The sequence below is a fragment of the Pseudomonas sp. KCJK9016 genome (genome assembly GCF_046231795.1).
Classification (GTDB): domain Bacteria; phylum Pseudomonadota; class Gammaproteobacteria; order Pseudomonadales; family Pseudomonadaceae; genus Aquipseudomonas; species Aquipseudomonas bananamidigenes.
Genome location: NZ_JBJJMM010000006.1, coordinates 1 through 56,954, shown reverse-complemented (window position 1 = coordinate 56,954; position 56,954 = coordinate 1). Strand labels below are relative to the sequence as shown.

53 protein-coding genes (1 of these 53 running past the window's edge) are annotated in these 56,954 nt (G+C 60.7%); 14 read left to right on the top strand and 39 right to left on the bottom strand.

Going from position 1 to position 56,954, the window contains the following annotated elements; all coding sequences use genetic code 11:
• The 3 genes from ACK6BI_RS07420 to ACK6BI_RS07410 form a co-directional block, all read right to left on the bottom strand.
• A protein-coding gene (locus ACK6BI_RS07420) for a rhodanese-related sulfurtransferase (RefSeq protein WP_409316541.1) crosses the window boundary here: on the bottom strand, positions 1–601 show its 5' portion. It extends 341 nt beyond the left edge of the window; 601 of the gene's 942 nt are visible here — the first part of the coding sequence; it begins with the start codon at positions 599–601; its stop codon lies beyond the left edge, outside the window.
• Between the two features lie 117 nt (positions 602–718).
• Positions 719–1,018: a BolA family transcriptional regulator gene (locus ACK6BI_RS07415; RefSeq protein WP_065257175.1), complete on the bottom strand. Its 300-nt coding sequence runs from the start codon at positions 1,016–1,018 to the stop codon at positions 719–721.
• A gap of 12 nt (positions 1,019–1,030) precedes the next feature.
• Positions 1,031–1,549 (bottom strand): DUF2059 domain-containing protein, encoded by a 519-nt coding sequence (locus tag ACK6BI_RS07410; RefSeq protein WP_085710833.1) that lies wholly within the window; start codon positions 1,547–1,549, stop codon positions 1,031–1,033.
• A gap of 194 nt (positions 1,550–1,743) precedes the next feature.
• Here ACK6BI_RS07410 and ACK6BI_RS07405 point away from each other — a divergent pair, with 194 nt between their 5' ends.
• The gene (locus ACK6BI_RS07405; protein WP_409316540.1) at positions 1,744–3,138 is read left to right on the top strand and encodes a class II fumarate hydratase; all 1,395 of its coding nucleotides are present in this window, start codon (positions 1,744–1,746) and stop codon (positions 3,136–3,138) included.
• A gap of 60 nt (positions 3,139–3,198) precedes the next feature.
• On the opposite strand, the gene ACK6BI_RS07400 is transcribed toward ACK6BI_RS07405, so the two are convergent.
• A complete protein-coding gene (locus tag ACK6BI_RS07400) occupies positions 3,199–4,158 on the bottom strand; it encodes a DMT family transporter (RefSeq protein ID WP_409316539.1) in 960 nt (319 codons plus the stop codon).
• A gap of 210 nt (positions 4,159–4,368) precedes the next feature.
• On the opposite strand from ACK6BI_RS07400, the gene ACK6BI_RS07395 reads away from it, so the two are divergent.
• The gene (locus ACK6BI_RS07395; RefSeq protein WP_409316538.1) at positions 4,369–4,563 is read left to right on the top strand and encodes a DUF6316 family protein; all 195 of its coding nucleotides are present in this window, start codon (positions 4,369–4,371) and stop codon (positions 4,561–4,563) included.
• Positions 4,564–4,673: 110 nt separating this feature from the next.
• On the opposite strand, the gene ACK6BI_RS07390 is transcribed toward ACK6BI_RS07395, so the two are convergent.
• Both ACK6BI_RS07390 and pap read right to left on the bottom strand, forming a co-directional pair.
• Complete coding sequence (locus ACK6BI_RS07390; RefSeq protein WP_409316537.1) at positions 4,674–5,858, bottom strand: thiolase family protein; 1,185 nt, start codon at positions 5,856–5,858, stop codon at positions 4,674–4,676.
• 101 nt (positions 5,859–5,959) lie between these two features.
• A complete protein-coding gene (gene pap / locus ACK6BI_RS07385) occupies positions 5,960–7,474 on the bottom strand; it encodes a polyphosphate:AMP phosphotransferase (RefSeq protein ID WP_409316536.1) in 1,515 nt (504 codons plus the stop codon).
• Positions 7,475–7,647: 173 nt separating this feature from the next.
• On the opposite strand from pap, the gene mnmC reads away from it, so the two are divergent.
• The gene (gene mnmC, locus ACK6BI_RS07380; protein ID WP_409316535.1) at positions 7,648–9,627 is read left to right on the top strand and encodes a bifunctional tRNA (5-methylaminomethyl-2-thiouridine)(34)-methyltransferase MnmD/FAD-dependent 5-carboxymethylaminomethyl-2-thiouridine(34) oxidoreductase MnmC; all 1,980 of its coding nucleotides are present in this window, start codon (positions 7,648–7,650) and stop codon (positions 9,625–9,627) included.
• A gap of 20 nt (positions 9,628–9,647) precedes the next feature.
• Here mnmC and ACK6BI_RS07375 read toward each other — a convergent pair whose 3' ends face one another.
• On the bottom strand, positions 9,648–14,420 hold the full coding sequence (locus tag ACK6BI_RS07375) for an NEL-type E3 ubiquitin ligase domain-containing protein (protein ID WP_409316534.1): 4,773 nt from the start codon (positions 14,418–14,420) through the stop codon (positions 9,648–9,650).
• A 360-nt stretch (positions 14,421–14,780) separates the two neighbouring features.
• Here ACK6BI_RS07375 and ACK6BI_RS07370 point away from each other — a divergent pair, with 360 nt between their 5' ends.
• From ACK6BI_RS07370 to ACK6BI_RS07355, 4 genes are read left to right on the top strand one after another with little or no spacing between them, the layout of a single operon-like run.
• Entirely contained in the window at positions 14,781–16,553 is a 1,773-nt protein-coding gene (locus tag ACK6BI_RS07370; RefSeq protein WP_409316533.1) for an N-acetylglutaminylglutamine amidotransferase, read from the top strand.
• Positions 16,554–16,556: 3 nt separating this feature from the next.
• Positions 16,557–18,302 (top strand): N-acetylglutaminylglutamine synthetase, encoded by a 1,746-nt coding sequence (gene ngg / locus ACK6BI_RS07365; protein ID WP_409316532.1) that lies wholly within the window; start codon positions 16,557–16,559, stop codon positions 18,300–18,302.
• Positions 18,303–18,362: 60 nt separating this feature from the next.
• The gene (locus ACK6BI_RS07360; RefSeq protein ID WP_409316531.1) at positions 18,363–19,547 is read left to right on the top strand and encodes an osmoprotectant NAGGN system M42 family peptidase; all 1,185 of its coding nucleotides are present in this window, start codon (positions 18,363–18,365) and stop codon (positions 19,545–19,547) included.
• Between the two features lie 59 nt (positions 19,548–19,606).
• The gene (locus ACK6BI_RS07355; RefSeq protein ID WP_409316530.1) at positions 19,607–19,834 is read left to right on the top strand and encodes a YheU family protein; all 228 of its coding nucleotides are present in this window, start codon (positions 19,607–19,609) and stop codon (positions 19,832–19,834) included.
• A gap of 3 nt (positions 19,835–19,837) precedes the next feature.
• On the opposite strand, the gene csrA is transcribed toward ACK6BI_RS07355, so the two are convergent.
• The 3 genes from csrA to ACK6BI_RS07340 form a co-directional block, all read right to left on the bottom strand.
• On the bottom strand, positions 19,838–20,023 hold the full coding sequence (csrA, locus tag ACK6BI_RS07350) for a carbon storage regulator CsrA (protein ID WP_409316529.1): 186 nt from the start codon (positions 20,021–20,023) through the stop codon (positions 19,838–19,840).
• A gap of 137 nt (positions 20,024–20,160) precedes the next feature.
• Positions 20,161–20,493 (bottom strand): YnfA family protein, encoded by a 333-nt coding sequence (locus ACK6BI_RS07345; protein WP_409316528.1) that lies wholly within the window; start codon positions 20,491–20,493, stop codon positions 20,161–20,163.
• Between the two features lie 64 nt (positions 20,494–20,557).
• Positions 20,558–21,373, bottom strand: a complete 816-nt coding sequence (locus ACK6BI_RS07340) for an SDR family oxidoreductase (RefSeq protein WP_409316527.1) — start codon at positions 21,371–21,373, stop codon at positions 20,558–20,560.
• A gap of 257 nt (positions 21,374–21,630) precedes the next feature.
• Here ACK6BI_RS07340 and ACK6BI_RS07335 point away from each other — a divergent pair, with 257 nt between their 5' ends.
• Positions 21,631–21,789, top strand: coding sequence for a DUF3309 family protein (locus ACK6BI_RS07335; RefSeq protein ID WP_169432680.1), 159 nt, complete (start codon positions 21,631–21,633; stop codon positions 21,787–21,789).
• A gap of 58 nt (positions 21,790–21,847) precedes the next feature.
• On the opposite strand, the gene ACK6BI_RS07330 is transcribed toward ACK6BI_RS07335, so the two are convergent.
• The 10 genes from ACK6BI_RS07330 to ACK6BI_RS07285 all read right to left on the bottom strand — a co-directional run bounded on the left by ACK6BI_RS07330 (position 21,848) and on the right by ACK6BI_RS07285 (position 31,295).
• Entirely contained in the window at positions 21,848–23,941 is a 2,094-nt protein-coding gene (locus ACK6BI_RS07330) for an LTA synthase family protein (protein WP_409316526.1), read from the bottom strand.
• A gap of 314 nt (positions 23,942–24,255) precedes the next feature.
• Positions 24,256–24,861, bottom strand: a complete 606-nt coding sequence (locus tag ACK6BI_RS07325) for an START domain-containing protein (protein ID WP_409316525.1) — start codon at positions 24,859–24,861, stop codon at positions 24,256–24,258.
• Between the two features lie 41 nt (positions 24,862–24,902).
• Positions 24,903–25,157 (bottom strand): YkgJ family cysteine cluster protein, encoded by a 255-nt coding sequence (locus ACK6BI_RS07320; RefSeq protein WP_409316524.1) that lies wholly within the window; start codon positions 25,155–25,157, stop codon positions 24,903–24,905.
• Positions 25,158–25,322: 165 nt separating this feature from the next.
• Positions 25,323–25,802: a translation initiation factor 2 gene (locus ACK6BI_RS07315; RefSeq protein WP_409316523.1), complete on the bottom strand. Its 480-nt coding sequence runs from the start codon at positions 25,800–25,802 to the stop codon at positions 25,323–25,325.
• Positions 25,803–25,880: 78 nt separating this feature from the next.
• Positions 25,881–27,320, bottom strand: coding sequence for a PLP-dependent aminotransferase family protein (locus ACK6BI_RS07310; protein WP_409316522.1), 1,440 nt, complete (start codon positions 27,318–27,320; stop codon positions 25,881–25,883).
• A gap of 201 nt (positions 27,321–27,521) precedes the next feature.
• Positions 27,522–28,334, bottom strand: a complete 813-nt coding sequence (locus ACK6BI_RS07305; protein ID WP_065257195.1) for an OmpA family protein — start codon at positions 28,332–28,334, stop codon at positions 27,522–27,524.
• Positions 28,331–28,660 (bottom strand): DUF4398 domain-containing protein, encoded by a 330-nt coding sequence (locus ACK6BI_RS07300; RefSeq protein WP_065257269.1) that lies wholly within the window; start codon positions 28,658–28,660, stop codon positions 28,331–28,333. The genes ACK6BI_RS07305 and ACK6BI_RS07300 overlap by 4 nt, the downstream gene beginning before the upstream one ends.
• Before the next feature lie 36 nt (positions 28,661–28,696).
• Positions 28,697–29,533, bottom strand: coding sequence for a substrate-binding periplasmic protein (locus ACK6BI_RS07295; protein WP_409316521.1), 837 nt, complete (start codon positions 29,531–29,533; stop codon positions 28,697–28,699).
• Between the two features lie 80 nt (positions 29,534–29,613).
• Positions 29,614–30,543: an electron transfer flavoprotein subunit alpha/FixB family protein gene (locus ACK6BI_RS07290; protein WP_065257197.1), complete on the bottom strand. Its 930-nt coding sequence runs from the start codon at positions 30,541–30,543 to the stop codon at positions 29,614–29,616.
• A gap of 2 nt (positions 30,544–30,545) precedes the next feature.
• Positions 30,546–31,295, bottom strand: coding sequence for an electron transfer flavoprotein subunit beta/FixA family protein (locus tag ACK6BI_RS07285; RefSeq protein WP_409316520.1), 750 nt, complete (start codon positions 31,293–31,295; stop codon positions 30,546–30,548).
• Between the two features lie 525 nt (positions 31,296–31,820).
• Here ACK6BI_RS07285 and ACK6BI_RS07280 point away from each other — a divergent pair.
• Entirely contained in the window at positions 31,821–33,485 is a 1,665-nt protein-coding gene (locus ACK6BI_RS07280; RefSeq protein ID WP_409316519.1) for an electron transfer flavoprotein-ubiquinone oxidoreductase, read from the top strand.
• 66 nt (positions 33,486–33,551) lie between these two features.
• Here ACK6BI_RS07280 and ACK6BI_RS07275 read toward each other — a convergent pair whose 3' ends face one another.
• On the bottom strand, positions 33,552–34,442 hold the full coding sequence (locus tag ACK6BI_RS07275; protein WP_409316518.1) for an AraC family transcriptional regulator N-terminal domain-containing protein: 891 nt from the start codon (positions 34,440–34,442) through the stop codon (positions 33,552–33,554).
• A gap of 189 nt (positions 34,443–34,631) precedes the next feature.
• Here ACK6BI_RS07275 and ACK6BI_RS07270 point away from each other — a divergent pair, with 189 nt between their 5' ends.
• A complete protein-coding gene (locus ACK6BI_RS07270) occupies positions 34,632–35,684 on the top strand; it encodes an NAD(P)-dependent alcohol dehydrogenase (protein WP_409316517.1) in 1,053 nt (350 codons plus the stop codon).
• On the opposite strand, the gene ACK6BI_RS07265 is transcribed toward ACK6BI_RS07270, so the two are convergent.
• The 6 genes from ACK6BI_RS07265 to ACK6BI_RS07240 form a co-directional block, all read right to left on the bottom strand.
• The gene (locus ACK6BI_RS07265; RefSeq protein ID WP_409316516.1) at positions 35,681–36,484 is read right to left on the bottom strand and encodes an IclR family transcriptional regulator; all 804 of its coding nucleotides are present in this window, start codon (positions 36,482–36,484) and stop codon (positions 35,681–35,683) included. The two genes, ACK6BI_RS07270 and ACK6BI_RS07265, sit on opposite strands and share 4 nt — an antisense overlap.
• Positions 36,485–36,544: 60 nt before the next feature.
• On the bottom strand, positions 36,545–37,855 hold the full coding sequence (locus ACK6BI_RS07260; protein ID WP_409316515.1) for an MFS transporter: 1,311 nt from the start codon (positions 37,853–37,855) through the stop codon (positions 36,545–36,547).
• 180 nt (positions 37,856–38,035) lie between these two features.
• Positions 38,036–39,184: a galactonate dehydratase gene (gene dgoD / locus ACK6BI_RS07255; protein WP_409316514.1), complete on the bottom strand. Its 1,149-nt coding sequence runs from the start codon at positions 39,182–39,184 to the stop codon at positions 38,036–38,038.
• A gap of 48 nt (positions 39,185–39,232) precedes the next feature.
• Entirely contained in the window at positions 39,233–39,853 is a 621-nt protein-coding gene (locus tag ACK6BI_RS07250; protein WP_409316513.1) for a 2-dehydro-3-deoxy-6-phosphogalactonate aldolase, read from the bottom strand.
• 19 nt (positions 39,854–39,872) lie between these two features.
• Positions 39,873–40,862, bottom strand: a complete 990-nt coding sequence (locus ACK6BI_RS07245; RefSeq protein ID WP_409316512.1) for a 2-dehydro-3-deoxygalactonokinase — start codon at positions 40,860–40,862, stop codon at positions 39,873–39,875.
• Between the two features lie 153 nt (positions 40,863–41,015).
• The gene (locus ACK6BI_RS07240; RefSeq protein ID WP_039770630.1) at positions 41,016–41,498 is read right to left on the bottom strand and encodes a GNAT family N-acetyltransferase; all 483 of its coding nucleotides are present in this window, start codon (positions 41,496–41,498) and stop codon (positions 41,016–41,018) included.
• 111 nt (positions 41,499–41,609) lie between these two features.
• Between ACK6BI_RS07240 and ACK6BI_RS07235 the strand changes: the two genes are divergently transcribed.
• The 4 genes from ACK6BI_RS07235 to ACK6BI_RS07220 all read left to right on the top strand — a co-directional run bounded on the left by ACK6BI_RS07235 (position 41,610) and on the right by ACK6BI_RS07220 (position 44,391).
• Positions 41,610–42,263 (top strand): HD domain-containing protein, encoded by a 654-nt coding sequence (locus ACK6BI_RS07235; protein WP_409316511.1) that lies wholly within the window; start codon positions 41,610–41,612, stop codon positions 42,261–42,263.
• Positions 42,264–42,374: 111 nt separating this feature from the next.
• Positions 42,375–43,571 (top strand): MFS transporter, encoded by a 1,197-nt coding sequence (locus ACK6BI_RS07230; protein ID WP_409316510.1) that lies wholly within the window; start codon positions 42,375–42,377, stop codon positions 43,569–43,571.
• 82 nt (positions 43,572–43,653) lie between these two features.
• Positions 43,654–43,992 (top strand): hypothetical protein, encoded by a 339-nt coding sequence (locus ACK6BI_RS07225; RefSeq protein WP_409316509.1) that lies wholly within the window; start codon positions 43,654–43,656, stop codon positions 43,990–43,992.
• A gap of 18 nt (positions 43,993–44,010) precedes the next feature.
• Entirely contained in the window at positions 44,011–44,391 is a 381-nt protein-coding gene (locus tag ACK6BI_RS07220; RefSeq protein WP_409316508.1) for a Rho termination factor N-terminal domain-containing protein, read from the top strand.
• Positions 44,392–44,479: 88 nt separating this feature from the next.
• Here ACK6BI_RS07220 and ACK6BI_RS07215 read toward each other — a convergent pair whose 3' ends face one another.
• From ACK6BI_RS07215 to ACK6BI_RS07160, 12 genes are all read right to left on the bottom strand, one after another.
• Complete coding sequence (locus ACK6BI_RS07215; RefSeq protein WP_409316507.1) at positions 44,480–45,409, bottom strand: PfkB family carbohydrate kinase; 930 nt, start codon at positions 45,407–45,409, stop codon at positions 44,480–44,482.
• Positions 45,402–46,868, bottom strand: a complete 1,467-nt coding sequence (locus tag ACK6BI_RS07210; protein ID WP_409316506.1) for a purine-cytosine permease family protein — start codon at positions 46,866–46,868, stop codon at positions 45,402–45,404. Before ACK6BI_RS07210 ends, ACK6BI_RS07215 begins: the two co-directional genes overlap by 8 nt.
• 70 nt (positions 46,869–46,938) lie before the next feature.
• The gene (locus ACK6BI_RS07205) at positions 46,939–47,937 is read right to left on the bottom strand and encodes an ADP-ribosylglycohydrolase family protein (protein WP_409316505.1); all 999 of its coding nucleotides are present in this window, start codon (positions 47,935–47,937) and stop codon (positions 46,939–46,941) included.
• Positions 47,934–48,647 (bottom strand): GntR family transcriptional regulator, encoded by a 714-nt coding sequence (locus tag ACK6BI_RS07200; protein WP_409316504.1) that lies wholly within the window; start codon positions 48,645–48,647, stop codon positions 47,934–47,936. The genes ACK6BI_RS07205 and ACK6BI_RS07200 overlap by 4 nt, the downstream gene beginning before the upstream one ends.
• 187 nt (positions 48,648–48,834) lie before the next feature.
• Positions 48,835–49,803: an L-arabinose ABC transporter permease AraH gene (gene araH / locus ACK6BI_RS07195; RefSeq protein WP_409316503.1), complete on the bottom strand. Its 969-nt coding sequence runs from the start codon at positions 49,801–49,803 to the stop codon at positions 48,835–48,837.
• A 12-nt stretch (positions 49,804–49,815) separates the two neighbouring features.
• Positions 49,816–51,357 (bottom strand): L-arabinose ABC transporter ATP-binding protein AraG, encoded by a 1,542-nt coding sequence (araG, locus tag ACK6BI_RS07190; RefSeq protein ID WP_409316502.1) that lies wholly within the window; start codon positions 51,355–51,357, stop codon positions 49,816–49,818.
• Between the two features lie 32 nt (positions 51,358–51,389).
• Positions 51,390–52,394: a substrate-binding domain-containing protein gene (locus ACK6BI_RS07185; RefSeq protein ID WP_409316501.1), complete on the bottom strand. Its 1,005-nt coding sequence runs from the start codon at positions 52,392–52,394 to the stop codon at positions 51,390–51,392.
• Positions 52,395–52,538: 144 nt separating this feature from the next.
• Positions 52,539–53,357, bottom strand: coding sequence for an SDR family oxidoreductase (locus ACK6BI_RS07180; protein WP_409316500.1), 819 nt, complete (start codon positions 53,355–53,357; stop codon positions 52,539–52,541).
• Positions 53,358–53,627: 270 nt separating this feature from the next.
• The gene (locus tag ACK6BI_RS07175; RefSeq protein ID WP_409316499.1) at positions 53,628–54,503 is read right to left on the bottom strand and encodes an SMP-30/gluconolactonase/LRE family protein; all 876 of its coding nucleotides are present in this window, start codon (positions 54,501–54,503) and stop codon (positions 53,628–53,630) included.
• 25 nt (positions 54,504–54,528) lie between these two features.
• Entirely contained in the window at positions 54,529–55,245 is a 717-nt protein-coding gene (locus ACK6BI_RS07170) for a FadR/GntR family transcriptional regulator (protein WP_409316498.1), read from the bottom strand.
• A 102-nt stretch (positions 55,246–55,347) separates the two neighbouring features.
• Positions 55,348–55,908 (bottom strand): DUF1285 domain-containing protein, encoded by a 561-nt coding sequence (locus ACK6BI_RS07165; RefSeq protein ID WP_409316497.1) that lies wholly within the window; start codon positions 55,906–55,908, stop codon positions 55,348–55,350.
• A 15-nt stretch (positions 55,909–55,923) separates the two neighbouring features.
• The gene (locus ACK6BI_RS07160; protein ID WP_007950810.1) at positions 55,924–56,529 is read right to left on the bottom strand and encodes a DUF4823 domain-containing protein; all 606 of its coding nucleotides are present in this window, start codon (positions 56,527–56,529) and stop codon (positions 55,924–55,926) included.
• Positions 56,530–56,954 lie beyond the last annotated feature (425 nt).

The window sequence follows — 56,954 nt, the reverse complement described above, 5'->3', positions numbered from 1 at the left end:
GGTAAACCTCTTCGAAGCCTTCGCCCAGCATGTAGCTCGACGCCTTCTCGCAACGAATGCCACCGGTGCAGAACATCGCGACCTTCTTGTGCACCGCCGGATCGAAGTTGGCTTTGATGTAGTTGGGGAATTCGCGAAAACTGGTGGTTTTCGGATCGATGGCGCCTTCGAAGGTCCCGATCGATACTTCGTAGTCGTTGCGGGTGTCGATCAGCAGCACTTCAGGGTCGCTGATCAGCGCATTCCAGTCCTGCGGCTCGACGTAGGTACCGACCTTCTTGTTCGGATCGACGCCTTCGACGCCCAGGGTCACGATCTCTTTCTTGAGCTTGACCTTGGTGCGATAGAACGGCTGCTCGTCGCAGTACGATTCCTTGTGGTCGATGTCGACCAGGCGCGGATCGTTGCGCAGCCAGGCCAGCAGGCCGTCGATGCCTTCGCGACTGCCGGAAACCGTGCCGTTGATGCCTTCTTCGGCAATCAGCAGGGTGCCTTTGATGCCGTTGTCGAGCATCGCTTGCAGCAGCGGTTCGCGCAGATTGACGTAATCTTCGAGGGTGACGAACTTGTACAGTGCCGCCACGACAATTGGTTGTGTCATGGGTGTTTCTCCAGGTGGCTACCCTCGTAAAGGGTGAACCGGATGCGAAAAAAAACGCGCCGGGTGAGCGGCGCGTTGCGGATTCTAGCAAAAAACCTCAGTTCATTGCTGCAAGGCTCAATGCTTGCTGCCGCCGGCACAGGTCGGCGACGCCGGAGCGGCGCCCACCTCTGCCCATTCCTGCGGGGTGTAGGTGTGCAATGCCAACGCATGGAACTCGCCCATCAGCTCGCCGAGCGTGCCGTAGACTTTCTGGTGGCGCTTGACCCGGTTCAGGCCTTCGAATTGCGCGCTGACCACCACAGCCTTGAAGTGGGTCTGCAACCCGCGACTGTGCATGTGGCTTTCGTCCAGCACCTGCAGATGCTCAGGCTGAAGCAGCGCCAGCGTCGATTCGATGCGTTGTTGCATGGTCATCACGAACTCCGCTTACTTCTTCTTGGCCGGAGCAGCGCCTTTCGGTGCCAGCTCGTTGGTCATGTCGTCCAGCAACTTGTTGACGACCGGTACTGCGGGTTCCAGTTTGGCCTGGGTCATCTGGGCCGACTGCTGGGTCAGCTGCGGCATTTTTTCCAGAACTTTCTTGCCCAGCGGCGACTGGTAGAACGCGACCAGGTCTTTCAACTCCTGTTCGCTGAAGTTGCTGGTGTAGAGCTTGACCATGTCCGGTTTCAGCTTGTTCCAGCCGATGGCCTGGTCCAGGGCGGCGTTGGCCTTGGCCTGATAGGTATCCAGTACGGCTTTCTTGGATTCAGGAGCCTTGGTCTGTTCAAAACGCTGGGCGAACATCTGCTGCACTTGCATGTACACCGGAGTACCCAGTTTGTCAGCGTGCGCCAGGGTCAGGAAAGCTTCGGCACTGGCGTTGTGGCTGGCGGTATCGGCAAGCACCTGGCCGCTGGCGCAAACCAGTGCAACCGCGGTGCAGATGGCACGAAGACGAGTCATCGAGTTTCCTTTTCAGCTAGGCGAGGTTAAACCCCAAGGGCGACCATTCTGCGCCTGAACAACGCTGCGGCTCAACCCCCCGGGCCTTGCCGCGCTTGATTGACGGGGAATTGCCGGTCAACAATCGACTGGAGGGAACCACCCGGGCCGACACCGGCCTAAATTGCGCAAACAGACCAACAGGAGTGTGCACGATGAGCCGTATCGAAACCGACAGCCTGGGCCAGATCGAAGTCCCGGACGACGCTTACTGGGGCGCTCAGACGCAACGCTCGCTGATCAACTTTGCCATCGGTCAGGAACGCATGCCCTTGCCGGTCTTGCATGCCCTGGCGCTGATCAAGAAAGCTGCGGCGCGGGTCAACGACCGCAATGGCGACCTGCCCGCCGACATCGCCCGCCTGATCGAGCAGGCCGCCGACGAGGTGCTCGACGGCCAGCACGACGACCAGTTCCCGCTGGTGGTCTGGCAGACCGGCAGCGGCACCCAAAGCAACATGAACGTCAACGAAGTGATCGCCGGACGCGCCAACGAACTGGCCGGCAACCCGCGCGGCGGCAAGACGCCGGTGCACCCCAACGATCACGTCAACCGCTCGCAGAGCTCCAACGACTGCTTCCCCACGGCCATGAGCATCGCCACCGCACAGGCGGTGCAGGCCCAATTGCTGCCGGCCATCGCCGAACTGTCGGGCGGTCTGGCCGAACTGTCGGCGCGGCACATGAAGCTGGTGAAAACCGGTCGCACCCACATGATGGACGCCACGCCGATTACCTTCGGCCAGGAAATCTCCGGCTTCATAGCGCAGCTGGATTACGCCGAGCGGGCGATCCGTGCCGCGTTGCCGGCGGTCTGCGAACTGGCCCAGGGCGGCACCGCCGTCGGCACCGGGCTCAACTCGCCCCACGGCTTCGGCGAAGCGATCGCTGCCGAGCTGGCTGCTCTCTCCGGCCTGCCGTTCGTCACCGCGCCCAACAAGTTCGCCGCCCTCGCCGGCCATGAGCCGCTGACCACCCTCTCCGGCGCCCTGAAAACCCTTGCCGTGGCGCTGATGAAAATCGCCAACGACCTGCGTCTGCTGGGCTCCGGTCCCCGCGCAGGTTTTGCCGAAGTGAAGTTGCCGGCCAACGAACCGGGCAGCTCGATCATGCCCGGCAAGGTCAACCCGACCCAGTGCGAGGCGCTGTCGATGCTGGCGTGCCAGGTGTTGGGCAATGACGTCGCGATCGGCTTCGCCGCAAGCCAGGGTCATCTGCAGTTGAACGTGTTCAAACCGGTGATCATCCACAACCTGCTGCAATCGATCCGTCTGCTGGCCGATGGCTGCAGCAACTTCCAGCAGCATTGCATCGCCGGGCTTGAGCCGGATGCCGAAGTCATGGCGAAACACCTGGAACGCGGCCTGATGCTGGTGACAGCGCTGAACCCGCACATCGGCTACGACAAGTCAGCAGAGATTGCCAAGAAGGCCTACAGCGAAGGCAAAACCCTGCGCGAGGCGGCGCTGGAGCTGGGCTATCTGACCGATGAAGAGTTCGATGCCTGGGTGCGGCCGGAGAACATGATCGAGGCCGGCGCCAAGGGCTAGATTTTGCAGCGCCTGAAAATCCGTCTTCGCGAGCTTGCTCGCGAATGAGGTTGGCGCGGTTTAACTGGCGGCCATCTTCATCCGCCGGGCCTTGAGCCCGGCAATCAGCGATGGTCCCAGTGCCACCAGCGCCGACCCCAGCACCACCAGCACCGCCCCGCCATAACCCAGGCCGTTGATCTGCTCGGCATGCACGTATTCCGGCCAGATCCACGCTGCCAGCGCGACGGCACCGAAGGTTACCAATGGCGTGATCGCCAAAGTCGCGCTGACCCGCGAGGCTTCCCAATGCGCCAGCGCCTCGGCAAACGCGCCATAGGCGATCAGGGTATTCATGCAGCACGCCAGCAGCAGCCAGCCCTGCAACGGGCTCAACTTAAGCGTTTCCAGCGGGTGCACCCACGGCGTCAACAGCAAGGCGCAGAACAGATAGATCACCATCATCACCTGCAACGAGTTCCACACCGTCAGCAGCTGCTTCTGCCCCAGGGCATAGAACGTCCAGACCGTCGACGCCAGCAGCACCAGCAGCACACCGGCGGTGTAATCAGATAAAGACGTGAGCAACTCCGCCAGGCGCTGATTGAAAAACAGTGTGAAGCCGATCAACAACACCGCCAGGCCAATGCCCTGGCCGATGCTGAAGCGCTCCTTGAACACGAACAGACTGGCGATCAGCAACATGATCGGCCCCATCTGCACCACCAGTTGCGCGGTGCCCGGGCTGAGCAGGTTCAGGCCCATCAGGTACAGCATGTAGTTGCCCACCAGGCCCAGCACCGCCATCAGTACCAGCCAGCCACCCTTCGGGCCGAGTACCTTGCGACTCGGCAACCGTCGGGTCGCCGCCAGATAAATGAACAGGCAGCCGCCGGACACCAGAAGGCGAAACCAGGTCACCGTGATCGGGTCCATCACCTGCAGCACTTGCTTGAGCTTGATCGGCAGAATTCCCCACAGAAACGCCGTCAACAAGGCGAGGAACATGCCGTACACCCAGCGACCCGACGAAACGTGCATGAGAACCCCGAAAGCCTAAGACAGGAACGCACATTCTAGGCGCTGCGGCAGGCATGACACAGGGACAGTTGCGATCGGGCCGCAAATGGGACTGTACAGGTCGCAGCATTAAATTGACGTACTGCCGTTGATCGGCTGACGAAGCGCTGCAACTGCTTCAGGCATAAGCTCTTCGGATCCTATTCAGCGCAGCGCTCAAGGAGATTGACCATGTTCGGAATGCGCGCCCAGGACAGCGCCCCCGCCATGCACTTTCGCAGCGATCGGGTGTGTCGGGTCAATGGCGAGCTGTTTTTCAGTACCCGAGAGAACACCCTTGAAGGACCGTTCGACAGCCTCGAGGAAGCCGAGCAGGAAATAAAGGCTTACATCGCGCGGATGCAGCTTATGGATTCCGACAGATAGACCAAGGCACTACCTTCCTTCGCGAGCAGGCTCGCTCCCACAGGAAAATGCACTCACCTGTGGGAGCGAGCCTGCTCGCGAAAGCGGTGGATCGAACACCCCATCAGTGTTTAACGCACGGCTTCAAACAACCCGGTAGCCCCCATCCCGCCACCCACGCACATGGTCACGATGCCGTAGCGCATATTGCGTCGTTGCAACTCGCGCACCAGATGCCCGACCTGGCGTGAGCCGGTCATGCCGAACGGATGGCCGATGGAAATCGAACCGCCGTTGACGTTGTACCTTTCATTGTCGATTTCCAGCCGGTCCCGGGCGTACAGGCACTGCGAGGCGAACGCTTCGTTCAACTCCCACAGGTCGATGTCCGCCACCTGCAGACCTTTGGCCTTGAGCAGCTTCGGCACGGAGAACACCGGGCCGATGCCCATTTCGTCCGGCTCGCAACCGGCCACGGCGAAACCGCGGAAAAACGCCTTTGGCTTGAGCCCCAACTGCAGGGCTTTTTCCAGGCTCATCACCAGCGTCATCGAAGCGCCATCGGACAATTGCGAGGAGTTGCCGGCAGTCACCGAACCATCCTCGGCGAACACCGGTTTCAGTCCGGCAAGGCTGTCATAAGTGGTGTCCGGGCGGTTGCAGTCGTCGCGATCGACAATGCCGTCAAGGATCTGCACCTCGCCGCTGTTCTTGTCCTCGACCCGGTATTTCACCGCCATCGGAACGATTTCATCATTGAACAGACCTGCTGCCTGCGCCTGAGCGGTGCGGATCTGACTTTGCAGCGCGTAACGATCCTGCGCTTCGCGGCTGACACCATAACGACGCGCCACCACTTCCGCGGTCTGGCCCATGGTGTAGTAGATGCCGGGGGTCTGCTGCTTGAGCAACGGGTTGATCAAGTGATCGGTGTTGACGCTTTTCAGGGTCAGGCTGATCGACTCGACACCGCCGGCAACGATGATGTCGCTGCAACCGGAAGCAATCTGGTTGGCGGCAATCGCAATTGCCTGCAAGCCCGAAGAGCAGAAACGGTTGAGGGTCATGCCCGCCGTGCCGGTGCCCAGTCGCGAAAGCACCGCCACGTTGCGCCCGATGTTGTAGCCCTGGGCGCCTTCGTTGGAACCGGCACCGACAATGCAGTCCTCGACGCTGGCCGGATCGACGTCGTTGCGCGACAGCAAGGCGTTGACACAATGGGCCGCCATGTCATCGGGGCGGGTCTGGTTGAACTTGCCGCGAAAGGACTTGGCCAGGCCGGTCCGTACGCTGTCGACGATCACCACTTCACGCATGGCATACCTCATTGCTGCAGTCGGTTGAGAGTGGACCGAGCATAAGTCCACCTCATCACCCATCGCGACAATCATTCACCTCGCGTATGCGGGTTCATCGCTCAGTCCTTTTGCTTCTTTTCCTTCTTGCCGGATTTCTCGAAGGCTTCTTCCAGCGCTCGATTGATCGTGCGCAGCACCTTGACCCGGGCCCAGCGCTTGTCATTGGCCTCGACCAGTGTCCATGGCGAGATTTCGGTACTGGTTCGGTCGACCATGTCGCCCACCGCCGCACGGTAGGCGTCCCACTTGTCGCGGTTGCGCCAGTCGTCTTCGGTAATCTTGAACCGCTTGAACGGGATCTCTTCACGAGCCTGGAAACGCTCCATCTGCGTGTCCTTGTCGATGGCCAGCCAGAACTTCACCACGATCACCCCGGCATCGGCGAGCTGCTCTTCGAAGTCGTTGATTTCACCGTAAGCGCGCATCCAGTCGGCGGTGCTGCAAAAGCCCTCGATCCGCTCCACCAGCACCCGGCCGTACCACGAACGATCGAACACGGTGAACTTGCCCCGGGCCGGGATGTGTCGCCAGAAGCGCCACAGGTACGGCTGCGCTCGTTCCTCTTCGGTCGGCGCGGCAATCGGCACGATGTTGTATTGACGCGGATCGAGCGCCGCCGCCACCCGCCGGATCGCCCCGCCCTTGCCCGCCGCATCGTTGCCTTCAAACACCGCTACCAACGCGTGCCGGCGCATGCGTTTGTCACGCATCAGCCCGGACAGTCGCGCCTGCTCGGTGATCAATTGCTCTTCGTAATCTTTCTTGTCCAGACTCTGGGTGAGGTCAAGGCTGTCGAGCAGATTCAACTGATCCACCGACGTGCCCAGCGGTTGGGCACTGACCGCGCTCGAATGCACATCGGGGCGCTTCAACGCGTTTTGTAAGCCTTCGAGCAGAAGCTTGCCGACTGTCAGGCTGCGGTAGTTGACGTCCACCCCTTCGATGACATGCCACGGCGCATAGTCCCGGCTGGTACGGCGCAGGACCCGCTCGCCGTATTTGACGAATTTGTCGTAGGTCTGCGACTGCTGCCAGTCCAGCGGGCTGATCCGCCAGCTGTGCAACGGGTCGTCGGCCAGCGCCTTGAGCCGTGCCTTCATCTGCTTCTTGGACAGGTGAAACCAGAACTTGAAGATCAGCGCGCCTTCGTCGCACAGCATCTTTTCCAGACGTTCGGCCCCGGCGATGGCCTGGTCCAGTCGCGGATCCTTGAACAAGCCGTGTACCCGGCCCTGCAGCATCTGGCTGTACCAGTTGCCGAAAAATATCCCCATCCGCCCCTTGGCCGGCAACATTCGCCAGTAACGCCAGGCCGGTGGCCGCGCCAGCTCTTCATCGGTCTGCTGGTCAAAGGTACGCACTTCGATCAGGCGCGGGTCCATCCACTCGTTGAGCAGCTTGACCGTCTCACCCTTGCCGGCGCCTTCGATGCCGTTGATCAGGATGATCACCGGAAAACGCTTTTGCTGTTGCAATTCGAACTGGGCTTCAAGCAAGGCTTCACGCAGGGCGGGCACGGCGGCGTCGTAGGTGTCTTTGTCGATGGCGTGACCGATTTCAGCGGATTCGAACATGGGGACGGCTCCTTCCAGGATTCAGCAAGACTAGCGGATTGGGCACGGGCGCGGCACAGAAATTCCCGCTGGCGGCGGATTGTCCGCGAGTCATCCGCAGCAAGGTTTGCCATGGATCAAGCGCGACCCGCGTGATCGGCTAGAATGGCCGCCTTGCCGTTGCCGAGCCTGCCATGAAACCTGTAATGCCCCACGCCCAACTCGACTGGGATGACCAGGGACGCCCGCGTTCGCGAGTGTTCGACGATGTGTATTTTTCCGATCAGTCGGGGCTGGATGAAACCCGCTACGTATTCCTTGAACAGAATCGACTGGCCGAACGCTTTGCCGCTCTGCCGGCGGGCGGACGACTGGTGATCGGTGAAACCGGCTTTGGCACCGGGTTGAATTTTCTCTGCGCCTGGCAACTGTTCGAACAACACGCGGTGGCCGGTGCGCGGCTGCATTTCGTCAGCGTCGAAAAGTTTCCTTTGAGCCCCGCCGACCTCCAGCGTGCGCTGGCGTTATGGCCTGACCTGAAGCACCTCAGCGATCAACTGCTCAAGCATTACGTGGCAATCCATCAGGGCTTTCAGCGCATGGTGCTGGACAACGGGCGGGTCACCCTGACGCTATTGATCGGCGATGCGCTCGAGCAATTGCCGCAACTGGACGGCCAGATCGACGCCTGGTTTCTCGACGGTTTTGCCCCGGCGAAAAACCCCGAGATGTGGACCGCCGAACTGTTCGCCGAACTGGCACGGCTGGCGGCACCCGGCTCGACCATCAGCACGTTCACCAGCACCGGCTGGGTGCGTCGCCTGCTCAATGCCGCCGGGTTCAAGATGAAGCGCACGCCGGGCATCGGCCACAAATGGGAAATCCTGCGTGGCGAGTTTCTCGGCTGGCCAGAGAATGTGCCGTTACCCGCAGCGGACAAACCGTGGTTCGCCCGCCCGGCGCCTGCCACCGGAGATCGCCGTGCCCTGGTGATCGGCGCCGGCCTGGCTGGTTGCGCCACGGCCGCCAGCCTCGCGGCCCGGGGTTGGCAGGTCAGTCTACTGGAGCGTCATGCAGCGGTGGCGCAGGAGGCCTCGGGCAATCCGCAAGGCGTGCTGTACCTGAAGTTATCCGCACACGGAACGGCGCTGTCGCAACTGATCGTCAGCGGCTTCGGCTACACCCGGCGTCTGCTGGAGACCCTGCAGCGGGGCACCGACTGGGATGACTGCGGCGTGCTGCAACTGGCGTTCAATGAAAAGGAACGCGAGCGTCATGCACAACTGGCGGCAGCGTTTCCCGAAGATCTTCTGCAATGGCTTGATCAACCCGAGGCGCAGCTGCATGCGGGTGTCGGCCTGGCGCATGGTGGATTGTTTTATCCCGAGGGTGGCTGGGTACATCCGCCAGCATTGTGTCAGGCACAGTCTGCACAGCCGGGTATCACGCTGCTCAACCATCAGGAAGTCCTGGAGCTGCGCAAGGCGGGCGGTCAATGGCAAGCCTTCGAGGGCCAGCGCTTGATCGCCTCCGCCCCCGTCGTGGTGCTGGCCAGTGCTGCCGAGATCAAGCGTTTTGCCCAAAGCGCGGACCTGCCCCTCAAACGCATTCGCGGGCAGATCACCCGACTGGCGCAGACCGAAGCCAGTCAGTCCCTGGCCACGGTGGTCTGCGCTGAAGGCTATGTCGCACCGGCACGGCTGGGCGAGCACACACTCGGCGCCAGTTTCGACTTCAACAGCGAGGATTTGACCCCGACCACCGCCGAACACCTGGGCAACCTGGCAATGCTCGAAGAAATTTCCAGTGACCTGGTTTCGCGTCTGCATATTGATGAGCTGGCGCCCGAGCGTCTTGAAGGACGGGCGGCGTTCCGCTGTACCAGCCCCGATTATCTGCCGATCGTTGGCCCGCTCGCTGACCGCGAAGCCTTCATCCAGACCTATGCCGCACTGGGCAAGGATGCGCGGCAGGTGCCGGATATCCCTTGCCCTTGGCTCGACGGGCTGTACATCAATAGCGGTCATGGCTCTCGTGGTCTGATCACCGCACCACTGTCAGGCGAGTTGCTCGCGGCCTGGCTGGATGACGAACCGTTGCCACTGCCCAGAAGCGTGGCGCAAGCGTGCCATCCGAACCGGTTTGCCTTGCGACGACTGATAAGGGGTCAATGACCTGTTGTCATGGACCTTTATCAACCAGCGGGCATCACGCAAGCGCTGCCCTCAACCAACCGCAGCACTTGCTCGGTCAATCGCTCGAGCAAGGCACTTTCGGCTTGCTCCAGCCGTGCAGCACACCTGTTCATTTCACTCAGATAGTCGACCGAGCTCAGCTCTTCGGAGCGTTCGAACAACGCCTGAGCCTCTTCATGAAAAGGCGCCCGGGCGTCGTCGAACTGCGTTACGAAGCTGCCTTTCACGTAATCGCTCCAGAATGGTTGGCGAACCAGAAACGCCAGCCACTCGGGAGACAGCTCGGCGGTCTGTACTCGATTGATGGCCTCCAGCAAGTTCGCCCCGGTCACTTGCGCGATCGCTGCATAACGCATATGCGAAGGCTGCCCGGGCAACTCGAACGCCTCTGCGAGCCCCGAGCGATAGGCAAGGGCTACCTCCAGAGGATCAGGTGCCGAGCGGGTCGCGGCATGTTCCGCTGCAATATTGTCCAGTTGTTCAAGCCGAAACAGCCCTCTCGCCAGCTTGATCAGCGACGGCGCCGAAGGTTTCCGGCCACCGGACGCACGGGTCACGCGACGGACCTGTACCGCCACCTCCAGATGACTGAAATTCAGCGCCGCGGTATCCGTGCAATTGATCGGATTGGCCGCCAGATCGAAGATCTGCTGACGTAACTCGGCATCGGATTGCGTGGCCTCGAGCACATTCCAGACCCGCCGCGACATGTCCTCACGCACGTGCGCGGATTCGGCAGAGTTGCCCAGTTCCGCCAATAACCGAAACAGACCTTCAGCCATCGGATCGTCCTTGATCGCGGTCCATGTCTGCAGATGTCGAGAGCCCACCGTCCCTCCCGTTTCAGTCAACCAGATCGAGCGTGCCAGGTTTTCGTCCAGTCGCGCGTGGTCGTCTTCCAGATACCCCATCCCCACACCCACCGACTTGCGATAGGAATCAAGATGGACTCTGCTGGTGTCGGAAATCGGGTTATTGCGCAAGTTGATCGTTTCACTGAAGCGTCGGGAGGTTTCAAAGAGCCAGTGGGGCAGATCACGGATATCGTTGTCCCGCAGATCTACCCTTTTCAGATTCGGCAAAAACCTCAACCCCTTGGGCAGTTCTGTAGCACGAGTGTTACGCAGGCAAAGGTGATTCAGATCGAACAGCTTGCCAACATCCACCGTAGCCCCCAGACGGTTCCCGTTCAGATTCAGACTTTGCAAAGTGCGTAAACGGGACAATGTCACCAGCGTATGTTCTGTCAGTTGTATCCGGTTGTTTTCCAGACTCAGATGCTTGAGGTTCGGCATGTGCGAAATGACCTCGGGCAGCCGGGTCAGCTGATTGCTGTCCAGACTGAGGGACTCGACCTGCTTGAAGGCTTTGAGGAAGTAGACGACATCGTTCTCCAGTTGCATGTTTTGCAGAGACAAATAGCTGACATGATCGAAAGTCAAACCCGCAGGCAGGATCGGCAGCTTGCCGCCTCGCATGCCATCAAGGTTCAAACCGTACACCAGGCGCTCGAATTCATCGCGCTGGAAAACCAGCCGGCAAAAGCAATCCTCGATCTCGAAAGCCATGCTCTGCCGGCATTCACGCACTTCATTCAGTCTGCCACCGAGGGCTTTCATGGCCGCCTCGTCATCCATCCAGACATCCATGACATCGCGCAGTCTCTTGAGCTGCTCCTGCAACTCCCTGACCCGAAGCGCCCGAGTGAGATGATCGCCGCCTGCCTGATCAAGAAACTCCTTGGCCTGCTGGTCGGTAAACAGCGGGAAAAGTTTTTTTACCTTGCGCAACAAGCGCCGTGAGTAAGCCGGGGTCTCGACCGGCGAATCGGCAAGGGTGCAGGAAGACTCTTCAACCGGTAACTCGAAGGGCTCCCCACTCAACAAACGGGCGCAGCCTTCACGCTCGTCCATGGCGACGTCCAAGAGTTTGCTGCGCAAGCGCGCGCCATCCTCCGCTTTCACACCGGAAAAACCCAGTGCCTCTCGCTGCTCCGCTGGAAGACTTTCAAGGATGGCCTGATAAAGACTGTCGGACCCGGCTGCGACCCGACCCAGCGATCTGGCCTGACTGTCGAATACTTCATAGCCGCCTTGCAGCCTGACCAGTGTGCGTGCATCTGCCGATGTGAACGGATGCGGGCCAAGGGACTCCAGCACCGCGCCTTTTAGCGTCAGGGCCCGCACCTGGAGTGGCAGCTTCGGGTCCCAGCCGCTGAGCTGCGGCAATAACCGGATCGCCAGTTTCTCTGTATCGGCATTCGCGATGTCCGCGAGATAGAAACCGGTCAGAGCCCGCTCCACACGTACGGCGTCCGAGGCCTGCCGGAGGCGTTGCGCCAGGCCCATGGGGAACCGCCCGGCGGTACGCAAATGAGAACGCTCCACACTGGGCGATTGTCTGAGTATTTCCTGTGCTTGACGTGCCGGCACCTCAGGATAGGCATTGAGTGCCTTTATTGCTTCGCTGGAATCGCGCTGATCAACACGTCGATACATGGATTCGAATACCGGTATACGGTCGGCCTTGACCTCCGCCCCCAGAATCTTTGCCAGTTGGCTTCCCTCATTGCCAGGACTGACTGCCCCCCCTAGCAGAGCCCCCCTCTCCTGCGCAGACATGCCTGACAGTACCGCTCGCAGCAGTTCCCCTTTTTCCAGCTGGTCCTGACGCACGATGAGACTGACGGTGTCATCGTCGATGGCGTTGGCAGGATAGGTGGCCGAGATCCTGCCATTGCCATCGATGACCTTGATATAACGATCGGACGGCCAGCGGGTGAGTCGGGGCAACGCATGCAGCTGTTCATGAACGTATTTCGAGTCGCTCGCGCCACCCCGCTCCATTGCGGCAATGAACTCCCGCAGCCTGCGCTCGAGCCGGAAACGTTCGACGGTGTCCTGAAAGCGCGCAGGGAGCGACCGGTTGCTTTCACAGAGTCGATGCAACTGCTGAGCTCCCAGGTCGCTCAACCGACGCATCATGTTCAGGTGAGCGTCTTCGAACTCGACCAGCGTCGGGTCGATACGTTTGAGAGTGTAGGCACTGCTCCATTGATCCGTACGCTCCGATGCATGACGCCAACCGCCGTGCCGGCCCTGTTCAACTCCGGGTGCATAGGCTGTCGCTCGTCGCGGATGCCGGACGTGCCAGCGGCCGGAAACCGGATCCTGTTGCACTGCGAACTCCTGATCCCCCATGCGGATGAACACTTCGTCGTTGATCCGATAAAACCCTGCGGCATCAGGTTTCATGTCGATCCCTGCCGACAAGGATTGACGGTAACTGCCGAGTTCAGGCTTCCAGAGGCGGGACCGACCATTACGGTCAAGAATGGAGGCAAACGATTCAAAAAACTCCGGATGCTTGCGTACCGTCTTGATTGCCAGCGACTTCAAGCCCTTGATCCCCGCACCGGTGGCGGCCATAAGCACGATGTTTTCCGCCACACTGAGCATGTGTGTCAGTGCCTCCTGCCGGTCACCGCGACTCCAGTCCTCGACCCCCTCATAGACTTCGGCGAGCAATTGCCCCACGGCAACCCCCATCATCAACTGTCCGAGCACCGGTACGACCAGACCGGCCAGGTTCGCCACTGTCATGCCGATTTCCAGATAGTGCAGCAGTCGCTTCTCGCGCTCTTCTTCATCCACATCTGCGGTGGGGACCGCCAGCGCCCGGGCATCGAATTGCAGCTTGGCAATGTGGCTCTTGAGCAGATAGTCGAACAGTGGACCGGCCATGGCCAGTTGCTTGAGGTGTCCAAGGCTTCGACTGCTTGCAAATGCGCTGAAGAAGTCCGCCTTGTCGGCCTCACCAAGGCAATGGATGAAGTAGGCCTTGTAGCTCTCGACTCCCAGCTTGAAACCCAGATACTCCACAAACGCAGTGAAACTGGGGTATTCGTACAACGGCTGATCAGGTTCACCCGGCATGTACACCAGGCACCACTCACCGGGGTACAGCTCGACGTTACGTTCGGAAAACACCACGACGCTCCAGATACAACAACCGTGAATCTCGATGCCCTGCATGATCAGGGGCCGTCCCTTATAACGCGGGCCCTCGGCACCCACGACGCCGCCTGCATCGATCAGGCGCTGCACGGTCTGGAATCCATCCTGAGTAATGTGCTCTTTGGCCAGCGCCAGATGCAGGTCGAACTGCAACAACAGTTTTTTCAGCGTGGTGATGTCGCGAATCATCGAGCTGCCAATCAAGGTCTTGCCATCGACCTCCTTCAATCCGAAGACCTGCTGGAAATGTCGCTGATAGCTCCGTCCGAGATCCAGTTCGCGACAGAAGGCGGCAAACGTTGCCGGCGTCAGGCCTGGAACGCCGTCGGGCTCGTTGGCGATACGGATCACGCTCCCCTCGGGCAGGCCACCTGTCTGTGCTTCCTCTTCCGTGAAGTTCTGCATGGCCGCTTCCAGCAGCGTAATCCTGGCAGGCTCGTAGACCGGCGGACCGCCTCCGGGCGGGATCGTGGGCTCGCAGCCGCAAGCGACTCCCGGCAGCTCCAGAAAATCCTTCTCGACGTCAATGTCCCCTGGCCATCGAGCCGCGACGGCGTTGTTCAACCTGACGAAGCAAAAGTCGTTCAACGGGCTCAGCAGATTCAGATCGAGCTCGACCTTCGCCTGGGCGGCATGCAGATCGCGCGCCGTCTGATCCAGGGCTGCCAGGGTGGTTACCGAGGCTTTCAGCAGCGGGGGAGGCAGGCTTTTTTGCAAACTCTGGGCGGTGTCCAGATCGCCGCTGGCTTCCAGCAAATAACTCAATATCTGCTTTTGGGTCGGTGGCGACGGCGAAATGACGGTATTGATACTCGACATGGGCAATAGTCCTTTATTGCAGATTGGGACCCTCACCCTATCCGTCCCGCGCAGGAATGAAAAACATGAATAACTGCGCAGTCAGCCCCTCGAACCAGCAGCATTTCCCATGTTTCACATAAATATTTACCGCATCTGATAGCGATCTTCGCGCTAAGGCGCCCGCCGGTCTGGCAACTCGGTTTATAACATATCGATCTAAAACTCCCCCATCCTGACCGGGTCAGTTTCTGGGTAGCGCCCAGTTTGGCGAGCTACGGCGACACCCTCCCCAACGGAAAAACCGGTAAGGACTTTATGTGCGGATTAGCTGGCGAGTTACGTTTTGATCAACAACCTGCAGACCTTGCAGCCATCGAGCGAATCACCCATCACCTGGCCCCTCGCGGCCCCGATGCCTGGGGCTTTCACGCCCAGGGGCCGATAGCCCTGGGCCATCGCCGCCTGAAAATCATGGACCTGTCGGACGGCTCGGCGCAGCCGATGGTCGACAGTCAACTGGGCCTGTCCCTGGCCTTCAATGGCGCGATCTACAACTTCCCGGAGCTGCGCGCTGAACTCGAAGCACTCGGCTACGCGTTCTACTCCGGCGGCGATACCGAAGTGCTGCTCAAGGGCTATCACGCCTGGGGCGAAGCGCTGCTGCCGAAACTCAACGGCATGTTTGCCTTCGCCATCTGGGAGCGCGATTCGAAACGCCTGTTCATCGCCCGCGACCGTCTCGGTGTGAAGCCGCTGTACCTGTCGCGCACCGGCCAGCGCCTGCGTTTTGCCTCGGCGCTGCCGGCTTTGCTCAAGGGGGGTGACATCAACCCGATCCTCGATCCGGTGGCGCTCAACCATTACCTGAACTTCCATGCGGTGGTGCCTGCACCGCGTACCTTGCTGGCCGGTGTCGAGAAGCTGCCGCCGGCGAGCTGGATGCGCATTGAAGCAGACGGCACCACCGAGCAGAAAACCTGGTGGACCCTGCCCTACGGACCACATGACGACGAGAAAAACCTGACCCTGGAAGACTGGCGAGACCGTGTGCTCGACAGCACCCGCGAAGCGGTGGCGATCCGTCAACGGGCGGCGGTGGATGTCGGCGTGCTGCTTTCCGGCGGTGTCGATTCGAGCATGCTCGTCGGCCTGCTGCGGGAAGTCGGCGTGGAAAACCTGTCAACCTTTTCCATCGGTTTCCAGGATGCCGGCGGTGAGCGCGGTGACGAATTCCAGTATTCCGATCTGATCGCCAGGCATTACGGTACTCACCATCACCAACTGCGTATCGACGAAAAAGAAATCATCGAGCAACTGCCTGCCGCGTTCCGCGCCATGAGCGAGCCGATGGTCAGCCACGACTGCATCGCCTTCTATTTGCTGTCGCGGGAGGTGGCCAAACACTGCAAGGTGGTGCAAAGCGGTCAGGGTGCCGATGAGCTGTTCGCCGGTTATCACTGGTATCCGCAGGTCGACGGCGCGGCCGATCCGTTCGCGGCCTACCGTGAGGCGTTCTTCGACCGCAGCTACGACGACTACGCCGCCACGGTGCAACCGAAATGGCTGACGGCCTATGACGCTGCCGGCGACTTTGTGAAGGAACATTTCGCACAACCCGGCGCCGATGCAGCGGTCGACAAAGCCTTGCGCCTGGACAGCACGGTGATGCTGGTGGACGACCCGGTCAAACGTGTCGACAACATGACCATGGCCTGGGGCCTGGAAGCGCGCACGCCGTTTCTCGACTATCGCCTGGTGGAGTTGTCGGCCCGCATTCCGGGCAGGTTCAAACTGCCCGACGGCGGCAAGCAGGTCTTGAAAGAAGCCGCGCGACGGGTCATCCCGAGCGAGGTCATCGACCGCAAGAAAGGTTACTTTCCGGTGCCCGGCCTCAAGCATCTGGAGGGTGAGACCCTGAACTGGGTGCGCGAACTGCTGCTGGATCCGAGCCAGGATCGCGGCCTGTTCAATCCCGCCATGCTCGACAAACTGCTGACTGACCCACAAGGCCAGTTGACCCCGTTGCGCGGCTCCAGGCTGTGGCAATTGGCAGCTCTGAACCTGTGGCTCAGCGAACAAGGAATCTGATCGATGAAACCTCACGCCACGGCTTACAGCCAACGGCTGCTGCGCGGTCAGACGCCGTCCTACGAACGTTTGCAGGCGCGTCTGGCCGAGGATGGCAGCAAGCCGGCCGCCGAGCCGATTGCCGTGCATTGCGGCTGGGGCCGGTTGCTGATCGGCCACACCTTCCCCGACCCCGCAAGTCTTGCCCGGGAGTTGCTCAACGAGCAGCCCGGCGAGCGCGATATCGCTCTGTACGTAGCAGCGCCGCAGCAGGTTCTCGGTCTGGAACCGACCCAACTGTTTCTCGACCCCTCCGACACCTTGCGCCTGTGGTTCAGCGATTACCGTCAGGCCACGCGGGTGTTTCGCGGTTTCCGCATCCGTCGCGCACAAAGCGAAGAGGACTGGCAGGCGATCAATCAGCTGTATCAGGCACGCGGCATGCTGCCGATCGATGCCACCCTGCTCACTCCACATCATCAGGGCGGGCCGGTGTACTGGCTGGCCGAGGACGAAGACAGCGGCGCGGTGATCGGCAGTGTCATGGGTCTCAATCATCTCAAGGCCTATAACGATCCGGAAAATGGCAGCAGCCTGTGGTGCCTGGCGGTCGACCCGAAGTGTTCGCGTCCCGGCGTCGGCGAAGTGCTGGTGCGACATCTGGTCGAGCACTTCATGAGCCGCGGCTTGAGCTATCTCGACCTGTCGGTGTTGCACGACAACCGTCAGGCAAAAAACCTCTACGCCAAACTCGGCTTTCGCAATCTCTCGACCTTCGCCATCAAGCGCAAGAACGGCATCAATCAGCCGTTGTTTCTCGGTCCCGGACCGGAAGCCGATTTCAATCCCTATGCGCGGATCATTGTCGAGGAAGCGCATCGACGTGGCATCGATGTACAGGTGGACGATGCCGACGCCGGAATGTTCACCCTCAGCCACGGCGGGCGCCGGGTGCGCTGCCGCGAATCCCTGAGCGACCTGACCAGCGCTATCAGCATGAATCTGTGCCAGGACAAAAGCCTGACCCACAAAGTGCTGAAAAACGCCGGGTTGAACGTGCCGTCGCAGCAGTTGGCCGCGAATGCGGACGATAATCTGGCGTTTCTCGATGAGCATCAGCGGATCGTCGTCAAACCGTTGGATGGCGAGCAGGGTCGGGGCGTGGGGGTGGATCTGCAGAGTATCGAAGAGGTGCAGAAGGCCATCGAAACCGCGAAGCAATTCGACAGTCGGGTGCTGCTCGAAAGCTTCCATGAAGGCCTTGATCTGCGGATTCTGGTGATCGGATTCGAAGTGGTCGCCGCTGCGATCCGCCGACCGGCCGAGGTGATCGGCAACGGCCATCATTCCATCGGCGCACTGATCGAGGCGCAGAGCCGACGTCGACAAGCTGCGACCGGGGGCGAGAGCAAAATTCCGCTGGATCACGAAACCCAACGCACCCTGCACGCAGCGGGTTACGACTACAGCAGCATCCTGCCGGCCGGCGAGCATCTGTTCGTACGGCGCACGGCGAACCTGCACACCGGCGGCACCCTGGAAGACGTCACAGCGATTCTGCACCCGACCCTGGTCGATGCCGCCGTACGTGCGGCGCGAGCGCTGGACATTCCGATGGTCGGGCTCGACCTGATGGTGCCCGCCGCCGATCAGCCTGAATACGTGTTCATCGAAGCCAACGAACGGGCCGGTCTGGCCAACCATGAGCCGCAGCCGACGGCCGAACGGTTTGTGGATCTGTTGTTTCCGCACAGTCAGCCGACCGTTTGATCTTCCTTCAGCGTCATGCCCGCCCACATGCGGGAATGACGCCCCGCAACAGGAGTTTTCATGACCATTCCCGAACCGGATCTGAACTACTTGCAGAAAGTCCTGCTGGAAATGCTCGCCATTCCCAGCCCCACCGGGTTCACCGATACCATCGTGCGTTACGTCGCCGAGCGTCTTGAAGAACTCGGCATCCCTTTCGAGATGACCCGTCGCGGCACCATCCGCGCCACCCTCAAGGGCAAGAAAAACAGCCCCGACCGTGCGGTCTCGGCACACCTGGACACCATCGGCGCCACCGTCCGCGCCGTGAAAGACAACGGGCGTCTGACCCTCGCGCCGGTCGGCTGCTGGTCGAGCCGTTTCGCCGAGGGCAGCCGTGTCAGCCTGTTCACCGACAACGGCGTGATCCGCGGCAGCGTATTGCCGCTGATGGCCTCCGGGCACGCGTTCAACACCGCCGTCGACGAGATGCCGATCAGTTGGGATCACGTTGAACTGCGCCTTGATGCCTACTGCGCGACCCGCGCCGATTGTGACTCGCTGGGTATCGGCGTCGGTGATGTAGTGGCGTTCGATCCGCTGCCGGAGTTCACCGAAAGCGGCCATATCAGTGCCCGTCATCTGGATGACAAGGCGGGAGTCGCGGCACTGCTCGCCGCACTGAAAGCCATCGTCGACAGCGGCCAGGAACTGATGATCGACTGCCATCCGCTGTTCACCATCACCGAGGAAACCGGCAGCGGAGCGGCGGCGGCCCTGCCGTGGGACGTCAGCGAATTCGTCGGCATCGACATCGCCCCGGTCGCGCCCGGCCAGCACTCCAGCGAACACGCGGTGAGCGTGGCGATGCAGGATTCCGGCGGGCCTTATGACTATCACCTGTCCCGACATCTGCTGCGTCTGGCCGGTGAGCATGAATTGCCGGTGCGCCGCGACCTGTTCCGCTACTACTTCAGCGACGCCCATTCGGCGGTGACCGCCGGCCACGACATCCGCACCGCCCTGCTCGCCTTCGGCTGCGACGCGACCCACGGCTACGAACGCACGCACATCGACAGCCTGGCGGCCCTCAGCCGACTGTTGGGCGCGTATATCCTGAGCCCACCGGTGTTCGCCAGCGATGCGCAACCGGCCAACGCGTCACTGGACCGCTTCAGTCACCAGATAGAGCACGAGACACAAATGGAAAGCGACACCCGTGTGCCCTCGGTGGACAGCCTGGTGGGGCAACGCCCGGACAGTTGAGTCTGGCCCTCGGCGATCATTCGCCGTAGCATCCCGACATTGATTTAGCCGAGGTGCCCATGCTGATTCCCTACGACGCGCTTGAAGTCGACACCCTCACCCGCCTGATCAAGGACTTCGTCACCCGCGACGGTACCGACAACGGTGACGAAACCCCGCTGGAGACCCGCGTACTGCGGGTTCGCCAGGCTCTGATCAAGGGGCAGGCGCTGATCGTTTTCGATCCGCAAAGCGAGCAATGTCAGCTGATGCTCAAGCACGACGTGCCCAGACACCTTTTCGATTGAGGCTCAACGGCCCTTGCCGCTGGCCTGTTTGCGCTGAATCCGCTCATAGACTTCGGCGCGATGCACATTGACCTGCTGCGGCGCCTCGACGCCGAATCGCACGCTGGAGCCATTGACCGCCAATACGCGCAAGGTGATGTTGTCGCCGATGGAAATCAGTTCACCGACGACACGGCTGAGTACAAGCATGTAAAGCGTCCTTCAAAGTTTTCGAGCCTTGAAGATGCGCGGGTTTGGAACGCCCTACAATGCGTGGCGGGCAAATCAGTCAAACCCTACGCAATTGTGTGCGATGAGCCTTCAGACGTTTCCTTCAAAACCCTGTTTCAGCTCGCCGAAAACCTGGGGCCCAGCAGAATCACGCTGGCCCCGATCACGCACAATGCGACACCGATCCAGTCCGAACCCAGCGGTCTGATACGCTCGACCACTGCCAGCCAGCCAATCGAAGCAATGATGTAAATGCCCCCGTAAGCGGCATAGGCACGGCCGGCATACGTGGCTTCGACCCTGGTCAACAACAGCGCAAACAGCGTCAGGCTGATCAGCGCCGGGATCACCCAAAAGGCACTTTTGCCTTGGCGCAACCACATCCAGAAAGCGAAACAACCGGCGATTTCAAATAGCGCAGCGAGGAAAAACCACAAGTAGTTGAGCATGCACATGACTCGTCATGGGTGACTTTGGCGGTCACCCTATCGACCGGGCTCCAGTGCTGCAAGTTCAGCCGTTGTTCTGTCTGGCCTTGGCCCGCATCTTTTCGGCCATCGAGGTCATTTCCTTGTACAACAGCTGCGGGTTCTGCTGTTTGATCGCCCAGGCCATGCGTCCTTGCTCGTGGGGCAGGATCATGAATTCGCCAGCCGCTACTTGCCGGTAGATGTAGTCGGCAATATCGGCAGCGGTGATTGGCGAGCTTTCCAGCAACTTGCCGACCTGCGCTTTCATGGCCGGTGTCGGGCCACGGAACGAATCCAGCAGATTGGTCTGGAAGAACGACGGGCAGACCACATGAACGCCAACTTCCTGTTGAGCCAGCTCGACCAGCAGACTTTCGGACAAGGCCACCACACCGGCCTTGGCCACGTTGTAGTTGCTCATCGCCGGACCTTGCATCAATGCCGCCATCGAGGCGATGTTGATGATCTTGCCCTTGCTCTGCTCCAGTAACGGCAGGAACGCCTTGCAGCCTTTGACCACGCCCATCAGGTTGATCGCGATCTGCCAGTCCCAATCCTCCAGCGACAGCTCGCTGAAGAACCCGCCCGAGGCCACACCGGCGTTGTTGACGATGATATCGATGCCGCCGAATTTCTCTTCACAAGCCTGAGCGAACGCCGTGAGCTGGCTGTAGTCGCGCACGTCGCAACGCTGGACGAAACCGTCACCGCCCGTTTCGCGAACGAGTTTCAGCGTCTCCTGCAAACCGGGCTCGCTGACATCGGACAACGCCAGCCGCCAGCCTTCACGCGCCCAGCGCAGCGCGATTTCGCGACCCAGACCGGAGCCCGCGCCAGTGATCATCATGCGATTTTGCATAGCAAACAGCCTTGTTGTTCCGGGGAAGATGCGCGCAGTGTAGCGAAGGAAACGGAGCGACCCACGCTCAATCAGATTGCTGAATGGCCGGTTCAAACTGCGACATCGAACGAAATAAGACCGCGAACCAGATGCAATGAAAAAACTTTGAATTTTCTTTCATGCGCGCCAGTCGGAATTTGTAAGCCGTCTGGATTTCATTACAACTTCCAGCCGCCCTTGAACTTCAAGACTCTTGAGCCACTATCAACAAGGAAATCGACATGGGCACAATTCTTATCATTATCCTGATCCTGTTGCTGATCGGTGGTCTGCCGGTCTTTCCACACTCCAGAAGTTGGGGTTACGGTCCTTCGGGCATTATCGGTGTAGTGCTGGTTGTACTGTTGGTGTTGTTGTTACTCGGTCGGATATGACGTTTTTACCGACAAAAAAGAGGCCCTGAAAAGGGCCTCTTTTTATTGCGCCGAATGATCAGTCCGGCTTGCCGTTGGTCACACCGGCGGTGTTGTCGAGCAGACTCTTGGTTGCCGTCTGCAGGAACGCTTCAAGCTTGAGTTTCAACTCCGCAGTACGCGGCGCGTCCGGAATGATTTCGGCAGAAGGATTCGCGCCCAGTTGGTACTGGTACATCTTCGGTGCCATTTCCTTCTCTTTCGGCAGCACCAGGATCTGGTCGGCAGTCACGATCGCAGTGGTCTGCTCGCTGCCCGACGGCTTGATCACACCGAAACCGGTGTCCCCTGCCGGCAGATTCAGCAGGTCACGACCCCAGCATTGATGACGCACTTCGCCACCCAGACGCCCCATGATGGTCGGCACGATGTCGATCTGGGTGCCCACGGTATGGTCACGGGTACCGAATTTTTCCTGGATGCCCGGTGCGATCATCAGCATCGGTACGTTGAAGCGGCCCAGGTCCATTTCGGTGATCTGACGTTCGTTGCCGAAGCCGTGGTCGCCGACGATGACGAACAGGGTTTCCTTGAAGTAAGGCTCCTTGCGGGCCTTCTCGAAGAACTGGCCCAGCGCCCAGTCCGCGTAACGCATGGCGGTCAGGTGCTCGTTGAGCGTGCCACGGTCGGTCACACGCTCCACCGGCAATGGCGTCGGCAGGGCGTAAGGCGTGTGGTTGGACAGGGTCTGCAACAGGGCGTAGAACGGCTTGCCGTTTTCCCGCGCCTTCAACTCCACCAGACCACGGTCGAACATGTCCTGGTCGGATACGCCCCAGGTCGGATCGGAGAACACCGGGTTGACGAAGTCATTGCGGCCAACGAAGTTGGTCATGCCCTGGTTGCTGAAGAAACCGGACTGGTTGTCCCAGGCGAAGTCACCGTTGTAGACATAGACGTCGTCATACTTGCGCGCACTGAGCAGTTGCGGCAGGCCGGACAGCTTGTGGCTGCCTTCCGGGGTCTGCATCAGGTACTCGAAACCCGGCAGGTTCGGGAAGCAGGCCATGGTCGCGAACATGCCCTGGTGGGTATGGGTGCCATTGGAGAAGAAGCGATCGAACAGCAGGCCTTCCTTCGACAGTTTGTCGAGGTTCGGCGTGATGTTGCCTGGTGCGCCCAGAGCGCCCACCGAGTGACCGGCCATGCTTTCCATAAGGATCACGACAACGTTCTTGATCGGCAGGGTCTTGTCGGCCGGCGGTGTGTATTCGCGACGCACGGCGGCGATGTCACTGTCGACCAGCTTGTCGTCCGGCATCACCAGCATGTCGCGCACCACTTTCTGCGCCTGATCCTGCGGCAGCGTGGCTTTCCAGATATTGTTGCGGTCTTCGCCCATGCGGTCCTTGGCCGCCGCGATCAGCGACAGGGTGCCATTGAGGCCGAGCTGGTTGGCGAAGTTCGATTCGGTGGTGTACACGTCACCCCAGCGCAACGGCGGGCCCTGACGCAGAGTGCCGCGAACGGCGACCACGCAGATCAGCAGGCACACCACGAACACCGCCAGGCGTGCATACCATGGCGCCACCTGACGGGTACCGACATTGCCACCGCTGAACGGGCCACGCTGACGAGTCAGACGGTCGGCGCCCTTGAACGCGAGGGTCAGGATCAGCGTACCCACGGCCCAGGCCAGCAGATAACGCACCACCGGGAAACCGTACCAGAGCATGCTCATCACGGTTTTCGGGTCTTCCTTCACGTACTGGAACACCAGACCGTTGAGGCGCTGGTGGAACTCACGGTAGAAGTCCATCTCCATCAGGCCGAGGAACAGCGCGATGCTCGATGTAATGGTCAGCCACAGGCGGAAAAAACCGCGTGCGGCCATGGCCCGGGCACTGAACAGGGCCAGCACCATCGGAACGCAGAGGTAGACCACCAGGCGCAGGTCGAAACGCAGGCCGTTGGCGAAGGCTTCGAGGAAAGTCGAAGCCGGGGTGTCGAGGATCATCTCGCGGTTGTAGACCAGCAGCGCGAGGCGCAGCACGGAAAACATCACCATCATGACCAGCGCGCACAAGAGCGTGTAGGCCAGATGCGATTTGACGGTCGGTTGCAGCAGGCGACTGGAAGATCGCTGCTGATTCAGGGCGTCCGGGTTTGCCATGTCGTTTTAGGACCCATTGGAAGTTGAAGTTGCAAAAAATACAGCGGCGCCCTGCCCTCTGTTGGCCATTCCAGACCCCGGGGCTTGCGCGGTGCGCAAATGTTGCACGATCACCGGCGGCATTGCCATTGATTACTGCCACGCTGCCGTACTCTTTCATTAAAGGCACGGCATACCCGGACAGATACAAATTGCGCGGGCGAATTGTCTTGGAGACTTTGTGAAAATTTCGTTCAACGCATATCCGGAAACACAATATCGCTACAAAACAAAACGCCCCGAGTTCTTCGGGGCGTTTGCACAGCACGCGACGCTTACTTCTCGGCGCGTTCTTTCAGGGCTTTCAAGGTGTTGAACGGTGCATCGACCACAAACTTGTTGGCGATCATCGACGGCACGCTGCCACCCGGCTCGGTGTGGACCTGATAGGTCACTTCAACCTGATCGCCCTTCGGCACGAACTTCCAGAAGCCTTTGACCTGAGCAACGCGGACGAAACCCTTTTCTTCCGGCAGGTACTTCGGCAGGCCTTCCAGGGTGCGAGTCAGGCTGCCATCGGCGCCTTCAACGGTGGTGACATGCAGGATCGAATCGCGCGGGGTCACCGGCCATGGTGTATTGAACTGGGTGTAAGTCCAGCTCTGGTCACCCTCGTGCTTGAGCAATTTCTGGGTCTTGCATTCGTGAATCCAGGCGCAGGCACCGGATACGTCTTCTTGCAGTGCGCGCAGTTTGGCGACGGTGGTTTTCATCAAGGTCACGCCTTGATACGACTTGTAATCCGAGCCCGGCACCTCGCTCAGGGAAACCTTGATGCCGTCTTCGTTCTTGGCCACTTTCCAGTCTTCCGCCTGCGCTGCCGAAGTAGCCAGCACGGCAGTCAAACCACACAACACAGCGATACGATGCAGCGAACCCATAGTCTTATTCCTTATTGTTGAAGTTCCGTACGTTTGACACATCACGCCGCGGTCATCTGCTCCCACCAGCCAATCAGCCTGATCGCCTCTTCCTGGCTGTTTCCGCAGACTTCGACATCCGCCTGGAATCCGGAACAGACTGCGGGACGTTCTGGCTGGCCGAAAATGCTGCACAGGTTTTCGACCGAGAGCTGAACGCAACGTTCACCGGCGGGTTTGCCCTCGGGCATGCCAGGAATCGGCGAACTGATCGAAGGGGCAATGCAACAGGCACCACAACCTTCACGGCATTTCATGACAACGAACTCCTCGCGACGGGCAATGTGTCAAAGGGACGCGGACAGGGTAACCGCTAAAACGATTGTTTCAAATTCCCTGAACCGGGGTTTTTACGCACAAACGAAAGTGACTGACCGGTCTCCGACAAAGCGTCTGGTCTGCGGGTTACGCCTCGATTGAATTTACTGCTTGAATTCGAAGTCCAGCGCGGCGCCTTCGACGTCTCGACGTTCATCGTTACGCAGTTGCAACTGCATTTCGTTGCTCAGCAGTCGACCGTTAAGCTGAAACCCGCTGCTCTTTTCACCAAACATCTGCGGAAGAATCGCATCATGCCGAGGCAATGGCACCGCGCCCGCAGGTTTCAATTGCTGGACCATTTCCCGGGGCAGACTGAGGTCGAGTCTGGCCGGTGGCAACGGCTTCTTCGCCACTTCACTGGCCGATTTCGACTTGGAAGCGATTGGAGCACGTTTCTTCGCCGGGGCGGCTTTCTTTGCCTGCTTATCTTTCGCAGGCACCGCTTTCTTGCTGGAAACCGACTTTTTCACCGTGGATGTGGCTGTCGGTTTTTCCGAAACGGCAGCGGCCATGGCAGCGGGCGCCTGTCCGATCATCAACAGACCCAGCAAAACCCAGGCGGCAGGAAAAATCGCTTTCATGGAACCTACGACACAAGCGGCAGAGGGCCATATGCTCGCCTGTTGAACGCTACATGACAAGCGCTCCACGCCGTCCCTTCAGAAACCGCCGGCCATTTCCTGACACAATTGAGTCGCCAGCAGACCGAGAGTCATCAGCGCCCGTTCCGCCTCGCGATTCCACGGAGTGCCGCAGTTCAGGCGAATACAGTGGTTGAACTGCTCGGTATTACTGAAGATCAGACCCGGCGCGATGCTGATGCCCTGCTGCAACGCGCGGACATGCAATTCCTGGGTGTTGACCCGTCCCGGCAGACTCACCCACAGGATGAAACCGCCCGTGGGCCGGGTCATTTGCGTGCCTTCAGGGAAGTACTGCTGCACCGCCAGCTGGAATGCGCTGAGGTTTTTTCGATATTCCTGGCGTATGTACCGTAAATGCCGGTCATAACCGCCATTTTCCAGATAAGCGGCAATCGCCATTTGCGTGACACTGCACGCCGAATGCGTGCTGAAGGTCTGCAGACGCTGAATTTCCTGCTGATATTTACCTGCAATCATCCAGCCGACGCGCACACCCGGCGACAATGTCTTGGAGAAGCTCGAACAGTAAATGACCCGATCCAGCCGATCATAGGCCTTGAGCGCTTTGGTTCGTCCCTGCTCGAACATCAGCTCGCCATAGATATCGTCTTCGACGATCTGGATATCGAAGTCCGATGCGAGACGCAGCAACTGTTTCTGTCGGTCTTCAGGCATGGTGCCGCCCAGCGGATTGCTCAGCCGGGTCGTCAACACCAGGGCTTTGATCGACCATTGGTTGGCCGCCAGTTGCAGGGCTTCGAGACTCATGCCGGTGGCCGGGTCGCTGGGGATTTCGATGACTTTCAGGCCCAGCAGGTCGGCCAGTTGCAAGAGGCCGTAATAGGTTGGCGATTCGGCGGCGATCAGGTCCCCCGGGCGCGTCAGCACCCGCAATGACATCTGCAAGGCATCGACACAACCGTGGGTGATCACCACTTCCGAAGGATCGACCACCACCCCGGCGTCGCGCATGCGGATCGCCACTTGTCGGCGCAATGGCTCGAAGCCCGGACTGAACATGTAGCTGAAAGCGCGCGGGCTATGGAATCGGGTGACCTTGGCCAATTGCTGATGCAGCGCACGCACCGGCAAGTAATCGACGCTCGGTACAGCTGCGCCCAAAGGGAACACGCCCTCGCGGCGCGACTCGACCAACACTTGCTGGATGATGCTGGCGCGGGTAACCAGGCCTGGCCGTTCGACCCGGGCGATGTCCGGGGTCGGTGCGGTCAGCGCCGGTGTCTGGTGCACGTAGTAACCGGACTGCGGCCGCGCACGGATCAGCCCCTGATCTTCAAGATTGGCGTATGCCTGCAACACTGTCGCATGGCTGACATTGAGCTGCGAACTCATCTTGCGTACCGAGGGTACGCGCTCGCCGGGTTGATAGACGCCACGACGGATGTCTTCGGCCAGCTGTTGAGCAATACGTTGGTAGAGCAAGAGATTGGTCATGACGCAGCACTCGATTTCACGGGCGTTTTATTCTTGTGTGAAACAATACCGGAACAGTTTTGAAGTGTACTGGGACAGTTGCCATATTAGTCAACCATACAGTGCAGTGTCGGTTAAATCTGTACTGCTTTGTGAGGCAATCGACAGACGTAAAAAAGCCCGGCGCTGCAGGACAGCCCGGGCTTTCCAGTAACGCCAGCCTCAGCGGGCGGCGCCTAGCTGGCCTTTTTCGTCGGAGAAGACGATTTCAACCCGACGGTTCTGGGCGCGCCCACGCTCGGAAGCGTTGGCGTCCACCGGGTACTCGTCGCCATAGCCTTCGACCTGAATGCGCTTTTCGTCGATGCCCAGATCTGTCAGCACGTCGGCCACCGATTGTGCGCGATCACGGGACAGCTTGAGGTTTTCCTGCTTGCCGCCGGTACTATCGGTGTAACCCTCGATACGCACCACGCGTTTCGGATTGAGTTGCAGGAACTGCACGATCTTCAGAACCACACGATTGGCCGAGTTCTTCAGTTCGGCTTCACCGGTATCGAACAGCACGTCACCCAACGTCATCACCAGACCGCGATCCGTCTGGGTGGTCGCCAGTGCAACGATCTGCTCCTCCAGCCACTTGCCCTGCTGTTGCACACTCAACAGCTTGGATTCGCGCAGTGCCAGTTGCAGGCGTTGGCGCTCGAGCTCCAGCTTCGCTGCGCGCTCCTCGTTGAGCACCAGATTGGTGTGTTCCCTGGCGATCTGGCTGTAGCGCTGGCTCAGGTAGGAATAATGCACCACGTCCGCACCGCTTCCCCAGTACGAGGAAAGCCGATCGGCACGAGCCAGGGACTCACCGGCCCGAATCACGTCTTTCGGCGCGATACGCAGCACATTGGAGTCTTCCTTGACCTTTTGAAAATCAGCACTGGCCTCCTGCAAGGCGCCCTCACTGTGTTGACCTGCACAACCAAAGAGGCTGGTGCAACCGACGAGCACCAGTGCGCCGAACATGTTGGACGTCAGACTCATTGGGCATCTCCCAGTTGCTTGCGCAGACGGATGATGCGGGAATTGAGCACGTTCAGTTGTTCCTCGCTTTTCTGTGTCAGCACCTTGGCTTCGGCCAGACGGGCATCCAGCTCGGCCTGTTCGGCGCGCACCCGCGCATTCTTGTAGGATTCGCCGGCCATGCTGCCCTTGGCCCGATTGAACTTGTCTTCGGCCAGTTTCATTTCCGGCACTTCGTCAGCAGTGGCGCCGACAGCCTTGGCTTGCTCGAGCGCTCGCTCGGTCAAACGCATTTGTTCGTGGGGTGCCGGATCACTGGCGCAACCGGCCAGAGCCAGGACGGCCAGGGCCGCGAAAGGAAGTTTGTTACTCACTGAGAATCCCTACTGTTTTGGGGCACTGACAGGTTGTTGCGGCGCCTGTTGCTGCTGCGCCTTCCAGCGCTCGATGTTGCTTTGCAGCGTGGTTTCCGTCAGGCCGGACGCGGGCAATTCTGTCATCTTTTTGGCCAGCTGTCCGCGCAACCAGGGATCGTTGCAGGCGGAGTTGTGAGAAATCGCCAGGAACAGACCTGGCCGGTCAATCGGCTGTTCAAAGGCCAGCAGATCATTGGCCATGCCCAATGCCTGCGCGGCCGCCATGCCCGAGTAACGTCCGGCAAGTACATATTCCACCTCGCCCAGCAGAAGTTTCTGAAATGCCTGGGTCAGGTTTGCCGTACGCACAAGAGTCAATTGCTGCTCGGCGAAAGTGCTGAAAGCCGACGTCATTCGAGACTTTTCCGACAGGCCTCCGGTATGTCCATGCAAGTCTTTGGCTTCGCTGTAAACGAGCGTCGAACCTTTACGGGTCCACACCAGATAATCATTTTCCAGCAGCGGCGGATGGATGTAGTCGAAATTTTCCAGTTCGCTGACATTCAGAGGGGCGTCGGCCAGCATGTCCATGCGCCCACTGCGAACCTCATCAAGGGCCTGTGAGCGTTTGCCGGCGTAAAGCAGTTCCACCTTGATGCCCAGGTCCTTCGCCACTTGCTGCAGCAGGTCGGCGCTGGCACCGATCAACTGTTTGGGATTCTGCGGATCCTGCCAGAGATACGGCGGTGCATCCGGGCTGCCGGTGACGACCAGCCGCTCGCACTTGCCGGCCGCCACCGACAAGCCTGGCAGCAATGCCAGCCCCAGCCATAACGAGAAGCCCAACCGGCGATGCAGATCCATGGCGACACGCTCCCACTCAAATCCGAAACAAAAAAAAGCCCGACCAAAAGGTCGGGCTCTTTATAAGTGAAGCTGCCGGATTAGACCAGCTTCTCCAGCTCAGGTACGGCTTCGAACAGATCCGCCACCAGGCCGTAGTCAGCCACCTGGAAGATCGGCGCCTCTTCGTCCTTGTTGATCGCAACGATCACTTTGGAGTCTTTCATGCCGGCCAGGTGCTGAATCGCGCCGGAGATACCGACAGCTATGTACAGTTGTGGCGCAACGATCTTGCCGGTCTGACCGACCTGCATGTCGTTCGGTACGAAACCTGCGTCGACCGCAGCGCGGGAAGCACCAACGGCAGCGCCCAGTTTGTCGGCCAGCGCGTACAGGTGTTTGAAGTTGTCACCGTTCTGCATGCCGCGGCCGCCGGAAACGACGATCTTGGCAGCGGTCAGCTCAGGACGATCGGACTTGGCCAGTTCTTCGTTGACGAAGCTGGAAATGCCGGAGTCATGAGCGGCAGCAACCGATTCAACGGCAGCCGAACCACCTTCTGCTGCAACCGGATCGAAACCGGTGGCACGCACGGTGATTACTTTGATCGCAGCGGTCGATTGCACGGTAGCGATGGCGTTACCGGCGTAGATCGGACGCTTGAAGGTGTCGGCGCTTTCTACCGAGATGATTTCGGAGATCTGGTCAACGTCCAGCTGAGCGGCAACGCGCGGCAGGATGTTTTTGCCGTTGGAAGTGGCGGCAGCCAGGATGTGGCTGTAGCCCTTGCCCAGTTCGGCTACCAGCGGAGCGACGTTTTCCGGCAGCTGATGCGCGTAGGCAGCATTGTCAGCGTTCAGGACCTTGCTCACGCCAGCGATTTTCGCAGCGGCTTCTGCCACGGCGCCAGCGCCCTGGCCGGCAACCAGAACGTGGATGTCGCCACCGATTTTGGCGGCGGCAGCCACGGTGTTCAGGGTGGCCGGGGCCAGCACCTTGTTGTCGTGTTCGGCGATTACCAAGATAGTCATGTTCAGATTACCTTCGCTTCGTTTTTCAGTTTCTCGACCAGTTCAGCCACCGACTTGACCTTGATACCCGCGCTGCGTGCAGCCGGTGCTTCGACTTTCAGAGTCTTGTTGGTGGAAGCGGTGGAAACGCCCAAAGCGTCCGGAGTCAGCGTCTCGAGAGGCTTCTTCTTGGCTTTCATGATGTTTGGCAGGGACGCATAGCGCGGCTCGTTCAAACGCAGGTCGGTGGTGACGATGGCCGGCAGCTTCAGGGAAACGGTCTGCGCGCCGCCGTCGATTTCGCGAGTCACGGCAACGCTGTCGCCGGAGACTTCGACTTTCGAGGCGAACGTGCCCTGACCGAAGCCGCTCAGTGCTGCGAGCATCTGGCCGGTCTGGTTGTTGTCGCTGTCGATGGCCTGTTTGCCCAGGATCACCAGCTGAGGCTGTTCCTTGTCGACCACGGCCTTGAGCAGCTTGGCCACGGCCAGGGAAGTCAGTTCTTCAGCGGATTCGACGAGGATGGCACGGTCGGCACCCAGAGCCAGCGCGGTACGCAGTTGCTCCTGAGCGGTGGACGGGCCGATGGAGACGACGACGATCTCGGTCGCAACGCCTTTCTCTTTCAGGCGTACGGCTTCTTCCACTGCGATTTCGCAGAAAGGGTTCATCGACATCTTGACGTTGGCGAGGTCTACGCCGGAATTGTCCGCCTTGACGCGAACCTTGACGTTGTAATCCACAACGCGTTTGACAGCTACAAGAACCTTCATGGATTCCTCGTTACTCTCCGGTGAAAAGAAAGTCGCCTAGGCGAACCTGGCGGTTGATGCTCATCGGGCACAAGGGCACCTCCAAAAACGCCGGCCGAGCGGGATGACCGTTCGTCAGTCGTGACTGACAAGTCATGCCGCTTCGCGGTGTGTAAACTGCGCGCCGAACCTGCGCTGCGCATCACCGGATACCGCCTTCGCCCTGTCTTTAGAGGTGCTCTTGAAACCACCATTCAGCCTACGGCGAGCGCAAAACCGACCGTATCTTGACCGGAACGCCCATTCTGGTCAATACGCCAAAATGCCCTGTCATAAGCCGCGCTTCTTTGATTTCTCTGGGCTCGAGCCAATTCAAACAAACGTTTGTATTGGACGCTAAGAGTGGTGTAGATATAATGCGCCGCCTAGAGAGAAAGGTGGTTTGCCCATTATTACCCTTGACGTTAACGTAAAGGCAATAACGGATGCGACACCGAACCTCCAAATTAGAAAAAAAACTGTTGAGCCTTGAGTAGGAGATAGCCTGTGGAACGCGAATACATGGAATTCGACGTGGTCATCGTCGGTGCCGGCCCCGCTGGCCTGTCCGCCGCCTGCCGTCTGAAGCAGAAGGCCGCCGAAGCCGGTAAGGAAATCAGCGTCTGCGTGGTCGAAAAAGGCTCCGAAGTCGGCGCGCACATCCTGTCCGGTGCCGTATTCGAACCACGGGCCCTGAACGAACTGTTCCCGGACTGGAAAGAACTCGGCGCGCCGCTGAACACGCCCGTCACCCGCGATGACATTTTCGTGTTGAAAAACGCCGAAAGCGCGCAGAAGATTCCTGACTTCTTTGTGCCCAAGACCATGCACAACGAAGGCAACTACATCATCTCCCTCGGCAACCTGTGCCGCTGGCTGGCCCAACAGGCCGAGAACCTGGGCGTGGAAATCTACCCGGGCTTCGCCGCTCAGGAAGCGCTGATCGATGAAAACGGCGTGGTACGCGGGATCATCACCGGCGACCTCGGTGTCGACCGCGAAGGCAAGCCGAAGGAAGGCCTGTACACCCCGGGCATGGAACTGCGTGGCAAATACACGCTGTTCGCCGAGGGCTGCCGCGGCCACATCGGCAAGCAACTGATCAAGCGCTACAACCTCGACAGCGATGCCGACGCCCAGCACTACGGCATCGGCCTGAAAGAAATCTGGGAAATCGATCCGGCCAAACACCAGCCTGGCCTGGTGGTGCACACCGCCGGTTGGCCGCTGGACATCATGGGCACCGAGAACACCGGCGGCTCGTTCCTCTATCACCTGGAAAACAATCAGGTGGTGGTCGGTCTGATCGTCGACCTGTCCTACAGCAACACGTACTTGTCGCCGTTCGACGAATTCCAGCGCCTCAAGCATCACCCGGTGCTCAAGCAGTACCTGGAAGGCGGCAAGCGCGTCAGCTACGGCGCACGTGCGATCTGCAAAGGCGGCCTGAACTCGCTGCCGAAAATGGTGTTCAAGGGCGGCGCGCTGATCGGTTGCGACCTCGGCACCCTGAACTTCGCCAAGATCAAGGGCAGCCACACCGCGATGAAGTCCGGCATGCTCGCCGCCGAATCCGTGGCCGACGCGCTGTTCGCTGAAAAGGATGGCACCGAAGAGCTGACCACCTACGTCGACGCCTTCAAGAAGAGCTGGCTCTACGAAGAACTGTTCGCCAGCCGCAACTTCGGCCCGGCGATCCACAAGTTCGGCGCCATCGTCGGCGGCGGTTTCAACTGGCTGGACCAGAACATCTTCGGCGGCAAACTGCCGTTCACCCTGCACGACACCAAGCCGGACTACGCTTGCCTCAAGCTTGCGGCCGACTGCAAGAAGATCGACTACCCGAAACCCGACGGCAAGATCAGCTTCGACAAGCTGAGCTCGGTGTTCATCTCCGGTACCAACCATGAAGAAGAACAGCCGTGCCACCTGAAACTGACCGACCCGAGCATCCCGCTGAGCCGCAACCTGCCGATGTACGACGAACCGGCGCAGCGCTACTGCCCAGCCGGCGTGTATGAAGTGATCACCCAGGAAGACGGCGAGAAGCGCTTCCAGATCAACGCCCAGAACTGCGTGCACTGCAAGACCTGTGACATCAAGGACCCTTCGCAGAACATCACCTGGGTGACGCCGGAAGGCGCCGGCGGCCCGACCTATCCAAACATGTAAGTCGATCCGTTGAACATCAAGGCTCCCGAAACGGGGGCCTTTTTGTTGCCTGCGATCTGTAAAGGATCAGGCCGCGCGCTCATCCCCCGGGCTACGCTCGAAATAGCGTTTGTACTCACGGCTGAACTGCGATGTGCTTTGATACCCCACCCGATGCGCCACCTGCGCCACCCCGAGCCCCTCGGCGATCAGCAGCGTCTGCGCTTTCAACAAGCGCAGTCGCTTCAGGTATTGCACCGGCGACAGCAACGTGCTGCGTTTGAAGTGCTCGTGAAAGGTTGAAACGCTCATGTTCGCGCAACCGGCCAGCGTCTCGACGTTCAACGGCTCGGTGTAATGCGCATGCAGATGACTGATCGACGCTGCCACCCGCGCAAACTGCCCCTGCTGCTCCACCAGCGCCCGCAACACATCGGCCTGGGGACCACGCAACGCCACGAACAATAACTCACGCAGCCGCGCCGGTCCGAGAATCTGACACTCCAACGGATCGTGCAGACAGCGCAGCAAGCGTTCGACACAACCGCGCATGTCATCGTCGAGCACCACTGACGTCATCGACTCCGGTGTCTGCGCCGGAATATGCCGCCCCGGCGCCAGCCCCATGGCCAGCACCAGTTCCCCGAGCAGCGCCCGGTCGATTGCCACCGACACCCCGAGCAGCGGCGCGTCCGGCAACGCATAGGTTTCGCATTCGAATGGCACCGGCAGCGCCTGGATCAGGTAATGCCCTGCGCCGTATTCCATGGTGCGCGGCCCCAGGTACGCCAGTTTGCTGCCCTGAGCGATGATCATCAGGCTCGGTTCGTAAATGTGCGGGCCACGGGCGACGTCGCAACTGGCGCGCAGCACCTGCACGCCCGGCAGCCCGGTCTGGCTGTAACCATCGCGCAGCGCCAACGGTTCGATCAGCGAAACCAGGGTGGCGTTGGCATCAAGATGACGGGTCAATTGCATCGGCTGGCTCTACAGAAAAAACGCGGAAAAAGGGACAGAAGCATGATCGCAGATCCTTCTGCCAATGCGACCAATCAACCCCGCATGCCGGAGGATTAGGCATGACACCCGGAGGATTCGCCATGGCCGGACCACCGGACGGCGCCCAGAATGCGCCGCCTCATTTGTCACTGTTTTGCGAGGTTGCTCATGTACACCGCCATCGGTTATGCCGCTCAAACGGCCACCACTCCCCTCGCCCCGATGAAGTTCGAACGCCGCAGCCCTAGCCCCGACGACGTCGTCATCGACATTCTGTATTGCGGCGTCTGCCATTCCGACATCCACCAGGCCCGAAATGAATGGGGCATCGCCGTATACCCGTTGATGCCTGGCCACGAGATCGTCGGAAAAGTCACCGCCGTCGGTACGAATGTCACCAAACACAAAGTAGGCGATCTGGTGGGTGTCGGCTGCATGGTCGACTCCTGCCGCACCTGCGAAGCCTGCCAGTCGAACCTGGAGCAATATTGCCTCGAAGGCCCGACCATGACCTATGCCACGCCGGACCGGGTCGACGGCAGCAACACCATGGGCGGTTATTCGGACAGCATCGTGGTCAGTGAACACTTCGTGGTGCGCATCCCCGAAAAACTGGATCCGGCGGCTGCCGCGCCGATTCTCTGCGCGGGCATCACCACTTACTCGCCGCTCAAGCACTACGGCGTGAAGGCCGGCGACAAGGTCGGGATTCTCGGCATGGGCGGCCTCGGCCACATGGGCATCAAGTTCGCCAAAGCCATGGGCGCCGAAGTGACGCTGTTCACCCGCTCGGCAAGCAAGGCCGAGGAAGGTCGGCGCCAGGGTGCCGATCATGTGATCGTCTCCACCGATGAAGAACAGATGAAAGCCGCAGCCGGGCGCTTCGACTTCCTGCTCGACACCATTCCGGTGCAGCACGACCTCAACCCCTACCTCGACACCCTGCGCTTCGACGGCGTGCACATTCTGGTGGGTCTGATCGAACCGATCGATCCGCCGGTCCACGCCGCCAAACTGGTGCTGGGTCGCCGGGTGCTGGCCGGTTCGTTGATCGGCGGCGTCGCCGAAACCCAGGAAGTGCTGGATTTCTGCGCCGAGCACAACATCAGCTGTGACATCGAAATGCTCGACATCCGCCAGATCAACGAAGCCTACGCCCGCATGATCGCCGGTGACGTGAAGTACCGCTTTGTGATCGATATGGCGACCCTGAAGCTCTAAACCTTTAAACCAAGTTCTGCCGAGAGCCGGGCCGTGACCCCTTTGATCAGGGGAATCAGCTCGGCCATTTTTTCCAGCGGCATGTACGGCACGGTACTGGCGATGCTGATGGCCGCAACGATGCGTTTGCTCGCGTCGCGGATCGGCGCCGCCACGCAGCGGATCGACGGTTCGTTGTCTTCCAGATCGAATGCATAGCCACCGGCCACGTATTCCACCATGCGCTGTTCGAGCTGCTCCCACGACTGCTGGGGATGCTGCGGCCAGAACTGACTTTTCCCACCCGCCGGCAGGCTGATGTCATACAAACGCTGCCAGTCCTGCGGCGCGTCATCCAGCATCAGCGCCTTGCCGATTCCGGTCCGCGCCAGCGGCATGCGGTGGCCGACCCGCGAGCGCATTTCCGGGCCGTTGCGCCCCGGATTCTTCAACAGATAAAGCACCTCGTCTCCCTCGCGGATCCCCAGGTGAACAGTATCGCCGGTCAGCGCTGACAACTCGTCCAGATACGGCCCGGCCAATGTCGCCAGCGGTAACTCTTCACGCGCCTGGAAACCCAGTTCGATCAGTTTCGGCCCCAGCAGATAGCCGACTTGCGGCACCACCCGCAGGTAGCGCTCATCCACCAGGCAACTGGCCAGACGATGGGTGGTGCTGCGCGTGGTGCCGATCAGGCGGGCAATTTCTTTGAGATCGCGGGCGCCACTGGCGACAGCCTGCACCACCCCCAGCCCGCGAAGCAGGGTCTGGGTGCCGGTCGGCGCGGCGTCCTTGGCATTTTTCGGGGCGTCTTCCTGCATATCCAGCCTTTAGCGTTAAGCGAGGGAACGGGCGGCATTATGGTCGCCCGACAGGGACGACTACAACTCGATGCGCTCGACCTTGCCCACCAGCAGCACGTAGGACAATGCACCGATCAAGGCCAGAACCGCGATGTAGGTGATCGCCGGTGCGAACGAATCGCCGCTGGCCAGGAAGCCGATGACAATCGGCGTGGCAATCGCCGACAGATTGCCGATGAAGTTGAACACCCCACCGGTCAAGCCCAGCAACCGCGCCGGCGCCAGCGTCGAAACCAGCGACCAGGTGATCGACGCCAAACCGTTGCCGAAGAACGCCAGGGCCAGGAAAGCAATCACCAGCGGCGTCGACTCAACGAAATTGGCGCCGATGATCGAGGTGGAAATCAGCAACCCGCCAATGATCGGCAACTTGCGCGCAAACCCGACGGTGCAGCCGCGGCGAATCAGGAAGTCGGAAAAGAACCCCGAACACAGCACGCCGATGAACGCGGCAAGAAACGGCAGCGACGCCAGCAGGCCGGACTTGATGAAGTCCATGCCGCGATACTTCACCAGATAGGTCGGGAACCACGTCAGGAAAAACCACAGCGTCGAGTTCAGGCAGAACTGGCCGAGGTAAATCCCCCACAACTTGCGCTTGCTGAGGACGATGCCGAGATCGGCCCAGCTGAATTTTGCCTTCACTTTTGCGGTTTCGGCGGCAATGTCCACCAACCCGCCGCCCTCGCGGATCAAGTCGATTTCGCCTTCGTTGGCGCCTTTGAAATCACGCGGCTCGCGATACACCGCGTACCAGATCGCCGCCCACACGATGCCCACTGCGCCGGTCACGACAAACACCATGTGCCAGCCAAATTCATGTTGCAGCCACGCCAGCACCGGGGTCAGGAACGCCAGCCCGACAAACTGTCCAGACGTGTAGAAACCGATGGCCGTGGCCCGCTCGCGCTCGGGGAACCAGGTTGTCACTACGCGGCTGTTGATCGGATACGCCGGTGCTTCCAGCGCACCGACCGCCATGCGCAGCACGAACAGCGCGATGAAACTGGCGGCGAAACCGAGCATCACGGTGGCCAGCGACCACAGCAGTAATGCGACGCTATAAAGGATGCGCGGCGGCACCCGGTCCACCAGCCAGCCGCCGGGAATCTGCATGGCAGCGTAGGTCCAGCCGAACGCGGAGAAGATCAGCCCGACGTGCACCGGGTCGATGCCCAGTTCGGTGGTGAGCGCCGGGGCGGCAATCGACAGGTTGCTGCGATCGAGGTAGTTGATGACCACGGTGATGAACAGCAACACCATGATGAAAAACCGCTTGCGGCTGGGCGTGACTGACGTCGCTTGCCCGGTGAGGGTTTGCGGTTGCATGGGGAGCGCCTCTTCTTGTGTTTATTGAGGTCATTGATGCAAATCTCCCATCCATGGAGATCAAACCGGTGGGAGCGAGCCTGCTCGCGAAAGTGCCGGATCAGTCACATTGAAGTCGGATGTGACATAGCATTCGCGAGCAGGCTCGCTCCCACAGGGGAATGCAGGTGGGTCAGCGACTTACCACTCGGCAAAACTGCCATCGGCATGCCGCCAGATCGGGTTGCGCCAGCGGTGGCCGACCGCCGCGCGTTCGATCACGTACTCCTCGTTGATCTCGATCCCCAGCCCCGGGCCGTCGGGGATCTTCACGAAGCCTTTGTCGTAATCGAACACCCGCGGATCCTTCACATAATCGAGCAGGTCATTGCTCTCGTTGTAATGGATGCCCAGGCTCTGTTCCTGAATGAATGCGTTGTAACAAGCGGCGTCCAGTTGCAGACACGCCGCCAGCGCAATCGGCCCCAGCGGGCAATGCAGCGCCAGCGCCACGTCGTAGGCTTCAGCCATGTTGGCGATCTTGCGGGTCTCGGTGATGCCGCCGGCGTGGGAAGCATCCGGCTGGATGATGTCGACGTAACCTTCGCTCAACACCCGTTTAAAGTCCCACCGGGAAAACAGTCGCTCGCCGAGGGCAATCGGTGTGCTGGTCAGCGGCGCCAATTCTTTCAGCGCTTCGTAGTTTTCGCTGAGCACCGGCTCTTCGATGAACATCAACTTGTACGGATCAAGTTCCTTCATCAGCACCTTGGCCATGGGTTTGTGCACCCGGCCATGGAAGTCGACGCCGATGCCGACGTTCGGACCCACCGCATCGCGCACGGCGGCGACGTTGGCCAGCGCCAGATCGACTTTCTCGAAGGTATCGAGAAATTGCAGCTCTTCGGTGCCGTTCATTTTCACCGCAGTGAAACCACGGCCCACCGCCTCTTTCGCGGCCCGCGCGGTGTCCGCCGGACGGTCACCACCGATCCACGAATACACGCGGATCTTGTCCCGCACCTGACCGCCGAGCAGATCACTGACCGACACGCCAAGCGCCTTACCCTTGATGTCCCACAACGCCTGGTCAATGCCGGCCAGCGCGCTCATGTGGATGGCGCCGCCCCGGTAGAAGCCGCCGCGGTACAGCACGGTCCAGATGTCCTCGATATTGCGTGGGTCTTTGCCGATCAGGTAGTCGGACAATTCCTCGACCGCAGCGGCGACGGTGTGGGCCCGGCCTTCAACCACAGGCTCGCCCCAACCCGTCACGCCCTCATCGGTTTCAACTTTCAGGAAGCACCAGCGCGGCGGGACGATGAAGGTGGTGAGTTGGGTGATTTTCATCTTTTTGTCTCTCTTGTTAGATGCAGCGCACGCAGCGCCGGAAAAGTCTTAGTGAAGGGCTTTCCAGGCCGCCACGTAGGCCCTGGCATTGGCCGCCACTTGCTCGGTCGTCATGCCCGGTTTGAACAGCCCGGAGCCGAGGCCGAAGCCTTTGACGCCGGCGTCGATGAACGCCTGCATGTTGTCCGGGGTGATGCCGCCGACGGGCGCCAGAATCGTCCCGACCGGCAACACCGCCAGCCAGGCTTTCACCACCGCAGGTCCCATCTGCTCGGCCGGGAACAGCTTGAGAATGTCTGCGCCCTCCTCCAGCGCTGCAAAGGCTTCGGTCGGTGTGGCAACACCCGGCGACAGGTACAGCCCCGCCGCTTTTGCAGCCCGCAACACCTTGGCATCGCTGTGAGGCATGACGATGACCTGACCGCCGGCCTCCTTCACCAACTCCACCTGTCCCGGAGTCAGCACCGTGCCGGCACCGATCAGGCAATCGGCGGGCAGGGTCTTGCGCAGGATGCGAATGCTTTCGTACGGCGCAGGGGAATTGAGCGGTACTTCGATGACGCGAAATCCGGCGGCATACAGGACTTCTCCGACAGCTGCGGCTTCCTGCGGATGCAGGCCGCGCAGGATCGCGATCAGACCGTTTTGTGCCAGTGCTTGCTTGAGCATGTCAGGCCTCCAGTCAGGGTTAACGGGATGAGGAATCGATCAGTCCGGCGGCGAGGGCCAGTTGCCACAACCCACGCTCGGTGGCCTGTTCGGCCAGAGTCACCCTGGCGAAACCGCAGGCATCGAGGGCACGGCTGTAACGGGCGCACAACTGCGGGTTGCCGACGAGAATGATCGAAGGAAGATGTGCGCTGTTGCGCCGGTGTCGTTGCACGGTGGCCAACGCTGTCAGTTCATGACCGATCAGCAGCCCGGACAGATAGTCCGGTTGTGCGGTGGCGCTGAGTTCACCGGTCAGGCCCAGGCTGCGGGCGCTGAACAACGTCGATAGCACGCCAATCTCGCCTTCCGCCGACAATGCCACCTGCACGCCACGATCAAAGGCCTCGCCATCGAACGTGGCGCTGTGCTGTTGGGTACGGCCAAGAATGCTGTGTTCGCTGAGCACGGCGAACACTTCGCCGGTCATGAAGGTGTCGAAGCGGATGATGCAGCCGTCGGCCACTTCCACCCATTTCGAATGACTGCCCGGCAGGCCGATCAGCAGATCATTGCCCGACTCGACCGGCAGATTCTGCAGGACGCCGAGGACCTGGGTTTCTTCGCCGCGCATCACATTCGGCAACGTTGAGCGCTGAATCACACCCGGCACGATATGCACATCGACACCACGAAGACTGTGAACGGTCTGCAGGGTTTTTCCGAGATCGGCCACATTGGCCGGCGTATCGCGGTAGGACGCTTCGCGCCAGCCCTGGGCGCTGCCGACCATGCCGCAAGCAATCACCGGCAAGTCGGGTTGCGCGTCGAGCCAGTCACCGCACGCCTCATCGAATGCCAGTTCAAATCCATCGGCGCATTCACGACCGTTGAGGGTTCGCGGCGTCTTCGGCAACTGCATGATCCCGAACGACAGCGAACGCTGCGCCAGTACCTGTCCGCCCGCCCCGAGTTTGTAAGCACGCAGGGAGGTCGTCCCCCAATCGAGCGCGATCAATTGCGCCAGCATCGCTTCACCTGTTTTGTTATTGGCAGTGAGTGAGCCGGACTATAAACCTGGGCGCAGCAAAATCTCAATATATAAATATCATTCCCATATTATGGGATGCGGGTAAAAAAATACTGCAGGCTGAAACAGCGTCTGCAGTATTGTCGGTGCGGCTCAATTGCCCTCGGCAAACTCCCGCAGCACCTTGCCATCCATGCGATACCTCACCCACTCTTCCTGCGGCTGGGCACCGAGGGATTTGTAGAATTCGATGGCCGGGGTGTTCCAGTCCAGAACGCTCCACTCGAAGCGGCCGCAGTCGTTGGCGCAGGCGATTTTCGCGAGGTGGCGCAACAAGGTTTTGCCGGCACCGCCGCCCCGTTGCTCCGGGGTGATGTAGAGGTCTTCGAGGTACAGGCAATTGCTACCCAGCCAGGTCGAATAACTGAAGAAGAACACCGCAAAGCCGATCGGCAGCCCATCACGCAGGCAAATCAGGCCGTGAGCGGTGGCGCCTTCGCTGAACAGGCTGCGTTCGATGTCGGCGACACTGGCGATGACTTCGTGACGGGCCTTTTCGAAGTCTGCAAGTTCAGTGATGAACGCGAGGATTTGCGGCGCATCGCTGGGGGTCGCCGGGCGGATTTCGATCGTCATGGACGGGCCTTGTCGGAAAAAGGAAAACGCCATACTAAGGCGGCGCGCAGCGCTCGTCACATGGCAATCCACAGATTAGGCTAGTGCCGCCGGTCACTCGAAAGGACGCCCATGAACAACTTGGCTTTTTCACCCCTCGCGGAACTCGCCGCCGAACTGCTGCCCTACGCGCTGGAGCCATCGGAGGACGGCGCCCATGACTTGTCGCACCTGCAGCGGGTCTGGCACAACGCACGCACCCTGCAGACTGAAGAAGGTGGCGACCTTGAGGTGCTGTTGGCGGCCGTGCTGCTGCACGATTGCGTGGCCGTGGAAAAGAACTCGCCATTGCGCTCACAGGCTTCGCGCCTGGCAGCGGAGAAAGCATCGATGGTGCTGGCAAACCTCAACTGGCCCGAAAGCAAAATCAGCGCCGTCATCCACGCCATCGAAGCCCACAGCTTTTCCGCGAACATTTCCCCGCATACCCTCGAAGCCAGAATCGTCCAGGACGCCGACCGTCTCGACTCTCTCGGCATGCTCGGCGTCGCCCGCACCTTCTACACTGCCGGGCGGATGGGCAGCGCGCTATACGATCCGCAGGACCCCGAAGCCGGGGAAAGGGACTACGACGACAAGCGATTCTGCCTCGACCATTTCCAGACCAAACTGATTCATCTGGCCGACGGTTTCCAGACCGCTGCCGGCCAGCGTCTGGCACAGGTCCGCCATAAACGCCTGAAAGGTTTCATGGAGCAATTCAAGGAAGAGATCGGCGTCGTCTGAAAGCCTTACTCCGGTCAATCACGATCCTGAGATCGCCAAGCTCAGACCTAAACCACGGGACTGACGTGTTAGATAGATGACGCTCAATTTTTCCGGTCAAGGAACCGCGTCATGCCTCAAGCAACACCCCGGGTCTCGGGCAAACTGTTCGGCCTGTTCTGCCTCGCCAGTTATCTGTTGTCGCTGTCCTATGGCGCGACGTTTTTGCTCTCGCTGCTGATCGGTTCTCGCGGCGGCAACGAGCACGATGCCGGCAGCGTGATCAGTGCGGCGATGCTCAGCACCTTCGTTGCGGTGCTGATGTCCGGGCATTTGTCAGACTGGCTGGGTGCGGCGCGCTCGATTGCGCTGTTCGGTCTGTTGCTGGCAGCGGCAAGCCTCGGGTTTGCCATGACGCCGGGCTTCGGCCATCTGCTGCTGTTTTTCGGGTTGCTGCTCGGCTTGGGTTGGGGCGTGTTCTACACGCTGGGGCCGATCATTGTCGCCAGCCTGGTCAACCCGGCGCAGCGGGCGAAATACTTTGCTCTGCTGTCCGGCAGCATGATGACCGGGATCGGCAGCGGCCCGCTGCTGGGCCGGGCGGCCAGTGCGCTGGGATGGCCGGTCACCTCGGCGTTCTTTCTGGCGGCTGCGGCGAGCCTGGTCGGCGTGCTGCTGTTCTGGCGTCTCGGCGCCCGTCTGAAAAGTACACAAGCGGCGTCAGCGGCAAAAATCAGCTGGCTGGCGACTGCTCAGGTGCTCAGTTCCCGCGCGGTGTTTCCGATCATCATGGTCGGCCTCGGCGGGTGCGTGTTCGGTGGTCTGTCGAGTTTCCAGACCAGCTACGCCGCTGCCCGTTCGCTGGACTATTCGCTGTTCTTCCTGGGCTTCATGAGTGCGGCCATCAGCAGTCGGATGTTGATCGCAGGTCATGTGGTCAAGCGTGATCCGCTGCGCGCCTCCTGTCTATTGTCGGGGTTGATGCTGGGTTCGATCGTGCTGTTCGCGTTCGGCGTGCAGAGCGGTTTCAGTTATCTGCTGGCGGCGGTGATGCTCGGTGTCGGATATGGCCTCACCTACTCCGTCATCAACGGACTGGCGGCCAACGAAGCGCCGCCCGGCACGACATCGCAAGCGCTGCTGTTATTCAGCCTTTCGTACTTCATCGGGGTCTTCGGTTTCCCGCTGCTGGCCGGGACAATCATCGTCGAGCACGGCATGGCGACCCTGTTGCTGACGGTGCTGGCCGTGGCGGTGCTGAACTGGTCGATCACCATCGGCCGCTTGTTCTGGCGCAAGATCTCGGCAGAACGCGCTCTGACGAACTGAACCGTTCGTCATTCAATCGGCACCTATGCCACGGGCGGGCAGACCAAGTTCAGGTAAGGATTCCAATCACTGGAGACATACCATGATCTCGTCAAGGTTGACCGCTTTCGTTTTTGCCACCCTGATCGGCCCTGTGGCGTTCGCTGCAACCGCCACCGGCACAGGCCCCACCGATCCTGTCACGCCGCCGCGCGCCCCTGCGATCAACAGCGCGCCGGGGATGAACACCGACGGCTCGGGTGTTCCACTGATCAATCAGCCGCCGGCCACCGGAACCGATCCGCGCACCCAGGGCAATGATCCCGGTCGCCAGGGCGGGATGAACACGCCGGATGCCCCGACCACTCCCGACAACTCCGGCTCCGGTATCGGTTCGAAAACCACGACAGGTGGTTCGGGCTCCGAGGGCACCGGTCAGTAATGTTCAAGGAGAAATACCATGCCTCGTGGAAGCAAAGCCAAGTACACCGCCGAACAGAAACGCAAGGCCGAACACATCGAAGACAGCTACGAAAAGAAAGGTGTCTCGAAGGATGAAGCCGAGGCACGCGCCTGGGCGACGGTCAACAAACAGTCCGGTGGCGGCGAGAAGGCCGGCGGTTCCGGGCGCCGGAAACCGGCCAGCGCCAAATCCGAAGACCGCAAGGAATCGGCGCGGCGCGCAGCGGTGAGTCGTGAGGGACACTCGCGCAACAGCAAAGCTTCGCGGGACGTGCAGACGGTGGAGAGCCTGCGCAAGGAAGCCCGGGAACGGAACATTCCCGGGCGCTCCTCGATGCGCAAGGACGAGCTGATAGCGGCGCTGCGCAAGGCGAGTTGAATCAGGCTTTGTCCTTCGCGAGCAGGCTCGCTCCTACACCACAGGTGAGAACAGCGCAGTTCAACTGTGGGAGCGAGCCTGCAATCGATCAGTGATCGCAGGTCTCACGGATCAATGCATCGACTTCATCGCCCCCCGGCGCGGTCGCCGGCCCCCAACGGGTCACGGCCAACGCAGCCGCAGCGTTGGCGCGCCTTGCGGCTTCGTGAGCCGTCAATCCGTGTGCCAGCCCGGCCACAAATACGCCCGCATGGGCATCGCCCGCGCCGTTGCTGTCAACGGCCTGCACCTTGAAGCCGGGCACATGCCGACGTTCACCGTACTGATGAATCCAGCAACCCTGCGGCCCGTCGCGCACCACCATCAGCGCGCCCGCCGGCAGGTGCACGGTCAGCCGGTCCAGTGCTGTTTCGATGTCCGCTGCACCCGTGAAACGCAATGCCTCGACACTGTTGCTGGTCCACACGTCGATACGCGGCAACAAGGCCTGCATCATCGGTGAGTCCGGTGACTCCACCAGCGGACCCGGATCGAACACCACGTTGATTGCCTTCGGCAGCGCCAGCGTCCAGTCCAGCAACGACTGAGCCTTGCCGCTCTGCAGCAGGCTGTAGCCACTGACGTAGACATAATCCCCCGCCTCCGCGGCAACGCTGTTCAGTTCTGCGGCCGTCACTTCACCTTCAGCACCGATACAGGAAATGAAACTGCGCTCCGCCGAGGCATCGGTCAGCGCCACGCAGATGCCGGTGTCGCGCTCGGCAGGTTGTTCGATGCCGATGCGGATGCCTTCGGCATTCATCGCTTGCCGCGCCAGATCACCGAAACGACCGTTGCCGTGGCGACCCAGATAGACCACCGGCAAACCATTGCGCACAGCGGCAGCCATCACATTGAAACCACCGCCGGCTTCGAAACTGGCGGACTGCGCCAGCACATCGCCGCCGATTTGTGGCAGCGCCTCCACGGCCATGACCAGGTCAATGATGACCTGGCCGGTGTGCAACATCTTAGGCATGTGCATTCTCGGTTTGCGCGGCGCGGCGGTCTTTCGCCCCGCCAAGTACGAAGTAAATGCCGCCGGCCACCACGAAGGTCACGATCCAGCCGAGGCCGTTATGGCCCAGCCAGGAATCGGACAGGAAACCCTTGAACCAGATGTTTTCGGCGGTGGTGCCGATGGTGGTGAAACTGAAGCCCAGCACGATGGCAATCGCCCACGCGCCGAATGCGCGCCACTCGATGCCGCCGCTGTACCAGTAGGCGCTGCTCGGGCTGACGTCGAGCAGGTCTTTGGGGCTGTAGTAGTGACGGTGAATCAGATCGACCACGAAGATCCCGACCCACGCAGTGATCGGCACCGCCAGCAGCGAAATGAAGGTGATGAACGGGCCGTAGAAACTGTCGGCGATCAGCATGAAGTAGATCGAACCGGCGAAGATCGCGACGATGTCGACCACAACCGCGTACACGCGCTTGACCTTCAGGCCAAGGGTCAGCGTGGTCAGACCGGCGGAGTACACCGACAGGTTGTTCGACAGCAGCAGACCGCCGAACGCGGTGATCAGATACGGCACGGCCATCCAGGTCGGCAACATGTCACGGATCGCCACGATCGGGTCAGTGGCGGAGGCCAGATCGTTGTTGCCCACCGACAGCAGACCGCCGAGGGTGATCAGCAGCACCAGCGGAATCCCCGCGCCGAATGCCGCCGAAGCCACCAGTCGCACAGCCTTGACGCTGCGATGCTGATAGCGCGACATGTCGGCGCCGGCATTGGCCCAGCCAATCCCCGTGCCGGCGGCCATGGTGCCGATGCCGATGATCATCGCGCTCATCGGCGCCGGCGTGGCGTTGAACACCGCGCTCCAGTCGATGGTCGCGCAAAGGAAGCCACCGACCAGAATGTTCAGCGCGCCGAACACGTAGGTCGCCCACTTCTGGATCACCAGCAACGTGGCGTGGCCAAGGCCCGACACCGACAGGGTCAGCAGCACGAAAATCGCGATGAAAATCAGGGTCAGCACCGGCGCGCTTTTGGCTTCCACCGGCGAGCCGAACAGGATCGAGCACAGCGACAAAAGCACGAACGCCGCCGTGGTGGTGTTGACGGTCTCCCAGCCCAGACGCGACATCAGTGACACCAGCGTCGGGCCGATATTGCCGCGCACACCGAAGATCGCCCGGGACAAGGTCAGGCTCGGCGCACGGCCGCGACGACCGGCAATCGAGATGATCCCCACCACTGCGAACGAACCGGCAGCACCGAGGATCGCGACGATGATCGCCTGCCAGATCGCCAGCCCGCGAAACGCCACCAGCGTGGCGCCCAGCGGCAGGCCGAGAATGGAAATATTGGCCGCGAACCAGACCCAGAACAGTTGCAGCGGATGGCCGTTGCACTCGCCTTCCGGCACTGGCTCGATGCCCCGGGTTTCCAGTTGCCCGGCACTTTGCCCGGCGTTCGATGAACTCATGAGAGATGCTCCTGTTGCCCTTATTGTGGTTGTCGGCAAGACGGATGGTTGAAGTGTGGCGGGCGGCGTTTCAGCGCAGCGCGAGGAGTCCTTTCACCAACGGTTCCAGCTCCAGATCGTTGACGGTTTTGACGGTTTCAATCATCGCCGCCGGCCAGCTCTCAAGGCCCAGGCTGGCCCCGAGCATGGCGCCGAGAATCGCGGCGATGGTGTCAGTGTCGCCACCCAGGCTGGCGGCCAGGCACAGCGCGTCGAACGGCGTCATTTCACCGACCGCGACTTGCTGCGCGAGGGCGAACGACACCACCACCGATTCCTGCGACGCCACCGAGGTGCCGATCACGTCGTACAGCAGATCCGCGAGCAGCACCGGGTCGCTCTCGACACTGATGCTGCGCGCCCAACTGATCCTTGAGGCGATGCGCCCGCCGGCCACCCAGTGCCCGTGTGATTCAGCTTGCTGGGCGATCTGCTGGCCGAGGTTGAGCGCCTCGCCCAGATCCAGGCCGTTGATGCCCGCCGAAACCACTGCCGCCACCGCTGCCGCGCTGGCAATCCCCAGCGTGGTGTTGTGAGTGACCTGGCAGGCCTGCACCACCGCCGCGATAAACCGCTCGGGGTCGGCAACATTCGCCGCGATCCCCACCGGAGTGATGCGCATCGCCGCGCCGTTGGTGGTGCCATAGCGTCCGGCCTCTTCCGGCGAATGGCCGGCGAGGATCATTTCGATCGCACGCTTGGTCGACGGGCCGAGCAAGTCCTGAGAACCCTTGGCCTGCATCTCGGCTTCCCACTCGATCAGCCGTTGCGCGAGCACCGCCGGCTCGATCCGCCCCGAGCCTTCGACCAGCAGCTCGCCGACCAGAATCGCCTGTTCGGTGTCGTCGGTGATCGAGCCCCTGGGCATGTTCGCGGCAATTGGCTGCAAGGGACCGGCGTCTTGCAGGTCGGTGATCCGGCCGAAGCGTTGCCTGATGGTTTCGCGGTTCAGGGATTGCGTCGGCATGCCCAGCGCGTCGCCGAGGGCCAGGCCGTAAAACGCGCCGAGGGCACGGTCGAGTGCGGTCATTTCGATTCTCCGAACTGCAGGTGCAGACGAAAATGCACCGGATCGAGCAGGCTTTCGACCTGTTCCATGAAACGGTTATGCCGGTCGTAGGTGGTACGCAGTGCCTTGAGAAACACCGTGCCTTCGGGACGACCCAGCAGTTCGGCGTCCACGGCATTGAGCGGTTCGGCGCCGATCCACTGATCGCCGCGTTCTCCGATGTAGCCGTAAGCCGCCAGGGTAATGGTCAGGGAATTGTCGATCAGACCGACCCGCGGCAGGCTTTCCAGGCCTCCGGTGGCGGGCATCAGAGAACGTTCAAGGGACACCGCCGTGCCGTCATTGGAACGGCGACGGCGGTCGAGGGTGATGAACTGGTCGGTGCCGAAGCGCGGCAGCAGATCAGGCCGGGTCACGGCCTCCAGGCGCAGCACCTCGGTGTTGATCAGCGCCCCGCTGTCGGCCAGGGCCTGGGCCCAGCCGCTGCGCTGATCGAGCACCACACCGTCGAAAGTGACGATGGAACCGACCCCGCTTTGCGTGGCGATGTAGTTGCGCCGTTTCAGTTCGGCCAGCGCTTCGCGCAACGTGCCACGGCTGACGTTGAATTCCTGAGCCAACTGATGTTCGCCGGGCAACAGAAAGCCGTCCTCCATGAGACCGCTTTCGATGCGCCGGACGAGCTCGTCGACCACCCGTTGCTTCTTGTCAAATCGTACCTGTCTAATCATGTACAAAGTGATAACCGAAACAGGCTGAAACGAGCAAGGGAAATTTAAGGGAAGTGACAGAAGGCGGGAAGTCGGCGCGATGCCTGTGGGAGCGAGCCTGCTCGCGAACGCGGTATCTCTGACACACTGATATTGAATGTGCCGAAGCCTTCGCGAGCAGGCTCGCTCCCACAATGGAGTGGTTGTGTCAGCGCTGCTTGAGGCGGTCGATCACCACAGCCAGCAGCAGAATCGAACCCCGAATCACATACTGATAAAACGTGTCGATATTCTTCAGGTTCATCGCATTCTCGATAATCGCCAGAATCAACACCCCGGCAATCACATGGCGGATCATCCCGATCCCGCCACTCAGCGACACCCCGCCCAGTACACAGGCCGAAATCACCGTCAGCTCGAACCCTTGCCCGATCATCGGCTGCCCGGACGTCATCCGCGAAGCCAGAATCACCCCCGCCAAGGCGCCGATCACCCCATGCACGGCGAAGATGATGATCTTGGTGCGATCGACATTCACACCCGCCAGCAACGCCGCCTCCTGATTACCACCGATGGCCATGGTGTTGCGCCCGTAGGTCGTGTAATTCAGCAACCAACCGAAAAACAGGAAGCAGACAATGGTGATCAGGATCGGCACCGGCACGCCGAACAACTGGCCGTTGCCGAACACGAAGAACGACTCCTGGGACACGCCCACCGCTTTGCCGTTGGCAAAAATGTAGGCCAGACCACGGACGATCTGCATGGTCGCCAGCGTCGTGATCAGCGCATTGACCCGCAACTTGGCAATCACGATGCCGTTGATCAGCCCGACGATCAGCCCCATCACCAGCGCCGCGCTGACGCCGAGAAACACACTGTTGGTGTCGCGCATCACCACCGCCGCGACCACGCCGGCGCAGGCAATCACCGAACCCACCGAAAGGTCGAAATGCCCCGATGCCAGGCAATACAGCATGGTGCATGCGGCAATCCCGGTGGTGGAAATCGCCAGGCCCAGGCCACGCATGTTCAGCGGCGACAGGAAGTTGTCGATCAGCAAAGTACAGGCGAGGAAGATTCCGATCGCCGCCAGCAACATGACCCAATCATCGAGGAAGCGCCGCATATCCAGAGGTTTGCGCGCGGTCGGCAGGGTTTCGTTTTGGGTTGTCATCATAGTCACCTCTCAGTTCGCCGCGCCGCTGACGCGATGGCGCGGCAAAGCCAGTTGCAGCAGGTTGGATTCATTGGCCTGGTCGCGGCTGACTTCGCCACGCAGGGCGCCCTCGCACAGCACCAGAATGCGGTCGGAAATGCCCATCACTTCCATCAGATCGCTGGACACCACAATCACCGAAATGCCGTCGGCGGCCAGGTTATGAATGATTTGATAGATCTCGGCCTTGGCACCGATATCGATGCCCCGGGTCGGCTCGTCGAGCAGCAGGACTTTCATCGGCATCGACAGCCAGCGGCCGAGAATCGCCTTCTGCTGATTGCCACCGGAAAGGAACTTGATCGGCTGGCCGGCGTGTGGGGTTTTCACTTTCAGGGACTTGATCTGTTTGTCGGCGTTGCCCTTTTCCCAGATCCCGCGCAACAGGCAACCGAGGCCGGCATTGGCGCCACGCGCACTGATGTTGATGTTCTCGGCGACACTGGCGAGCGGGATGATGCCTTCCTTCTTGCGATCCTCCGGGCACAGCAGAATCCCGGCAGCAATCGCATCCCGGGGTGATCGCAGTTTCAGTTCATGCCCGCGCAGCTCCAGGCGTCCAGCGGTGCTGCGTTCCAGGCCGCTGAGCAGGCGAAACAGCTCGGTGCGCCCGGCCCCGACAAGTCCGAACAACCCGAGAATCTCGCCCTTGTGCGCATCGAAACTGATCGGCTCACGCAGCCCCGGGCCGAGCAATCCATCGACTCTCAGCGCCACTGCACCACGGGGGCGACCGCGATAATCGTAGATGTCCTGAATGTCGCGCCCGACCATGCAGGTCACCAGTTGATCGTGGGTCAACTGGCTCATGTCGTCGAAGGTCCGCACGTAGCGACCGTCCTTGAACACCGTCACCGCGTCGCAGATGCGGAACACTTCTTCCATGCGATGGGAGACGTAGAGCACGACTTTGCCCTCGTCGCGCAGCCGACCGATGATCGCCATCAAACGGTCGATCTCTCGCGCCGACAAGCTGCTCGTCGGCTCATCGAACGCGATCACATGGGCACCGCGGGACAGCGCCTTGGCGATTTCCACCAGTTGCCGCTGACCAAGGGACAGGCGCCCGACTTTGGTCTGCGGGTCGATTTCATCGGCCAGGCCTTTGAGGCAAGCCAATGCTTGCTGGCGCAGCACGCCACGATTGATCAGGCCAAAACTGGCCGGCAGGTGGCCGAGGAACAGGTTCTCGGCCACAGTCATTTCCGGCACCAGATGCAGCTCCTGGTGAATCACCGCCACGCCGCTGCCGATGCTGTCGGCGGTGGACCTGAAGGCCATCGTCCGCTCACCGATCTGCAGTTCGCCGCTGCTGGGAATGTAGGCGCCGCCGAGGATTTTCAGCAGGGTCGATTTGCCGGCGCCATTCTCGCCCATCAGGGCGTGAACCTGCCCGGGATGAGCGACGAAGCTGATGCCGTCCAGCGCCTTCACGCCGGGAAAGGTCTTGCCGATACCTTTGAAACGCAGGCTGCCGCCGGAGCTGTGTTGTGTCTGTACTTGCGCGTGCATATCGCCACCTCTTCACACCGATCGAGCAGCCATCAATTCCACAGGCCGATTTTTTCCAGCTCTTGCTTGAAGTTGTCGCGGGTGATCAGGGTGACGTCGTCCATCGCGGTGTACTTTGGTGGTTCTTTGCCGGTGGTGACCCACTCGTACATCATCTCCGCGGTCTTGTAGCCCTCGATATGCGGGCTTGGCAGCATCGAACCGTAGAAGCCGCTGTTGGGCTTTTTCAGCTCGCCAATGGCGTCGGTGCCGTTGATGCCGATACCGATCACGTTGGCGGCGGCAAACCCGGCAGCTTCGGTGGCGCGCACGCCGCCCAGCACGGTGTTGTCGTTCATGCCGCCGATGATCAGGTTTTTCGCCGCGCCCGGCAGCTTGACCAGCGCCGAGTTGGTAGCGTCCATGCTGCCCGGTACATCGAGGGTTTTCAGGGCGGCCGTCAGAATGTGCTCTTTCGGCAGACCGGCGTCTTCGAGGGCTTTCATCGAACCGTCGGTGCGCTTCTTGCCGGTGTCGAGTTCGTTGTAGGTGTTGACCACCGCGTAGGTGTCTTTCCAGTCCCAGTTACGCTTTTTCGCCTCGGCCACCATGGCGGCGCCCTGCTTCTGGCCGACTTCGAACGCGGCCATGCCGAGGTACGGCACGTCTTCCATGAACTTGCCGCCGGCGTCGACGAAACGGTCGTCCACCGCGATCACTTTCAGGTCATTGAGCTTGGCCTTGGCCATGATCGCCGGGCCGAGGGACACGTCCGGCGGGCAAATCACAAAACCCTTGGCGCCGTTGGCCGCGAGGCTGTCGATGGCCGAGAGGGTTTTCTCGCCGTCCGGTACGGCAATCTTGATCAGCTCGAAGCCTTTGTCCTTGGCCGCTTTTTCGGCGAAAGCCCATTCGGTCTGGAACCAAGGCTCTTCGGCCTGCTTGACCAGAAAACCGATTTTCACCGGATCGGCGGCCAGCAGTGAAGCGCTCAGGCTGAACGCAGTGACCGCCAGCGCGGCACTGCACAGGGTACGAATCCCGAAACGACGTTTCATAAGCAGACTCCTTGTTATTTTTCTTGAGCGTTATTTGAAAAGCGTTGAAGCGGTCGATGCATGTTCCGGCAAATCATCCAGACAATAGTCATATCGTATGATGATTGGATTTCAGGCGGACTGTTCCATCTGAAATCCGGCTTTTCAGTCGTGGTACATCACCGAGCGACCACCATCGATGGTGATGCACGAGGCATTGATGAACGGCGCTTCGTCGCTGGCCAGGAACACCGCGGTCATCGCCACTTCAATCGGCTGACCGATGCGTTTGGGCGGATGCAGATCGAAGGCGCGCTGGCGTTCGGCGTGCGGGTCGGCAAACCCGTTCCAGTAATCGACGTTGAGCTGGGTTTCGATGTAGCCCGGGGCGATGGCGTTGACGCGAATGCCCTTGGGCGCGTACTCGATGCCCAGCGCCCGGGTCAGGCCGAGCAAGCCGTGCTTGGCCACCGGATACGGAAAGCAACCGGGAATGATGTTGGTGGAATGGGTCGAGGCAATGTTGATGATGCTGCCGATGCCTTGCTCGATCATTTGCGGTAACACGGCCTTGCAGCCGTACCAGGCGCCGTCGAGATCAATGGCGAAGCAGCGTTTCCAGTCTTCTTCAGTCATTTCCAGCGGATCGCGGAACACGTTGACCCCGGCGCAATTGACCAGCACGTCGATGCGACCGTGCAGCTCGATGGCCAGTCCGGCCATGGCGTGCAGGTCCTGCTGGCGCGACACATCGGCCTTGATCGCTTGCACATCGGCGCCCTGCTCGCGCCAGTGCGCAGCGACTTTCTCGACCTTTTCAGCCTGGATATCGCTGATCACCAGTTTGGCCTGCTGCGAGGCGAAGGCCGCGACGATGGCTTCGCCGATGCCTTGGGCGGCGCCGGTCAGCAGCACGACCTTGTTTTTCAGACGCTCGCCTTTGGGCGGCTCGGGCACCGGCGGCAGGGACAGAGGTTCAGCCATGAATCAGGACTCCTGTTCGAAAGCATAAAAAAACCGGGCATCTGACGATGTCCGGTCCGGAAGGCTTTTTGAACGAAACAGGCAAGCGCCGCTGACGGCTTCGGGCCGTTGCGAAACGCTGACTCCGCTTGGGAGTGCGAGTGGAATTCGCTGCATCACTTCACCTGTTTTGTTCTTTTTAAGTGTGAGTGCGTGTTACTGCTGGAGCCGACTATAAACCCGACCACCAAATAATCTCAATATATAATTTTGCATCCCATATTTTGGGATTTAATCAGCAAAACGTGTACAGAGTTTTCCGGCGACGTCCACTCGCAACGACAGCACGGCGCCATCCAGCGGGTGGTTCAATGGACTTTTGGCGCTGGTGATGTACAGGGTTTTCAGGTCGGCACCGCCGAATACACAACTGGTGGGGCGACTGATCGGCAGGTCAATCTTGCGGTCGATCGTGCCATCCGGCGTCAGGCGCAGCAGGCAACTGCCATCCCAGCGGGCGTTCCACACAAAGCCTTCGGCATCCATCGCCGAACCGTCCGGGTCGCCATTCCGATCGGCGCCGTACCAGGGCCGGGCCGTGTCGAGGTTGCCATCGGTGTGAATGAAGTAGCGGTACAACGTGCTATCGAGGCTGTCACCGAACAACAGCGTGGTGCCGTCGTCGCTCCACAGCAGCGTGTTGGGAATGCCCAGGCCGCGCAGCAACGGCGTGACTCTTTTATCCGGATCAATCCGGAACAATCCACCGGAGCGACGAGTGACCGGCAGGTCCTCGCCCTGCTCGCCGATATTGTTTTGCATGGTGCCGAGCCACAAGCGGCCCTGGCCATCGCAACGTGCCTCGTTGGCACGGTTGCCCGGTTGCGGATCGGCGACGCAGAACAGCGTCAGTCGCGGCTCAAGTCCGGGGGAATTCAGATCGAGTCGGTAGACGCCGCTGCTCAGGGTCACCAGGGCATCGCCGCTGGCGCAGGGAATGAACGCCGAGACGTGTTCCGGCATCTGCCAGATCTGCACATTCTGCCCGATCAGCCGTAGCGCCTGCCTGCCGGCGATGTCCACCCAGTACAGCGCCTGGGTCGGTGCGTCCCAGAACGGGCCTTCGCCCAGTTGCGCCCGATGCTCTGTCACCGCAGTCAACGTCATGCAACCTCCTGTCTTGTTGTTTTGGTCAGCTGGCTTTTTTGTCGGCCATCACCTGCGGGTAGAACCGCTTGATGACCAGGTCGGCGTTGTCGATCAGCGTCATGCAGGCCCACACCCCGCGCGCGGCATCCCGGGCAGCGATGGCGTCGGCCATGTCTTTGTGGATGGGCAAGGTGCGGCGCAACTCGTCGGGGTCGGCCGCGGACACTTCGAAGGACACGGCGAGCAGCGCGCCGAGGGCCGGCACCATCTGCTCGATGAATTGATTGTGGCTGGCGGCGAGGATGCATTCGTGGAAGAACTGGTCGGCGCGGTTGTAATCAATGCCGCTGTCCACCGCCCTTTCGAGAGCGTTGTAGGCTTGCCGTACAGCTTGCACCTGCTCGACGGTCGCCCGCTCGCAGGCCCAGCGCACCGCCATCGGTTCGATGGTGCGGCGCAGGTCGAGCAGGTCATCGACGAAGTTTTCCGGCAGACCGCTGCGTGACAGCCAGCCCACGACTTGCGGATCGAACAGGTTCCAGCGCTTGATCGGCAACACGCGGGTGCCGACTTTCGGCCCGACTTCGAGCATGCCTTTGGCGACGAGGGTCTTGATGGCTTCGCGGATGACGGTGCGGCTGACGCCGAGCTGCTCGCCCAGCTCAGCCTCGACCTTGATCGCCTGCCCCGGTTTTACCTGGCCGGCGGCAATCCAGGCACCCAGCCAGTCAACCGTTGATGCGTGAAAACTGCTCGACATGGACACCCCGACGCCGTTCGCTGTGGGTGTCTACGCTAATGATCATATGATTGGGAGTCAACGACAAAAAACCGCAGCCTGTTTTCACAGACTGCGGTTTTTTTAAGGTTCGAGGCCGATGGGAAAGAACTCGCCACCGCTCCAGACGCCGAGCCAGCGCTGGCCGTCGATTTCTCGGCTGACCGCCAGCTCCACCAATTGGTAGAACACATTGCGGTGGATCAGTGCTTCGAGGTTGGTGCGTACATGCACGTAGGGGGCAGGTTCTTGGGTGACCGGGTCGATCTCGACCCGGATCGGATGTTCAGCGCCGGCCTCGGTGGTTTCATCGACGTTGGTGGTAAAGCGCAGCACTTGCGCCTCACCCTCGCCGTCCACCTCGACGGCAATCGCCACGAAGGGCGCGTCATCGACCTTGATCCCGACTTTCTCGACCGGAGTAATCAGGAAGTAGTCATCACCATCGCGGCGGATGATGGTGGAAAACAGCTTGACCATCGGCTTGCGCCCGATCGGCGTCCCCAGATAAAACCAGGTGCCGTCCCGGGCGATGCGCATATCGATGTCGCCGCAGAAATCCGGGTTCCACAAGTGCACCGGCGGCAAGCCTTTGGTTTTGGGGATTTGCCCCAGCAGGTCATTGGCTTTTTGCGGGCCACTCATGGCGTACTCCTTGATTTACTGGTCCCCGACGCCCAGCAGGCTGCGCGCGTACTGCGCAAGCGGTGGGCCGATCAGGTCTTCGGGCTTGTTGTCGTGGAACGTCAGTAAACCGCCACGACTCTTGATCCGTGCAGTATCGATCAAATACTGGGTGCTGGTCTCGATCAACATGATCTGAATCACGCCGCCGTCGATACCGAGGCGATCCACGGCTTCCTGATCCAGCCACTCATCGGAGTTGCCGATGCGATCGTCAGCCTTGGCGAAGCGGGTATACAGCAGGTAGTGAGCGCCGGCGTCGCGGGCTTCGCCCATCGCCTGGTCGAGGCCCTCCGGCGCACGGGCGCGGCGGACCATCGGGAAGTATTCGACGAAGCCTTTGAAGGCCTCTTCGGCCACAACGTTGGGACGCGGGTAAGAACCACCCGGCGGTGCGAACGAGCCTTGCGCGATGTAGATGAACGAATCCGGCTGAATGCGGAAATTGTTCACGCGGCGGCTGTCGCTGTGATCCAGCAAGCCCGCATCGCTCATCTGGTAGCGAGTCCCTTCGGCCATGTCACTGACAGTCATACAGCCGCCCAGCGCCAAAACGGCCAGCAGCAAAACCAGGCTACGCATCCTAATCCTCCAGAAGCCGGTGACGGAAAACCGGCGAATGGCCGTAGGATGCAGCTTTTGCGCCAGTCCTTGGAAATGAACAGGTATCCGTTTTGAAATAAGACTTTTACGGCGGGAGATTCAACCCCCGATGTTTTTCTTTACGGTGGTGTCGCCGGCGGACGCGACCTCCCTCTTGTCTCCCCAAGCCATTCCCCCCACCCCTTCCCACCCCCCCCCCCCCCCCCCACCCCCCACCTACCCCCGCCCCCCCCCCCCCGCCACTCCTCTCCAACGCCCCTCTCCCTCTCCCTTATCCACACCTCCCGCTGCCGCCCCACAGCCTCGCCCCCCCCCCCCCCCCCCCCCCCCCCCCCCCCCCACCCCCCCCCCCCCCCCCCCCCCCCCCCCCCCCCCCCCCCCCCCCCCCCCCCCCCCCCCCCCCC

Coding starts and splice junctions, on each gene's coding strand:
- ACK6BI_RS07205 (WP_409316505.1), bottom strand. CDS start 47,937: ATGACCGCACTCGACCGTGCCCTCGGCGCGTTTTACGGCCTGGCCCTC.
- ACK6BI_RS07245 (WP_409316512.1), bottom strand. CDS start 40,862: ATGCTGGCGCAATTGATCGCGCTCGATTGGGGGACGACCTCCCTGCGT.
- ACK6BI_RS07265 (WP_409316516.1), bottom strand. CDS start 36,484: ATGCAGGAAGACGCCCCGAAAAATGCCAAGGACGCCGCGCCGACCGGC.
- ACK6BI_RS07215 (WP_409316507.1), bottom strand. CDS start 45,409: ATGCCTAAGATGTTGCACACCGGCCAGGTCATCATTGACCTGGTCATG.
- ACK6BI_RS07230 (WP_409316510.1), top strand. CDS start 42,375: ATGCCTCAAGCAACACCCCGGGTCTCGGGCAAACTGTTCGGCCTGTTC.
- ACK6BI_RS07415 (WP_065257175.1), bottom strand. CDS start 1,018: ATGACCATGCAACAACGCATCGAATCGACGCTGGCGCTGCTTCAGCCT.
- ACK6BI_RS07370 (WP_409316533.1), top strand. CDS start 14,781: ATGTGCGGATTAGCTGGCGAGTTACGTTTTGATCAACAACCTGCAGAC.
- ACK6BI_RS07250 (WP_409316513.1), bottom strand. CDS start 39,853: ATGCTCAAGCAAGCACTGGCACAAAACGGTCTGATCGCGATCCTGCGC.
- ACK6BI_RS07325 (WP_409316525.1), bottom strand. CDS start 24,861: ATGGGTTCGCTGCATCGTATCGCTGTGTTGTGTGGTTTGACTGCCGTG.
- ACK6BI_RS07235 (WP_409316511.1), top strand. CDS start 41,610: ATGAACAACTTGGCTTTTTCACCCCTCGCGGAACTCGCCGCCGAACTG.
- ACK6BI_RS07185 (WP_409316501.1), bottom strand. CDS start 52,394: ATGAAACGTCGTTTCGGGATTCGTACCCTGTGCAGTGCCGCGCTGGCG.
- ACK6BI_RS07360 (WP_409316531.1), top strand. CDS start 18,363: ATGACCATTCCCGAACCGGATCTGAACTACTTGCAGAAAGTCCTGCTG.
- ACK6BI_RS07305 (WP_065257195.1), bottom strand. CDS start 28,334: ATGAGTCTGACGTCCAACATGTTCGGCGCACTGGTGCTCGTCGGTTGC.
- ACK6BI_RS07290 (WP_065257197.1), bottom strand. CDS start 30,543: ATGACTATCTTGGTAATCGCCGAACACGACAACAAGGTGCTGGCCCCG.
- ACK6BI_RS07345 (WP_409316528.1), bottom strand. CDS start 20,493: ATGCTCAACTACTTGTGGTTTTTCCTCGCTGCGCTATTTGAAATCGCC.
- ACK6BI_RS07410 (WP_085710833.1), bottom strand. CDS start 1,549: ATGACTCGTCTTCGTGCCATCTGCACCGCGGTTGCACTGGTTTGCGCC.
- ngg (WP_409316532.1), top strand. CDS start 16,557: ATGAAACCTCACGCCACGGCTTACAGCCAACGGCTGCTGCGCGGTCAG.
- ACK6BI_RS07390 (WP_409316537.1), bottom strand. CDS start 5,858: ATGCGTGAAGTGGTGATCGTCGACAGCGTACGGACCGGCCTGGCCAAG.
- ACK6BI_RS07320 (WP_409316524.1), bottom strand. CDS start 25,157: ATGAAATGCCGTGAAGGTTGTGGTGCCTGTTGCATTGCCCCTTCGATC.
- ACK6BI_RS07340 (WP_409316527.1), bottom strand. CDS start 21,373: ATGCAAAATCGCATGATGATCACTGGCGCGGGCTCCGGTCTGGGTCGC.
- dgoD (WP_409316514.1), bottom strand. CDS start 39,184: ATGAAAATCACCCAACTCACCACCTTCATCGTCCCGCCGCGCTGGTGC.
- ACK6BI_RS07275 (WP_409316518.1), bottom strand. CDS start 34,442: ATGCAATTGACCCGTCATCTTGATGCCAACGCCACCCTGGTTTCGCTG.
- ACK6BI_RS07260 (WP_409316515.1), bottom strand. CDS start 37,855: ATGCAACCGCAAACCCTCACCGGGCAAGCGACGTCAGTCACGCCCAGC.
- mnmC (WP_409316535.1), top strand. CDS start 7,648: ATGAAACCTGTAATGCCCCACGCCCAACTCGACTGGGATGACCAGGGA.
- ACK6BI_RS07170 (WP_409316498.1), bottom strand. CDS start 55,245: ATGTCGAGCAGTTTTCACGCATCAACGGTTGACTGGCTGGGTGCCTGG.
- ACK6BI_RS07295 (WP_409316521.1), bottom strand. CDS start 29,533: ATGGATCTGCATCGCCGGTTGGGCTTCTCGTTATGGCTGGGGCTGGCA.
- ACK6BI_RS07400 (WP_409316539.1), bottom strand. CDS start 4,158: ATGCACGTTTCGTCGGGTCGCTGGGTGTACGGCATGTTCCTCGCCTTG.
- ACK6BI_RS07270 (WP_409316517.1), top strand. CDS start 34,632: ATGTACACCGCCATCGGTTATGCCGCTCAAACGGCCACCACTCCCCTC.
- ACK6BI_RS07330 (WP_409316526.1), bottom strand. CDS start 23,941: ATGGCAAACCCGGACGCCCTGAATCAGCAGCGATCTTCCAGTCGCCTG.
- ACK6BI_RS07200 (WP_409316504.1), bottom strand. CDS start 48,647: ATGATTAGACAGGTACGATTTGACAAGAAGCAACGGGTGGTCGACGAG.
- ACK6BI_RS07240 (WP_039770630.1), bottom strand. CDS start 41,498: ATGACGATCGAAATCCGCCCGGCGACCCCCAGCGATGCGCCGCAAATC.
- ACK6BI_RS07310 (WP_409316522.1), bottom strand. CDS start 27,320: ATGACCAATCTCTTGCTCTACCAACGTATTGCTCAACAGCTGGCCGAA.
- ACK6BI_RS07160 (WP_007950810.1), bottom strand. CDS start 56,529: ATGCGTAGCCTGGTTTTGCTGCTGGCCGTTTTGGCGCTGGGCGGCTGT.
- csrA (WP_409316529.1), bottom strand. CDS start 20,023: ATGCTTGTACTCAGCCGTGTCGTCGGTGAACTGATTTCCATCGGCGAC.
- ACK6BI_RS07405 (WP_409316540.1), top strand. CDS start 1,744: ATGAGCCGTATCGAAACCGACAGCCTGGGCCAGATCGAAGTCCCGGAC.
- ACK6BI_RS07355 (WP_409316530.1), top strand. CDS start 19,607: ATGCTGATTCCCTACGACGCGCTTGAAGTCGACACCCTCACCCGCCTG.
- ACK6BI_RS07220 (WP_409316508.1), top strand. CDS start 44,011: ATGCCTCGTGGAAGCAAAGCCAAGTACACCGCCGAACAGAAACGCAAG.
- ACK6BI_RS07225 (WP_409316509.1), top strand. CDS start 43,654: ATGATCTCGTCAAGGTTGACCGCTTTCGTTTTTGCCACCCTGATCGGC.
- ACK6BI_RS07175 (WP_409316499.1), bottom strand. CDS start 54,503: ATGACGTTGACTGCGGTGACAGAGCATCGGGCGCAACTGGGCGAAGGC.
- araH (WP_409316503.1), bottom strand. CDS start 49,803: ATGACAACCCAAAACGAAACCCTGCCGACCGCGCGCAAACCTCTGGAT.
- pap (WP_409316536.1), bottom strand. CDS start 7,474: ATGTTCGAATCCGCTGAAATCGGTCACGCCATCGACAAAGACACCTAC.
- araG (WP_409316502.1), bottom strand. CDS start 51,357: ATGCACGCGCAAGTACAGACACAACACAGCTCCGGCGGCAGCCTGCGT.
- ACK6BI_RS07285 (WP_409316520.1), bottom strand. CDS start 31,295: ATGAAGGTTCTTGTAGCTGTCAAACGCGTTGTGGATTACAACGTCAAG.
- ACK6BI_RS07180 (WP_409316500.1), bottom strand. CDS start 53,357: ATGGCTGAACCTCTGTCCCTGCCGCCGGTGCCCGAGCCGCCCAAAGGC.
- ACK6BI_RS07315 (WP_409316523.1), bottom strand. CDS start 25,802: ATGAAAGCGATTTTTCCTGCCGCCTGGGTTTTGCTGGGTCTGTTGATG.
- ACK6BI_RS07395 (WP_409316538.1), top strand. CDS start 4,369: ATGTTCGGAATGCGCGCCCAGGACAGCGCCCCCGCCATGCACTTTCGC.
- ACK6BI_RS07210 (WP_409316506.1), bottom strand. CDS start 46,868: ATGAGTTCATCGAACGCCGGGCAAAGTGCCGGGCAACTGGAAACCCGG.
- ACK6BI_RS07165 (WP_409316497.1), bottom strand. CDS start 55,908: ATGAGTGGCCCGCAAAAAGCCAATGACCTGCTGGGGCAAATCCCCAAA.